The sequence below is a fragment of the Pedobacter aquatilis genome (assembly GCF_032678405.1).
Classification (GTDB): Bacteria; Bacteroidota; Bacteroidia; order Sphingobacteriales; family Sphingobacteriaceae; genus Pedobacter; species Pedobacter aquatilis_A.
Window position 1 is genome coordinate 288357 of the sequence record NZ_JAVTSJ010000005.1, and the last position, 57671, is coordinate 346027.

58 protein-coding genes, 1 tRNA gene and 1 pseudogene (2 of these 60 cut by a window edge) are annotated in these 57671 nt (G+C 38.3%); 33 read left to right on the forward strand and 27 right to left on the reverse strand.

Annotated features, from left to right (window positions below; all coding sequences use genetic code 11):
• A protein-coding gene (locus R2R71_RS14950) for a LysR family transcriptional regulator (RefSeq protein WP_316832084.1) crosses the window boundary here: on the reverse strand, positions 1–620 show its 5' portion. It extends 247 nt beyond the left edge of the window; 620 of the gene's 867 nt are visible here — the first part of the coding sequence; its start codon is at positions 618–620; the stop codon falls past the left edge of the window.
• 73 nt (positions 621–693) lie between these two features.
• On the opposite strand from R2R71_RS14950, the gene R2R71_RS14955 reads away from it, so the two are divergent.
• The 4 genes from R2R71_RS14955 to R2R71_RS14970 all read left to right on the forward strand — a co-directional run bounded on the left by R2R71_RS14955 (position 694) and on the right by R2R71_RS14970 (position 5871).
• Positions 694–1230 carry a GNAT family N-acetyltransferase gene (locus R2R71_RS14955; RefSeq protein ID WP_316832085.1) on the forward strand — a complete coding sequence of 179 codons (537 nt, stop codon included), beginning with the start codon at positions 694–696 and terminating at the stop codon, positions 1228–1230.
• Positions 1227–2123: a DMT family transporter gene (locus R2R71_RS14960; RefSeq protein ID WP_316832086.1), complete on the forward strand. Its 897-nt coding sequence runs from the start codon at positions 1227–1229 to the stop codon at positions 2121–2123. The genes R2R71_RS14955 and R2R71_RS14960 overlap by 4 nt, the downstream gene beginning before the upstream one ends.
• A gap of 114 nt (positions 2124–2237) precedes the next feature.
• Complete coding sequence (locus tag R2R71_RS14965) at positions 2238–3758, forward strand: PAS domain S-box protein (RefSeq protein WP_316832087.1); 1521 nt, start codon at positions 2238–2240, stop codon at positions 3756–3758.
• Positions 3759–3897: 139 nt separating this feature from the next.
• Positions 3898–5871: an ATP-binding protein gene (locus R2R71_RS14970; RefSeq protein ID WP_316832088.1), complete on the forward strand. Its 1974-nt coding sequence runs from the start codon at positions 3898–3900 to the stop codon at positions 5869–5871.
• Between the two features lie 45 nt (positions 5872–5916).
• Here the strand turns inward: R2R71_RS14970 and R2R71_RS14975 are convergent, their stop codons facing one another.
• Entirely contained in the window at positions 5917–6255 is a 339-nt protein-coding gene (locus tag R2R71_RS14975) for a hypothetical protein (protein WP_316832089.1), read from the reverse strand.
• Between the two features lie 218 nt (positions 6256–6473).
• Between R2R71_RS14975 and R2R71_RS14980 the strand changes: the two genes are divergently transcribed.
• Both R2R71_RS14980 and R2R71_RS14985 read left to right on the forward strand, forming a co-directional pair.
• Positions 6474–7019, forward strand: coding sequence for a lipocalin family protein (locus R2R71_RS14980; protein ID WP_316832090.1), 546 nt, complete (start codon positions 6474–6476; stop codon positions 7017–7019).
• Between the two features lie 73 nt (positions 7020–7092).
• A complete protein-coding gene (locus R2R71_RS14985; protein ID WP_316832091.1) occupies positions 7093–8091 on the forward strand; it encodes a hypothetical protein in 999 nt (332 codons plus the stop codon).
• Between the two features lie 19 nt (positions 8092–8110).
• Here R2R71_RS14985 and R2R71_RS14990 read toward each other — a convergent pair whose 3' ends face one another.
• The 3 genes from R2R71_RS14990 to R2R71_RS15000 all read right to left on the reverse strand — a co-directional run bounded on the left by R2R71_RS14990 (position 8111) and on the right by R2R71_RS15000 (position 10667).
• On the reverse strand, positions 8111–9028 hold the full coding sequence (locus R2R71_RS14990) for a helix-turn-helix transcriptional regulator (RefSeq protein WP_316832092.1): 918 nt from the start codon (positions 9026–9028) through the stop codon (positions 8111–8113).
• A gap of 12 nt (positions 9029–9040) precedes the next feature.
• Positions 9041–9934 (reverse strand): SDR family oxidoreductase, encoded by an 894-nt coding sequence (locus R2R71_RS14995; protein ID WP_316832093.1) that lies wholly within the window; start codon positions 9932–9934, stop codon positions 9041–9043.
• 115 nt (positions 9935–10049) lie between these two features.
• On the reverse strand, positions 10050–10667 hold the full coding sequence (locus R2R71_RS15000) for an HD domain-containing protein (protein ID WP_316832094.1): 618 nt from the start codon (positions 10665–10667) through the stop codon (positions 10050–10052).
• Positions 10668–10772: 105 nt separating this feature from the next.
• Here R2R71_RS15000 and R2R71_RS15005 point away from each other — a divergent pair, with 105 nt between their 5' ends.
• Positions 10773–11213 carry a helix-turn-helix transcriptional regulator gene (locus tag R2R71_RS15005; protein WP_316832095.1) on the forward strand — a complete coding sequence of 147 codons (441 nt, stop codon included), beginning with the start codon at positions 10773–10775 and terminating at the stop codon, positions 11211–11213.
• 33 nt (positions 11214–11246) lie between these two features.
• On the opposite strand, the gene R2R71_RS15010 is transcribed toward R2R71_RS15005, so the two are convergent.
• Both R2R71_RS15010 and R2R71_RS15015 read right to left on the reverse strand, forming a co-directional pair.
• The gene (locus R2R71_RS15010) at positions 11247–11546 is read right to left on the reverse strand and encodes a GNAT family N-acetyltransferase (protein WP_316832096.1); all 300 of its coding nucleotides are present in this window, start codon (positions 11544–11546) and stop codon (positions 11247–11249) included.
• 78 nt (positions 11547–11624) lie between these two features.
• A complete protein-coding gene (locus R2R71_RS15015) occupies positions 11625–12245 on the reverse strand; it encodes a class I SAM-dependent methyltransferase (protein ID WP_316832097.1) in 621 nt (206 codons plus the stop codon).
• 199 nt (positions 12246–12444) lie between these two features.
• Between R2R71_RS15015 and R2R71_RS15020 the strand changes: the two genes are divergently transcribed.
• Genes R2R71_RS15020 through R2R71_RS15040 form a run of 5 tightly spaced genes read left to right on the forward strand, consistent with a single transcriptional unit; the run spans position 12445 to position 18475 of the window.
• A complete protein-coding gene (locus R2R71_RS15020; protein WP_316832098.1) occupies positions 12445–13827 on the forward strand; it encodes a mercuric reductase in 1383 nt (460 codons plus the stop codon).
• Between the two features lies 1 nt (position 13828).
• Entirely contained in the window at positions 13829–14788 is a 960-nt protein-coding gene (locus R2R71_RS15025; RefSeq protein ID WP_316832099.1) for an ABC transporter ATP-binding protein, read from the forward strand.
• Positions 14781–16349, forward strand: a complete 1569-nt coding sequence (locus R2R71_RS15030; protein ID WP_316832100.1) for an ABC transporter permease/substrate-binding protein — start codon at positions 14781–14783, stop codon at positions 16347–16349. Before R2R71_RS15025 ends, R2R71_RS15030 begins: the two co-directional genes overlap by 8 nt.
• Positions 16349–17497: an ergothioneine biosynthesis protein EgtB gene (egtB, locus tag R2R71_RS15035; protein ID WP_316832101.1), complete on the forward strand. Its 1149-nt coding sequence runs from the start codon at positions 16349–16351 to the stop codon at positions 17495–17497. The genes R2R71_RS15030 and egtB overlap by 1 nt, the downstream gene beginning before the upstream one ends.
• A gap of 9 nt (positions 17498–17506) precedes the next feature.
• On the forward strand, positions 17507–18475 hold the full coding sequence (locus R2R71_RS15040) for an L-histidine N(alpha)-methyltransferase (protein WP_316832102.1): 969 nt from the start codon (positions 17507–17509) through the stop codon (positions 18473–18475).
• Here R2R71_RS15040 and R2R71_RS15045 read toward each other — a convergent pair.
• Positions 18472–19542, reverse strand: a complete 1071-nt coding sequence (locus R2R71_RS15045) for an aminotransferase class V-fold PLP-dependent enzyme (protein ID WP_316832103.1) — start codon at positions 19540–19542, stop codon at positions 18472–18474. The two genes, R2R71_RS15040 and R2R71_RS15045, sit on opposite strands and share 4 nt — an antisense overlap.
• A gap of 87 nt (positions 19543–19629) precedes the next feature.
• Between R2R71_RS15045 and R2R71_RS15050 the strand changes: the two genes are divergently transcribed.
• From R2R71_RS15050 to R2R71_RS15065, 4 genes are all read left to right on the forward strand, one after another.
• Positions 19630–20103 (forward strand): DinB family protein, encoded by a 474-nt coding sequence (locus tag R2R71_RS15050; protein ID WP_316832104.1) that lies wholly within the window; start codon positions 19630–19632, stop codon positions 20101–20103.
• Between the two features lie 25 nt (positions 20104–20128).
• A complete protein-coding gene (locus tag R2R71_RS15055; RefSeq protein ID WP_316832105.1) occupies positions 20129–20509 on the forward strand; it encodes a VOC family protein in 381 nt (126 codons plus the stop codon).
• A gap of 219 nt (positions 20510–20728) precedes the next feature.
• Positions 20729–21250: a hypothetical protein gene (locus tag R2R71_RS15060; protein ID WP_316832106.1), complete on the forward strand. Its 522-nt coding sequence runs from the start codon at positions 20729–20731 to the stop codon at positions 21248–21250.
• 81 nt (positions 21251–21331) lie between these two features.
• Complete coding sequence (locus R2R71_RS15065) at positions 21332–22237, forward strand: patatin-like phospholipase family protein (RefSeq protein ID WP_316832107.1); 906 nt, start codon at positions 21332–21334, stop codon at positions 22235–22237.
• A gap of 683 nt (positions 22238–22920) precedes the next feature.
• Here the strand turns inward: R2R71_RS15065 and R2R71_RS15070 are convergent.
• The 17 genes from R2R71_RS15070 to R2R71_RS15150 all read right to left on the reverse strand — a co-directional run bounded on the left by R2R71_RS15070 (position 22921) and on the right by R2R71_RS15150 (position 39671).
• Positions 22921–23742, reverse strand: coding sequence for an ATP-binding protein (locus R2R71_RS15070; protein ID WP_316832108.1), 822 nt, complete (start codon positions 23740–23742; stop codon positions 22921–22923).
• A 191-nt stretch (positions 23743–23933) separates the two neighbouring features.
• A tRNA-Leu gene (locus tag R2R71_RS15075) sits at positions 23934–24013 on the reverse strand.
• Between the two features lie 87 nt (positions 24014–24100).
• A complete protein-coding gene (locus R2R71_RS15080; protein WP_316832109.1) occupies positions 24101–24391 on the reverse strand; it encodes a DUF3817 domain-containing protein in 291 nt (96 codons plus the stop codon).
• A gap of 96 nt (positions 24392–24487) precedes the next feature.
• Complete coding sequence (locus R2R71_RS15085; RefSeq protein WP_316832110.1) at positions 24488–25027, reverse strand: iron-sulfur cluster co-chaperone HscB C-terminal domain-containing protein; 540 nt, start codon at positions 25025–25027, stop codon at positions 24488–24490.
• Between the two features lie 72 nt (positions 25028–25099).
• Positions 25100–26416, reverse strand: coding sequence for an RIP metalloprotease RseP (gene rseP / locus R2R71_RS15090; RefSeq protein WP_316832111.1), 1317 nt, complete (start codon positions 26414–26416; stop codon positions 25100–25102).
• A gap of 30 nt (positions 26417–26446) precedes the next feature.
• Positions 26447–27649: a 1-deoxy-D-xylulose-5-phosphate reductoisomerase gene (locus R2R71_RS15095; protein ID WP_316832112.1), complete on the reverse strand. Its 1203-nt coding sequence runs from the start codon at positions 27647–27649 to the stop codon at positions 26447–26449.
• A 28-nt stretch (positions 27650–27677) separates the two neighbouring features.
• Positions 27678–29180 carry a GH3 auxin-responsive promoter family protein gene (locus R2R71_RS15100; protein ID WP_316832113.1) on the reverse strand — a complete coding sequence of 501 codons (1503 nt, stop codon included), beginning with the start codon at positions 29178–29180 and terminating at the stop codon, positions 27678–27680.
• 38 nt (positions 29181–29218) lie between these two features.
• The gene (locus tag R2R71_RS15105; protein ID WP_316832114.1) at positions 29219–30007 is read right to left on the reverse strand and encodes a hypothetical protein; all 789 of its coding nucleotides are present in this window, start codon (positions 30005–30007) and stop codon (positions 29219–29221) included.
• On the reverse strand, positions 30004–30972 hold the full coding sequence (locus R2R71_RS15110; protein ID WP_316832115.1) for a glycosyltransferase: 969 nt from the start codon (positions 30970–30972) through the stop codon (positions 30004–30006). Before R2R71_RS15110 ends, R2R71_RS15105 begins: the two co-directional genes overlap by 4 nt.
• 70 nt (positions 30973–31042) lie before the next feature.
• Complete coding sequence (locus tag R2R71_RS15115) at positions 31043–31993, reverse strand: glycosyltransferase family 2 protein (RefSeq protein WP_316832116.1); 951 nt, start codon at positions 31991–31993, stop codon at positions 31043–31045.
• Between the two features lie 132 nt (positions 31994–32125).
• Entirely contained in the window at positions 32126–32698 is a 573-nt protein-coding gene (locus tag R2R71_RS15120; protein WP_316832117.1) for a DUF4199 domain-containing protein, read from the reverse strand.
• An 18-nt stretch (positions 32699–32716) separates the two neighbouring features.
• On the reverse strand, positions 32717–33385 hold the full coding sequence (locus R2R71_RS15125) for a hypothetical protein (protein WP_316832118.1): 669 nt from the start codon (positions 33383–33385) through the stop codon (positions 32717–32719).
• 56 nt (positions 33386–33441) lie between these two features.
• A complete protein-coding gene (locus R2R71_RS15130; RefSeq protein WP_316832119.1) occupies positions 33442–34698 on the reverse strand; it encodes a dihydroorotase in 1257 nt (418 codons plus the stop codon).
• On the reverse strand, positions 34695–36734 hold the full coding sequence (locus R2R71_RS15135; protein ID WP_316832120.1) for a BatA domain-containing protein: 2040 nt from the start codon (positions 36732–36734) through the stop codon (positions 34695–34697). Before R2R71_RS15135 ends, R2R71_RS15130 begins: the two co-directional genes overlap by 4 nt.
• A gap of 55 nt (positions 36735–36789) precedes the next feature.
• Positions 36790–37620, reverse strand: a complete 831-nt coding sequence (locus R2R71_RS15140; RefSeq protein WP_316832121.1) for a TlpA disulfide reductase family protein — start codon at positions 37618–37620, stop codon at positions 36790–36792.
• A 66-nt stretch (positions 37621–37686) separates the two neighbouring features.
• Positions 37687–38091 (reverse strand): hypothetical protein, encoded by a 405-nt coding sequence (locus R2R71_RS15145; protein WP_316832122.1) that lies wholly within the window; start codon positions 38089–38091, stop codon positions 37687–37689.
• Between the two features lie 17 nt (positions 38092–38108).
• The gene (locus tag R2R71_RS15150; protein ID WP_316832123.1) at positions 38109–39671 is read right to left on the reverse strand and encodes a L,D-transpeptidase family protein; all 1563 of its coding nucleotides are present in this window, start codon (positions 39669–39671) and stop codon (positions 38109–38111) included.
• Positions 39672–39947: 276 nt separating this feature from the next.
• Between R2R71_RS15150 and hisG the strand changes: the two genes are divergently transcribed.
• The 9 genes from hisG (at position 39948) to R2R71_RS15195 (ending at position 48662) form a co-directional block, all read left to right on the forward strand.
• The gene (hisG, locus tag R2R71_RS15155) at positions 39948–40799 is read left to right on the forward strand and encodes an ATP phosphoribosyltransferase (RefSeq protein WP_316832124.1); all 852 of its coding nucleotides are present in this window, start codon (positions 39948–39950) and stop codon (positions 40797–40799) included.
• A 59-nt stretch (positions 40800–40858) separates the two neighbouring features.
• Positions 40859–42154 carry a histidinol dehydrogenase gene (hisD, locus tag R2R71_RS15160; protein ID WP_316832125.1) on the forward strand — a complete coding sequence of 432 codons (1296 nt, stop codon included), beginning with the start codon at positions 40859–40861 and terminating at the stop codon, positions 42152–42154.
• A gap of 61 nt (positions 42155–42215) precedes the next feature.
• The gene (hisC, locus tag R2R71_RS15165; RefSeq protein ID WP_316832126.1) at positions 42216–43256 is read left to right on the forward strand and encodes a histidinol-phosphate transaminase; all 1041 of its coding nucleotides are present in this window, start codon (positions 42216–42218) and stop codon (positions 43254–43256) included.
• Between the two features lie 3 nt (positions 43257–43259).
• A complete protein-coding gene (hisB, locus tag R2R71_RS15170) occupies positions 43260–44393 on the forward strand; it encodes a bifunctional histidinol-phosphatase/imidazoleglycerol-phosphate dehydratase HisB (protein ID WP_316832127.1) in 1134 nt (377 codons plus the stop codon).
• A 409-nt stretch (positions 44394–44802) separates the two neighbouring features.
• The gene (gene hisH / locus R2R71_RS15175) at positions 44803–45396 is read left to right on the forward strand and encodes an imidazole glycerol phosphate synthase subunit HisH (protein WP_316832128.1); all 594 of its coding nucleotides are present in this window, start codon (positions 44803–44805) and stop codon (positions 45394–45396) included.
• A 1-nt stretch (position 45397) separates the two neighbouring features.
• Positions 45398–46147, forward strand: a complete 750-nt coding sequence (gene hisA, locus R2R71_RS15180) for a 1-(5-phosphoribosyl)-5-[(5-phosphoribosylamino)methylideneamino]imidazole-4-carboxamide isomerase (protein WP_316832129.1) — start codon at positions 45398–45400, stop codon at positions 46145–46147.
• Between the two features lie 92 nt (positions 46148–46239).
• A complete protein-coding gene (hisF, locus tag R2R71_RS15185; protein ID WP_316832130.1) occupies positions 46240–46995 on the forward strand; it encodes an imidazole glycerol phosphate synthase subunit HisF in 756 nt (251 codons plus the stop codon).
• Positions 46996–47081: 86 nt separating this feature from the next.
• Positions 47082–47684: a bifunctional phosphoribosyl-AMP cyclohydrolase/phosphoribosyl-ATP diphosphatase HisIE gene (gene hisIE, locus R2R71_RS15190; protein ID WP_316832131.1), complete on the forward strand. Its 603-nt coding sequence runs from the start codon at positions 47082–47084 to the stop codon at positions 47682–47684.
• Positions 47685–47765: 81 nt separating this feature from the next.
• Positions 47766–48662: a WD40 repeat domain-containing protein gene (locus R2R71_RS15195; protein WP_316832132.1), complete on the forward strand. Its 897-nt coding sequence runs from the start codon at positions 47766–47768 to the stop codon at positions 48660–48662.
• Positions 48663–48665: 3 nt separating this feature from the next.
• On the opposite strand, the gene R2R71_RS15200 is transcribed toward R2R71_RS15195, so the two are convergent.
• The gene (locus R2R71_RS15200; RefSeq protein ID WP_316832133.1) at positions 48666–49451 is read right to left on the reverse strand and encodes an NlpC/P60 family protein; all 786 of its coding nucleotides are present in this window, start codon (positions 49449–49451) and stop codon (positions 48666–48668) included.
• Positions 49452–49561: 110 nt separating this feature from the next.
• On the opposite strand from R2R71_RS15200, the gene R2R71_RS15205 reads away from it, so the two are divergent.
• A complete protein-coding gene (locus R2R71_RS15205) occupies positions 49562–50014 on the forward strand; it encodes a universal stress protein (protein ID WP_316832134.1) in 453 nt (150 codons plus the stop codon).
• A 10-nt stretch (positions 50015–50024) separates the two neighbouring features.
• Positions 50025–51275 (forward strand): annotated as a pseudogene (locus tag R2R71_RS15210) (serine hydrolase domain-containing protein).
• Positions 51276–51336: 61 nt separating this feature from the next.
• Here R2R71_RS15210 and R2R71_RS15215 read toward each other — a convergent pair.
• Positions 51337–51687: a 4Fe-4S dicluster domain-containing protein gene (locus R2R71_RS15215; protein WP_316832135.1), complete on the reverse strand. Its 351-nt coding sequence runs from the start codon at positions 51685–51687 to the stop codon at positions 51337–51339.
• Between the two features lie 79 nt (positions 51688–51766).
• On the opposite strand from R2R71_RS15215, the gene R2R71_RS15220 reads away from it, so the two are divergent.
• The 6 genes from R2R71_RS15220 to dnaJ form a co-directional block, all read left to right on the forward strand.
• Entirely contained in the window at positions 51767–52780 is a 1014-nt protein-coding gene (locus R2R71_RS15220) for an acyl-CoA reductase (RefSeq protein WP_316832136.1), read from the forward strand.
• A 67-nt stretch (positions 52781–52847) separates the two neighbouring features.
• A complete protein-coding gene (locus tag R2R71_RS15225; protein ID WP_316832137.1) occupies positions 52848–54761 on the forward strand; it encodes a gliding motility-associated C-terminal domain-containing protein in 1914 nt (637 codons plus the stop codon).
• A gap of 39 nt (positions 54762–54800) precedes the next feature.
• The gene (locus R2R71_RS15230; protein ID WP_056092385.1) at positions 54801–55004 is read left to right on the forward strand and encodes a hypothetical protein; all 204 of its coding nucleotides are present in this window, start codon (positions 54801–54803) and stop codon (positions 55002–55004) included.
• A 1-nt stretch (position 55005) separates the two neighbouring features.
• Positions 55006–55689 carry a cell division ATP-binding protein FtsE gene (locus R2R71_RS15235; RefSeq protein ID WP_316832138.1) on the forward strand — a complete coding sequence of 228 codons (684 nt, stop codon included), beginning with the start codon at positions 55006–55008 and terminating at the stop codon, positions 55687–55689.
• A 236-nt stretch (positions 55690–55925) separates the two neighbouring features.
• The gene (locus R2R71_RS15240; RefSeq protein WP_316832139.1) at positions 55926–56465 is read left to right on the forward strand and encodes a nucleotide exchange factor GrpE; all 540 of its coding nucleotides are present in this window, start codon (positions 55926–55928) and stop codon (positions 56463–56465) included.
• 90 nt (positions 56466–56555) lie between these two features.
• Positions 56556–57671, forward strand: partial view of a molecular chaperone DnaJ gene (gene dnaJ / locus R2R71_RS15245; protein WP_316832140.1) — the 5' portion only. The gene runs 42 nt beyond the window's last position; 1116 of the gene's 1158 nt are visible here — the first part of the coding sequence; the start codon lies at positions 56556–56558; its stop codon lies off the right edge, out of view.

Consider the following 57671-nt stretch of genomic DNA (forward strand, 5'->3'; position numbering starts at 1 on the left):
CTGATAATTTGATTGTAACTACTTCCTTCATCTTTAACGGGTAAAATAAACCTTTCTTTGGCAAGCGCTTCACTCGTCAAATCCTCCACACTTTTAATCGGATGATCTGCAGCAACTACAAGAGCCAGGTGATCAGTATAAATCTTTCTTGCACTAATTCCTTCATCATGGTTAGTATCGCGGGTAATTACCAGGTCAAGTTTATAATTACTCAAAAAATCCTGCTGGTTTTCATACATTACCTGTACCAGTTCTATCTGTAGCTTAGGAAACTCTTCACTTATTCTTGATGTAATCTGTGGTACAAGCGAGCCTGAAATAGAATCAGGATGAGCAATCCGGATTGTTCCGTATTCTCCCAAATGAATTTGCCGGGCAAATTTATGAATATGCGTAATCTCATTAAGTTCATTATCCCACTTCTCTTTTAAGAATTTTCCGGCTGGCGTAAGTTTTACATTTCGTTTATTCCTAAAAAAAAGTGTTACACCCAGTTCATTTTCAAGCGATTGTATCTGGCGGCTCAGTGCTGATTGCGTAATATTCATTTTTGCCGATGTTTTCCAGAAATGAAGCTCATCCGCCAGGGCAAGAAAATATTTAATTTGTTGAAGATCCATTATTGCAATTTAAGCATTAGTTAATGACATAATAGCATTTTATTGAATTAATCTATCACCTATTTTTGATGTTATGATCAAAGTACAAGATGATAGTTTAATAATAACCCCGGTTAAGCATGCAGATATTGCTGAATTGCAAAAAATTGGTCGTGAAACTTTCCTCGAGACCTTTTCAACTACAAATTCTGCTGAGAACATGAAGGATTACCTGGATAAAAGTTTTTCGGATGATAATCTTTTGAGGGAATTGAATAACGCTGAATCATCATTTTACTTTGCCATTTTAGCCGGAAAGGTGGTAGGTTATTTGAAATTAAATACCGGTTCAGCACAAACAGAAAAAAACATGCCTGATGCTTTGGAAATTGAACGTATTTATGTTTTGGCAGGTTTCCACGGTAAAAGCGTAGGGCAATCGCTTTTTAATAAAGCCCTTGAATTTGCAAAGGAAAAAAATTACAAAGTAGTTTGGCTGGGTGTATGGGAAAATAACCACAGGGCCATAAAATTTTACGCAAAAAATGGTTTCGAAGTATTCGATTCGCATGTTTTCCACCTTGGAGCAGATAAACAAACCGATTTAATGATGAAAAAACAGTTATCATGAGTAGAAAAAATATTTTCCTGATACTTCTAATTGTCGGCACGGCCTTTTGGGGCATTTCATTCTCTGTTACCAAATTATCAATCAGCAACCACGAAGCTTCACTGTTTTTGTTTTACCGGTTTCTTGGAGCAACCCTTATATTATCCATAGTATTCTTTAAAAAATTAAAAAGCCTGAATTGGAAAAATGCGGTAAGTGGTGCAATACTGGCCATCCCGTTAATGATTAGCATAGGTTTACAAACACAAGGCATAAAACTAACATCGGCATCACAATCAGCTTTTTTAGCCGGAACTACTGTGGTAATTGTTCCGGTTTTAAAAATGGTCTTTTTCAGAAAGCTTCCACAAATGAAAATATGGATTGCCGCAATATTATCTTTAATCGGTTTGTTTATCATCTCAGTAAAAAACGATTTTTCGATAAATGCCGGAGATTTCCTAACCATTGCAGGTGCATTTGGTTTTGCCTATTACCTGATTAAGGTTGAGCAACAATCGGCAAAAACCGACATCATTGCCACCATAGTACCAATGTTTGCCACCTGTGCCTTATTTACTTTTGTAATTGTTTGTGTTAAAGCACCTGCAACAATGCTTCCCCTTGATAACACCTTCTGGATTGGCGTTGTTTTCTGTTCATTCTTTTCAACTGCATACATGTATTCCATATCTAATATTGCACAGAAATACATCAGTGCGGAAAGGATTGCTGTAATTTATCTGCTCGAACCCGTTTTCGGTGCACTTGCCGCAGCTTCGCTAATCGGTGAAGAATTAAGCTGGCGTTTACTTGTAGGTGGATTGTTTATTTTCATTGGGATGGGCATTTCTGAATTGAACTTGAAAACTTTACTTAAACCGGTAAACCTAAGATATAAGCAGGCAAATTAGAGCCACATTAGAAAAAATCAATTTAACCATGAATTAGTACGCATTTTAAGTACTAACAACGCATTTCTTCCTGTTTAGCAGAAATCACCATTATATATTCTTATATTGTTTGCGATGGATTTAAAAAGTGAAATTTCGCAGGCTGTGGCTCATCTTTCTGAAAGGAATAGTCCTCATATTTTAGATGAAGATCAAAAGACAGCCCTGTTGGAAGCACTTAAAACTGCAGATGAGAAACAGGCTATTTTAGATTCGATCATCAATTTCTCTGATGACGCCATTATCAGCAAAGACCTCTCCGGAAACATTACAAGCTGGAATGCAGCAGCTGGTAAAATTTTTGGCTATACACCCGATGAAATTATTGGCACTTCCATAACCAGGCTCATCCCGCCTGAAAGACTATCTGAGGAAGAAGAAATTCTGGCGAAACTTAAGGCAGGGCAACGAATTGAACATTTCGAAACGAAGCGACTACACAAAAACGGAACTATTATTGATGTTTTACTCACCATTTCTCCGGTTAAAAATAGCTATGGTGAAGTTGTGGGGGTCTCGAAAATTGCCCGGGATATTACAATTCAGAATTTATATGAAAGAAATAGTGGCTGGCTAAGTGCCATCGTCGAATCATCAGACGATGCCATCATCAGTAAAAACTTCGATAGCATTATTACCAGCTGGAACAAAGGTGCCGAACGAATTTTTGGTTACACCGCCCTGGAAATGATTGGTTTTTCCATCTTAAGGTTAATCCCCGAGGACAGACTGCAGGAAGAACCTGAAATTTTGGCGAAATTAAGAGCAGGGTCGAGGGTTGATCATTTTGAAACCATACGCCTGCATAAAAGTGGCGAACTGATTCATGTGTCGCTTTCCATTTCTCCCATAAGAAATAAAGCAGGCGAAATTGTTGGCTTGTCGAAAATTGCCCGTGATATTACCGATAAAAAGGTTTTAGAAAACAAGAAGGATGAATTCATCAGCTTTATCAGTCATGAGCTGAAAACACCACTAACTTCCTTGCGCTCTTATGTTCAGATAGCACTTTTAAAAACCCGTGAAGCAGGGCTCGATTTTGTTGTAAATGCACTTTCAAGAGCTGAAAAACAAACCAGGAAGATGGAAAATATCCTTTCAGATTTCTTGAATGTCTCCCGGCTCAAAGAAGGCAAAATGATTCTTGAAAAAACCCAATTCGACCTTGTAACACTCATAAAAGAAAATGTTACAGATGCAGCATTGAGCGCAAAACAAGAGATTATATATGAAGGTGTAGAACAGGCAAGCGTTTATGCTGATGCTGAAAAAATAGGAATGGTGTTAACCAACCTCATAAACAATGCGATAAAATATTCGCCCGGAACTGATAAAATTATTGTTTCGTGCAATCTTTCAGAGAATAACTTTATTGTTGCTGTGCAGGATTTCGGCATCGGCATTTCCTTGGAAAATCAGCAGGGCTTATTTACAAAATTCAACCGTATCAGAACGGTAGAGACTAAGTCAATAGGTGGTTTTGGTATCGGACTTTATCTTTCTGCTTCCATTATTTCATTACATAATGCGGTTATTAAAATCCAAAGCGAGCCGGGCAAAGGCTCAACCTTCTCGTTTTCATTACGAAGCCTTTAACCTCTAAAGACTTCATCTACTCAAAAATAGCCATACATATCCTGTCAAACAAAGTGATAAATACGTAATTTCTTTCAGTTACGTAATTATTATAAATCTAAAGCGGGTTTTAAGTAGCATTTTTTAACTTTGGCACATCATGAGTCCCGAACAAAGTGTAACATTTAATTTTTTTGATGATAGTCTGCTTTTAAAGGCGCTGCAAACTGCAACAGACGCAACAGCAATATACATTAACGAAGATATTCAGATTCGTTTTGCCAATGATGCGATGCTGAAAATCTGGGGCAAGGATTCCGGTATTATCGGAAAAACACTTGCCGAAGCTTTACCTGAGTTGGATGGACAGCCGTTTATAGAAATTTTACAAAGGGTGTGGCGTACCGGCATTACTTACTCTGTATTTGATACGCCTGCCACACTGGAAATCAACGGAGAATTAAAAACAGCTTTTTTTGATTTCGAATACCGTGCGCTACAGGATGAAAACAAACAAACCTGGTGCATCATTCATTCAACAAAAGATGTTACACAACGTAGAGAACAATTGTTACGTTTAGAAGCCAGGGATGAAGCTGAGCAAACCCTGAATGAAGAAATGGCAGCAACAGTTGAAGAACTGCTTTCTACCAACGAAGAACTAAACCGTTCAATGGGCTTGCTTGCCGATAGCCGGGAGCATATCCGAACCATTATAAACCAGGCACCTGTTGGTATTTGTATGCTTGAAGGTCCTGAACACATTATTGAAATCGCAAATCCTGCCATTCTTAAAATCTGGGGACGGACTCCTGCAGAAGTAATTGGCAAATCACACCTCACTGCCCGCCCTGAATTAAAAGGACAGCCGGTAAATGATTGGTTAAAAACAGTATTCGAAACAGGTATTCCAAAAGTTAATCATGAGTTTCAGGTTAATTTATACAATAAGGGCAGTTTAAGAAAAGCTATTGTAAATTCAATTTACCAGCCAATTAGCTCTTCACGTGGTGAGATTACAGGTGTACTTGTTATACTCGAAGATATTACCAGTCAGGTATTAAGCAGACAAGCTCATGAACGTGATCAGCATATGCTTGGCGTAGCCATTGAAGCCGGAGAACTAGGTACTTTTTATTACGAACCCTCAAACAACCTTTTTTCAGGTAATAATTTACTTAAAAGCTGGTTTGGCTTGCCTGCCCATGAACACATGGATTTATCTAAGGCAATTGATGCTGTGGTGGAAAGCGACCGTAAGCGTGTAGGTAACGCCATTCTCGAGGCGCTTGCACCAGAATCTGGTGGGAACTACGCTATAGAATATCAGATTTGTGCCGGCCCCGGAGAACCTTTACGAACCGTTCAGGCTTTAGGAAAAGTAATTTACGAAAATGGTTTGGCAATAAGCCTTAATGGAACGCTAAGAGATGTTACTGAGCAGAAAAAAGATGAACAGCGTAAAGACGACTTCATCAGCATGGTAAGCCACGAACTTAAAACACCTTTAACTTCCATCAATGCCTACATCCAGGTACTACAGCGAAAGGCAATTCAATCAGGAGACAAACTACTGCAGGACACCCTGGAAAAAACGCTCAAGCAGGTACGTAATATGGGCTCGATGATTAACGGCTTTTTAAACGTTTCCCGCCTTGATTCCGGTAAAATGGCAATTGACCTGCTTGAATTTGAAATGGTTGATTTATTTACCGAACTGGAAGATGAATTGCAATCAACAGTTCATACACATCGGTTGGAGTTTAAATACGGAGCACCGGTAAAAATAAAGGCCGACCGTGAAAAAATTGCTCAAGTGATACAAAACCTGGTAGGCAATGCTGTAAAATACGCACCAATGGGCACAAACATAACGGTTGGATTTGAAAAAAAAGGCAATCACCAGCTAACCATTTCAGTTAAGGATGAAGGAATGGGAATCGATAAAGCAGATCAATCGCAGATATTTGAACGCTACTACAGGGTAAAAAACAACAACATGGGTTCTATATCTGGCTTTGGTATCGGTTTGTACCTTTGCCGTGAAATCATATCGAGGCACGGTGGAGAAATCAGTATCGAGAGTACCCCCGGAAAAGGTGCATTGTTTCTGATCAAATTACCAATTGATTAAAAGCCAGAATTATCATCTATTTCAATTCTTACTTCATCTGCCAAACTAATTCCACAATGTACCTGCAAGCCCCAATACCAAACTCATCCATATACCTACAAAATAACCAATTAAGCTTAAAACTATTAACAGCTTTCCTGTCCAACCATTAATTTTTCGTAAACGAGCGGTAATATCGTAACAAAAACCAGTTATAGAACCAAGAAATGGCGAAAGTAAAAGCGGCTTTATCTGCCAGTAACTCCCCCACCCCGGGTTTCCTTTACCGGCAACGATTAAGAAAAAACTAACAATACATAAGCTTATCAATGCGCCAGTAAGCATTCTTTTCCCAACTAAAAGAGTAAGAATGGATTGCTTCTTAAGATTTTGTTCCTGTGTCATGTTCAAAATTTTAAACAAAACTACAAAACAACTTTGTATTTCAAAGTACTTTTTAAAATAAAATGCCTGATTCTTAAATTATTAGAAATGCTGTAATCAAGTATTTTGAAACAGAGTAATTATACAGTTACAGCCTTAAAAGTTATGATAATGTTAAATATAAAATCGTCCAAAACCTTTTTTTATCATGTGTGTTCATTTATTTCAATCGCGATAAAATGAACACTAAATTTAGAAATGCAATATTACTGGCTACCCTTGGAATGATTGTGGTAACCTATGTAAGCTGCAAAGTTTCCATCCCCGAAGGCGCAACAGCAATAAAACCGTTCAATAAAGATAAATATTTAGGAAAGTGGTATGAAATAGCCCGGATGGATTTCAAGTTTGAAAAGAATTTGAATAATGTAACTGCAACCTATTCTTTAAATGGTGATGGCTCGATTCGCGTAGATAACCGTGGTTTTGATTACGTAAAAAAGAAATGGAAAGAAAGTATTGGCAAAGCAAAATTTGTTGGTGATAGCAATGAAGCTCGCCTAAAAGTGTCCTTTTTTGGTCCCTTTTATGCAGGTTATAATGTAATTGAACTCGATGAACAATATAAATATGCTTTAGTTGCCGGAAATAATCTGGATTACCTTTGGATTTTATCACGAACAAACAGCATACCGGAACCGGTAAAAGCCGCTTACTTAAAAAAAGCAGTTGCACTGGGCTTTAAAACTCAGGAACTGGTTTGGACAGAACATACTCAAGATTAGTAACATCTACATTTCTTAATTGAAATCCGGAAATAAAAAATTGTTAATATTGTTTACATAAAAATTTAACGCCGTGTCATTAAAATCGCTCGTAAAAACCCGCTGGTCAGTAGAAGCTGGCCGGATCTCTATATTTCCTTACGGATTAACCTATATTTTAGCAGGTGTTTTAGGCATTTTGTTTTTGGGTATTTATCTGGTCTATGCTAATTATCTCACTGCTGATCTATCTTCTGAAATGCTATTTCCTGCAATAATGGTAATCATTATACTCATTTTTGCGAGCTGGGGCGCAACAGCTATAGAATTCGATCTTAGCCGGGGAATTATGCGCAGACGACTTTTCGGTTTTATTAATATCGGCACTATCCCCTTTTCCGCCATTTATGGAATCAATCCGGTATCCAATATGATGGGATCTTACAAGTACAAGGTATTTAAAAAAACTAACCGCTATGGAAAAGGGATTCTAGTTTCTTGCAACTATACTAAAAATGACGACCCGAATGCAGTTGCCTTTGCCAATGAAGTTATTACACCGATCCACGAATCATTACAGCATTATGATGCGCCCGGCGATTTTAGTCCCGCCTATATCGATGCTTATACATTTTTCAAAGTTGAAGGGAATATATATACCTTAAAGAAAAATAAGGCCGGTAGTATCATATTTGGCTTAATTTTGCTGGCAATAGGAATACATGAGCTTACACCTGCTGCCTGGTTAGGTCATGACATAAATGTTGGCCGGGTTTGTTTTTTACTTTTCACCATAATTGGCGGGGCAGCTTTAATACTGGGCGGTTTTACAGATACTGTTTTTGATAAGAGTGCCCGCATGGTGAGCAGGAAAAGCCCGATTGGCTTAGGAAATAAAACCTATTATTTTGATGAATTTAATGGCATTCAAACTGTTAGGAAATCAACAAATTTCATTTATTCTGGTACAGATGTTCAGGCTTACTTTTTAAAACCTGGTGCAAAAAGCGAACAGGTATTGTTGTTAAGTAATTTCTTTAGCACCCGCAAAGTCGAAAGGTTTATTACCGAAGTAAATAGTATTCTATTATAATTGATCAGGTTATTGTATTCTAATTAAAAGATTGCCTGAAAGCCAATGGCGAGAGTTTAGTTTTGGTTTTAAAAAGCTTACTGAACGATTGTAAATGTTCAAAGCCGAGCTGGTAAGCGATTTCACTTACCGAAAGATTTGTAGTGGATAGCTTTTCTTTAGCCAGCTCAATTAATTTATCATGTAAATATTGCTGGGTGTTCCGCCCGATTAAAGATTTAAGCAATCCTGTTAAATAACCAGATGAAATATTCAGGTCGAAAGCTATTTGTGCTACCGTTGGCAGGCCGCTGGTAATTAAATGACCACTCGAAAAATAGTCGCTTACAAGTTGTTCCAGGCGATCAAGTATTTCGTGGTTATTCGCTTTCCGTGTAATAAACTGGCGCTGGTAAAAACGCTCCGAATAGCTTAATAATAGTTCAAGTTGAGATATAATCACCTGCTGCGTAAAACGATCGATATTTGCATGCACTTCCTGATTTATCTGTTGAGAGATTGAATTCAAGGTAAATTCTTCATTTTCTGATACATGAAGTGCTTCGTAAAGTGAATAATCAAAAAAATCGTATTGTTTAATGGTTTTGGCAAGATGGGTTCCCCAAAGTAAATCCTGATGAAACAAAAGCATCCATCCTGTCGGGCGATGAATACGGTCTTTATACACTTCTACAGTAAATACTTGTCCTGGAGCCATAAAAAACAACACACCATCTTCAAAATCGCTGGTCTGCTGTCCATATTTAATTTTCGCATCTGGAACCCTTTTCAGCGCAATGGAGTAAAAATCAAAAATCATACTCGCCGAACCATTTTCTAATGGGATTTTTACTTCCTCCATATTCACCAAACTTACCAGCGGATGGGCTGGTTTCCCCAGCCCCGCCAGTTTATAATATTCTGAAATTGTTTTAAACCTATATTTAAGTTTCTCCATCCTGTTAAGGTATTAAAAATAAATGCCAGATTGCAAATCTTCAAGTAATGAAGGTTGAGATGGATTCCAGTTTAGCATCTCCTTTGTTAAATTAGCAGTTGCAGGTCCATCTATTGAAGCAAAATGTTCGAAAAACCCAAAATGTTCCGGCGCTTCGTTCCTGGTTTTAGATGTTACAGGCAAATTAAGGTTAGAACCAATGGCTTCGGCAATAGATTTTAGGGTAACCGATTCCTCTGCAACTGCATGGAAACGTAATCCGGGTTGCGCTTTTGCCAAAGCCAGGCGGTAAAGTACTGCCGCATCTTTGCGGTGTACGCCTGTCCAGCGATTTTGTCCTTCACCAATATAGGCTGATTCACCTTTTTTACGGGCAACATCAATTAGCATGGGCACAAAACCGTGCAGATCACCTTCGCCATGCACCGATGGCGACAGGCGAACCACTGAAACTTTTACGCCTTTAAGAGCTAATCCATCAACAGCCTGCTCCGAAGCTACCCTTGGATTGCGTGCATTAGCGTAATCAGGAATCGTTTCTTCTGTTGCCGGTTTCCCTGGCCCAGCTACTAAAGTACCAGATGTTACCAGAAAAGGTTTTGCTGTACCAATAAGTTCATTCCCTATGGCTTCAATTGCCCTTCGGTCTATTTCGCAAACTTCGGCAAAACGGGTAAAATCATGAATAAAACCTAAATGAATAACGGCATCGGCAGCATTTGCCCCTGAAACAAGGCTTTCGAGATTCTCCAAATCACCATGATGCACTTCGGCTCCTGCGTCATTTAGAGCTTTCACTGCTTTTTCATTGCGTGCCAAACCTAATACCTGATGGCCTGCATTAATTAATTCGCTAACAACGGCGGCACCTACAAAACCTGTGGCACCTGTTACAAAAACTTTCATATCATCTTTTAATAAACGTTTAACAATATTTATTGATAATTGTGATGTTTTAAACATCAACAATGCAAAGATGATCGATTTAAAACCTGCTTATTTAGCCAAATCTGATTTTGATTTAGCCTAAACCAAGAAATTCCTGTCCTAGCCTTAACATTAACTTTTCTATGTTAATCATTTTTCTTTTTTGAAGTATGGTTTTCCCATATTCGGTAAAATATTCATGCTCCAAAAGCAGTTTCAGGTTTAACGAATCCCATTCCTGGTTTGAAAAAAACATATTCAACTTTTGCTCCCACTCCTTTTTTAACAGGCTGGCATAGTTTAGGTATTCTTTGAGCGAAAAATGATAAAAATCTGCATCACAGATGATCCGTTCAATTGCTGATTTAGGATCTTGTGGATAAGTTGTTGCCATGATACAGCGCTGAATTTCTGCAATAACTCCTTCATCAATTTTAAGCTTGATAAGAAAATCAGCAGCCATTTTTGCGCCCAATTCTTCATGACCGATATATTTTTCAGTATAGCCGATATCATGAAGCATAGCTGACAGATGGAGGGAAAACTTTTCATCAGTTGAACAATTTTCGTTTTCGGAAATTAGCCTGACAGCTTCTACAACCAATTGGGTATGCGCATAATTATGGAAGTACATACCTTCAGGTAGCTGATTGGTATAAATATCCTTGATAAAATGCGCTGTTTGATTTAAAATGAACTGCTTCTCATCCATGATCCCTAAATTTTCCACAATGTTAAGTTTCAATTCTGGAGAAAATCTGGAGGTAGAAATCCAACTTCAGATTTCCTTTAGAATTGACGCTTATTTTAGCCTGCTATGTTAGTAAATGAATCTAAACCAGAGAAAAGCACAATTAAACCAAAGCATATTGGTAAGACTGAAGGTACTTCGGGCGTAAATATTGGCCTTTTAATATGGAAAGAGATGAAAAGGCAGGGTATTAGCCAAACCGAACTGGCGGAAAAACTAGGTATTAAAAAGGGAAAAATGAGTAATATCATTAATTCAACCGATTTAAGAACCGACCAGCTATATGATATAAGTAAGATCTTAAACCACGATTTCTTCGCTTATTATCATCCTGTTAACGGAAAAATTAAATCTGCTACTGGAGAAAGCAACGCTTCAATTGAAAAGATTGCTTTACTAAATTCATTGCTTCAGGAAAAAACGGTAATGCTGGGTCTATCCGATAAAACCATCCAAAGCCAGAAAGAAATCATTAAGAACCTTGAATTATTACTGGGTAAAAAATAAGGTTCGCTGAACTAACATCCTAAAACCTCATCGCTATTTAACATCTTTTTGCCAGATATCCTGGTATTTTTCAGGATGGCGATTGAATTCCGCGTGTACATAAGGGCACAAAGGCAAAATTTTAATGTCTTGCTCCCGGGCGTAACCAACCAGTTTTTCAAGTAATAGTTTAGCAAAACCCTTTCCGCCAAATTTCTCATCCACTTCAGTATGGTAAACGACTAAAGTGCCATCTATAATGGCAATATCCATTTTACCAGCCTTTTCATCATCAGAAAATAATTCTACCTCTCCCCGATTGTATTCATTTAAAACGATTTCTGTTCTTTCCATTGTATTCAGTTTATAATTTCATGTAGACAAATGATCTATCCCTTGAAGATTTAAAAAAATTAAGACTCACATCAAAGTTTATAATTTCCTAATACACCAGGTAGTCATAGCCCGTAAGTTTTGTACATTAGTTGTTTTTATGGGTTCATGTAACTCAGCGCCAAGGTTTCTGGTCAGGCGAAGCAACATTTCCTGATTCACCAGAAAACGTTCTGATTCGTCGGGGAGAATGTACCTTCCGTTTCCGATAAACCTTACATTAGCTTCTATGCCAATATCTGAAGCGAGACGGCAGAAAAAATATCCCCCGCGACGCAGTACCCGCCACATAGAACTAAGCATAGTATCAAAATGTTCAGGATTTGTGGCAAAATGAAGCACCGCACTGCTGATGACCAGATCAAATGATTCATCGTTGAAAGGAAGCTGAGATACCTCCCCCACCATAAAATTATTATTAATTGCCTTTCCTGATATTTTTAAGGCAAGATCTCGAATTTTTTCTATAGCTTCCGCATTACGATCAACGCCATAAACATCAAGTCCCGTCCTTAGAAAAAATTCAATGTTGCGTCCGCTCCCACAACCCGCATCCAATACCGACTGACAACTTGAATATGTACCCTTCAATAATTGGTCGAATAAATAAATATCAATGTCACCATAGGTATTACGCGGATCTGTTTTTATGCTGTTCATTTGTTCAAAGGTAAATATAAAAATATCAGTTTTGTCTGCGCAAGTACTTATATAAACTTGTGGTTCAAACCATTTAGTTTGATATAAAAATTATTTTTGTTTTGAGCTTCTGTGATGAATTCATTTTATTTTAAACATTGCCGGGCTATATGAGTTTATAGCATAAACCATTACATTAATTCATAATAAATCCTCCCAGATGAAAAAATACGATGCGATTATTATTGGTGCAGGACAAGCGGGTGTACCGCTCGCTAAAAAGCTGGCGCAGGCAGGAAAGAAAACTGCTTTAATAGAAAAAAGACTGATTGGCGGGACCTGCATAAATGACGGTTGTACGCCCACGAAAGCAATGATCGCCTCGGCAAGGACGGCTTACCAGGCCAGAAATGCTGCTGCGTTAGGTGTAACGGTTGGCAAAGTAAAGGTGAACCTGAAAAAAATCATACAGCGTAAGGATAAAATTGTGGAAAGCTTTCGGACTTCCTCAGAAAAAGGCATCGCTAACACCAGTGGGTTAGATCTTTATATGGGTGAGGCAACTTTTGTTGGCAAAAAACAAATTCTGGTGACTCATCCAGATGGAAAGCAGGAAAGCCTGACTGCTGAACTTATTTTTATCAATACAGGAGCAGAAACCATCATTCCTGAAATTGAGGGTTTAGCTGATATCGATTTCCTGACTTCTACCACTATGCTGGAATTGAAGACTGTACCAAAGCATTTAGTGATCATCGGGGGCAATTATATCGGGCTTGAATTCGGGCAAATGTTTTCCCGTTTCGGTAGCAAGGTTACTATTCTGGAGAAATCTGATCGGATTCTATCCAAAGAGGATGAAGATGTAGCTAACATGATGAGCGACATCCTGATTGAGGAAAAAATCGACATCATTACCAGTGTTAAAGTAAACTCGTTTAGTCGTGAAAAAAGCAAAACTAAAATCAACATCAAAGTAGGAAATAAGACCAGGCAGCTTAAGGCAAGCCATATTTTATTGGCTGTGGGCCGAAAACCACAAACCGCATCGCTCGGACTTGCCCTTTGTGGAATCAAGACAGATGATAAAGGACACGTGCTGGTTAATGATAAACTGGAAACCAATGTAAAAGGAATTTATGCACTTGGCGATGTAAAAGGAGGCCCGGCTTTTACCCATATTGCCTATAATGATTATACCATCGTTTACCGTAACCTGATTGAGGGTACAAATTTTAGCAGTAAGGACAGGCCTGTACCCTATTGCATGTTTACCGACCCTCAGCTCGGCCGGATAGGTTTATCTGAAACCGAAGCAAAAGCGAAGAAATTGAATTATAGGGTTGCAGTATTACCGATGTCAGCTGTCGCAAGGGGTATCGAAACAGGTGAAACCAGGGGCATGATGAAAGCAGTGATTGATCCGAAGTCCGGAAAAATCCTCGGTGCGGCAATATTGGCTGCTGAAGGTGGTGAGGTAATGTCTGTTATTCAGATGGCTATGGAAGGTGGTATCAGTTATGCTCAGCTGCGTTATTGTGTATTTGCCCACCCCACTTATTCCGAATCCCTTAATAATCTTTTTATGAAAATCGAAAGCTGATATGATTATACTGGAATCGTTAACTAAATCTTATGGCGCACAGAAAGCGTTGGATGAGGTATCATTAGAGGTTAATGAAGGGGAAACCTTGATTTTGCTGGGTACTTCGGGTTGTGGCAAAACCACCACGCTTAAAATGATTAACCGCCTGCTATCACCGGATGAAGGTAAAGTGAGCATACAAGGCAGGGATATCAAAAATGAAGATACTGTTACACTGCGCAGGGGCATTGGTTATGTGATGCAGCATATCGGGCTTTTTCCGCATTATACGGTCGCAGAAAATATTGCGGTGGTTCCTGGCTTGCTAGGCTGGAAAAAAAGCAAGATCGATTCCAGAATCAAAGAACTGATGGATACGCTCCACCTGCCAGTATCTTATCTGAAACTATATCCAGCTGCTTTGAGTGGCGGTCAGCAACAAAGGGTTGGCCTGGCAAGGGCGCTGGCGGCTGACCCGAAAATCCTGTTGATGGATGAACCTTTCGGTGCCCTGGATAATGTTACCAGGGCAGGTATCCAACTGGAATTCAAAGCCTTGGAAAGCCTGAAGCAAAAAACGGTGGTAATGGTCACCCATGATGTACAGGAAGCTTTTGAACTCGCAGACCGGATATGCCTGATGGATAAAGGAAAAGTTATGCAGATTGGAAAACCGGAAGATTTACTCTTCAAGCCGGAAAATGAGTTTACCAGAAAGTTTTTTGATGACCAGCGGCTCGCACTTGAATTGAAGGCTATAAAAATCAGCAACATAATGGAGCACTCAGCAAAGCAAGAAGAATTACATCTTCCGGGTTTATCCGCCAATATGAGTATCTGGGCAGCAATGGAAAAACTGCAAGCAACCTCAATTGGTAATGGTGATGTAGGTAGAGACATATCTGAAGAAAATACATCAGATTTTAAAAATCTGATGACTGCTTTCTATAATTACAAAAAACATATAAGCAATGAATGAGCAGCAAAGTTTATGGCAGTTCATGACGATGGAATCGGACAAACTGCTTCAACAAAGTCTGGCACATATTGGCCTGACTTTTATCTCATTGCTTTTTGCCATTGTGCTTGGTCTGCCACTGGGTATACTGATTTCCAGAAGGCGCAAACTTTCGGGACTGGTTTTAGGGATTGCAGGTATATTGCAAACAGTACCAAGTATTGCATTGCTGGGCTTTATGATTCCGCTACTGGGTATTGGAGCAAAACCCGCAATTGTAGCCCTGATGATTTATGCTCTTTTGCCAATTATCCGCAATACCTATACGGGCATAGTAGGTATTGACAACCACATTACCGAGGCTGCAAAAGCTTTAGGCATGCGTCAGGGCCAGATTCTCTTTAAAGTAGAACTTCCGCTGGCAATGCCAGTCATTTTAGCAGGGATAAGAACGGCCACCGTGATCAATGTAGGCGTAGCGACACTTGCCTCTTTCATTGCCGCAGGAGGTCTTGGCGAGTTTATTTTTGGAGGGATTTCCCTGAACAATACCAATATGATCCTCGCGGGAGCTATCCCCGCAGCGCTGCTTGCCATACTCTTAGATGCCTTGCTTGCACTCATCCAGCACATGGATCTGAAAAAACTTAAACGGGTATTTTTTATAATTCCAATAGTTGTGCTCATTTCAGGCTTAGTATATCTGCTGGCCGGCAAAAGTGATAAGGGATTAAAGGCAGGCTTTACACCAGAATTCATGGGGAGACAAGATGGAGACCTGGGACTAAAAACAGCATACAAGCTAAAAATCCCTACGGTGGTGATTAGTGATGCGGTGATGTACAAAGCGGCTTATGAAAAAGAAATTGATGTCATCAGTGGCTATTCAACTGACGGGCGGTTAAAGGCTTTCGGGCTTAAAATCCTAAAAGATGACAAGGGAATATTTCCTCCCTATTATGCAGCGCCAATTGTATTGAACACATCGCTAAAAAAATTTCCGGAACTGGAGGGCGTACTAAATTTGCTGGCTGGAAAGATAAGCGATTCACTGATGACAGATTTGAATTACCGTACCGATTACCTGCATCAACAGCCCGGGCAGGTAGCTAAAGAATTCTTGCAAAAGGCTGGCTTATATCAACCGTCAAAAAATGGTCAGGCGGGCATTGTGCGCATTGGTTCAAAGATTTTTGGGGAGCAATACATTTTGGCAGAAATGTACAGCATGCTTATTCAGGGCTATACCAATTACAGGGTAGAAACTAAAACAGGATTAGGCGGCACCAAGATTTGTTTTGATGCACTGATGAATAACCAGATTGACCTCTATCCTGAATACACGGGAACGGGACTACTGGCCATTTTGAAACCTGGAAAAGATCAGGTATCAGCAATTTCTCATGATAAGGATAAAACTTACGCTTACGTTAAAGATGAATTCCTGAGAAAATACCAAATCAAATGGTTAAAACCTATAGGTTTTAATAATGCCTATGCTTTAATGATGCGGGGAAAACAATCTGCGGAACTTAATGTTAATACCATAACAGAACTTAAGAACCATCTTGATAAAAATTAATGAACTTCGCCGAACAATACCTGCGTATACGTGCGCATTCGGAGTCACTTTGCGCACCTTTACAGACTGAGGATTACGTCGTTCAGCCTGTTGCGGAAGTTAGCCCTCCAAAATGGCACCTGGGACACAGCACCTGGTTTTTCGAAACATTTATTCTACAACCTTTCGATAACCTCTATAAGCCTTTTGATGAAGATTATAATTATGTTTTCAACAGCTATTACGAGAGTATAGGCAAGCGGGTAATCCGTACCGATCGTGGCAATCTGAGCCGCCCGGGTGTATCTGAAATTTACCGTTACCGTGCCTATGTGGATAAGGCGATGTTAAAATTACTCGATGGAGAAATCAATGCTGAACTGAAAGAGTTATTGAACCTGGGTTTTAATCATGAACAGCAGCATCAGGAATTGCTGCTAACAGATATCAAATATATATTGGGTCATAACCCGCTTTTTCCGGTATATAGCGAAGACAAAACAGAAACAATTACCACAAATAATGAAGGCGATTTTATCGGGATTCCGGAAGGGACTTATGAAGTTGGCCATCAGGGCACTGATTTCTGTTTTGATAATGAATTAGGCGGGCACAAGGTTTATTTACAGGGTTTCTCCCTTTGCACATCTCTGGTTTCCAATGCTGAATTTATGCAATTCATTGAAGCAGGTGGATATAAGGATTTCAGTTTCTGGCATGCAGAAGGCTGGGACTGGGTTTGCCAACAGCAGGTTTCTTCGCCAATGTACTGGCACAAGATAGAAGGAAAATGGTTTAATTATACCCTCGCTGGATTGAAAGCCATTGAACCCGATGCACCTGTAAGCCATATCAGTTATTATGAAGCTTATGCCTATGCAAGCTGGAAAGGCATGCGTTTACCAACTGAATTTGAATGGGAAGTAGCATCAGGCAAATTTAACTGGGGACAGCGCTGGGAATGGACCGAAAGCGCCTATCTGCCTTATCCCGGATTTAGCAAGGCTCCCGGAGCCATAGGAGAATATAATGGTAAATTCATGGTCAACCAAAAAGTATTAAGGGGTGCCTCTATTGCCACTCCTTCAGGTCATAGCCGCCATAGCTACCGCAATTTTTTTCATCCGCATTTAAGGTGGCAGTATACTGGCATCCGCCTGGCCAAATAACAATTAATTATGAGCACATTAGACAAAACAGTTTTTGTTGACAGCCAGTTTTTAAACGACAGTATTGCTGGGTTAAGCCAGCATCCTAAACGCCTGCAATCCAAATATTTTTATGATAAAACGGGTGACCGTATTTTTCAGCAGATTATGGAAATGCCTGAATACTATCTAACCCGGGCGGAGATGGATATCATGAAAACGCAATCGGCACAAATTGCTGATGTTCTAGAATTAGATGGCAGCCCCTTTGATCTGTTTGAGCTTGGAGCGGGTGATGCGAGTAAATCGGTACATCTGCTTAAAACGCTCCTGGAACGCGATATAGCTTTCACCTACTATCCTATTGATATTTCTGCCAATGTAATTGCAGGCCTCAACAGCAGTTTACCCAGGCTCTTGCCCAAGCTTGATTTCCAGGGGTTGGAAGGTGATTATTTTGCGATGCTGAAGGAGGTAACAGACCGCTCAAAAAGGCGCAAGGTTGTACTTTTCATGGGTGCTAATATTGGCAATATGCATCCGGAGGAAGCTGTGGCTTTCTGCCAAAGTTTAAGTAAAACTTTTTCAGGTCAAGACCGCTTGATTATTGGTTTTGATCTCAAGAAAAATCCGGATCAGGTACTGAAGGCTTATAATGATGCATCAGGTATTACCAGGGATTTTAATCTTAATCTACTTCGCCGGATGAACCGTGAGCTGGGAGCAGATTTTGAAGTTAATGCATTTGAACATTACGCCAGTTATAATCCCGAAAGTGGCGCTTGTAAAAGTTATCTCATTTCCCTTCATGAGCAACGGGTTTTAATCGGAGATACGCTAATCACTTTCGAACAAAATGAATATATCCTGATGGAAATCTCTCAGAAATACAGCCTTGAAGATATTTCAAGGCTTGCCCTTAATAGTGGCTTCGTAGCGGAAAAGTATTTCAGCGACAGTCAGGGTTATTTTGTGGATGCCCTTTGGAAATTGACCTAAGCGAGTGTGTCTAGCAGATGCTCCAGGTCGTGTTTTGTGTTATAATAGTGAAATGAAATCCGGGTTCCTGTTCCCCTCGGCGAACAGCTAATATTAGCATTTTTTAACTTATCGATTTGGCTGTCATTCAACGCCATGCTGATGATGGTCGATTGTTCTTTTCTTTGCAGCATCCAGGCTGGTAAAAATCCTTTGTTTTCAAGTGCTAAACGTGCCTGGTTAGTCAAATCCATGTTCTGCGAGGCAATCTTATCCAGTCCAATCTTATTGAGATAGGAAATTGACACATTCAAACTCCCAAAGTTGAGGCTGTCAAGGTGTCCCGGTTCCAATGCAAGTGAGGTGTAAGCCCGTCCATGGAGAAAAGGTGCCGTAGGTAAAGACATATTTTTCCTGTTTTCAAACAGCTGCTCTTTTGCATTATCCGAAAGAAAAATATAACCATTTCCATATCCACCGAGAAGCCATTTATAACCACTCCCAATCAGGATATCCAGACCAGAGGCATTGAAATCGAAAGGACCAGTCCCTAAGAATTGTGTACCATCGGCAATTAATTGCAGCTCCGGATAAGTTGCTTTAAGCTTAAGGATGAAATCACTTTGCATACGCAGTCCGCTGATATACTGCACCATACTAAAAGCAAATATGCTTGGGCGAAAACGATCAATTGCCTGCAGAATATTTTCTTCCAGGTTTTCATCTATTTTCACTTCTAAAAATGGATAGCCTCTACTGCTTACCGGATAACTTACTGAAGGATAATCTTCCCCAAGCAGGAGTACCCGATGTTGCTGACCCAGACCATCAAGAATGGCATTAAATCCGGAGGAGAAATTCGGGCTTAAAAAAGTATTTTCCTGATTAACGCTGAATGTAGCAGCCAGGTTGCTACGCAGATCTTCCATAACCCTTAAGTTTTCTGCCCTAAACATGCTCCCACCCTGCATAAAGGCTTCATCATGTTGGCTACGCCAAAGGGCCAATGGTTTTGATAAAAGACCAGAGTTTGCCGTATTAAGGTAAGTACAGGTTTGGAGGATCGGAAAGTCTTCAGCATAGTTCATGCTCAAAAATAAACAAATGTGTAAATTTTATGGGCATGAGATGCAAATAAGCAAAAACCATGTCAGCCTGGGAATTGTTGTTAAGTAATGGAAAGCAAGGATATATTAATTGCAGAACTGGAAAAATTGCTGAACGGCGGTTCGGCACATGCCGGTTTTAAGGATGCTATTGCAGGTTTACCATTTGAGCTGCTTGGTGAAAGGCCATATGGGCTACCCTACAGCATCTGGCAGCTGACAGAACACATCAGGATTGCCCAATGGGATATGCTGGAATTCAGTAAGGACGCAAAGCATCAATCACCCAAATGGCCTGATGATTACTGGCCAAAGGAAACTGCCCCGGAAAACGAGGCTAAATGGCAAGCTTGCCTTGAGCAGCTAGAAGCCAATCTTAAGGAATTTATACAGCTGGTTAAAACTGATGATTTGTTTAAACCTATTCCCCATGGTAGCGGGCAATCCCTTTTAAGGGAAGCCTTGCAGCTGGCAGACCATAATGCTTACCATATTGCAGAAATCATTGTTATACGCAGGCTATTGGGTGCCTGGAAATCTTAAGTTTAATTACCAAAAATCACCAGATATGTTAAAAGATTCAAAAGCATTTAGTTCGTTTTCCGTAAACGACATTCCAAAAGCAAAAGCCTTTTATGAAAACGTACTTGGCTTATCAGTAAAGGACAACCCAATGGGCATTCTCGAGCTGGAGATTCCCGGGTCATCGAATGTAATGGTTTATCCCAAACCAAATCATCAGGCTGCCACCTTTACCGTTCTTAATTTCCCGGTAACAGATATTGAAAAAACAGTCGATGCATTAACGGCTAATGATGTTATTTTCGAACAATATGACCAGGAATATCTCAAAACAGATGAAAAAGGCATTTCAAGAGGTAATGGAGGTCCCAGTATTGCCTGGTTTAAAGATCCGGCAGGAAATATTTTTTCAGTACTCGAAGTTTAAGACTTGATTTATAAGATAGCTATCTCCTAAACACTGGCTTTTCTTTGTGACAAGGATAGCTGTTTACTTTATGATGAAGCAAGTTCCAGCTGAAAAACTCCCTGTTGGAACTTGCTTTAAAAGCCGCAATCCTGCATTTAAAAAAACAAATCCGAGTTGTTATTGTCTAATAGTAAATTAACAGGATAATTTTATCTTAAAGATTTCCTCTCAGGCGAAATGAAAGTCATCAATCAGCTCATTAATTTCTTTTGGACTTTAATTGCTTTCTTTCCAATTATAGTACTTTGGAATCAGCATTGGCACATCGGCTACTTCATTACAATTTCCTGCCTTAGTATCCTTATTGGATTTACGCCTTTGTCTTACTTCGTAATCAGCAAAACAACCAAATCCTATCAAAAGATCGGCGTAGGACATGTTTTGCTCTTTGTTCAGGATGGAAAAATTGCGAAAAGATTTGCGGGTAAAAACAGAAAAAACCTTACTGCTAAACTGAACATAAAATCCTTAATACTCAGAACGGTCGTTCAGGAGCGTTTTCATCTGGTCTGTCTGTTTTTCTTTTTAGGGAGTATGAGCTATGCGATGGCCTTGAAGCTTTTTTATCTTTCCATTTGGCTTTTGATAACCAATATATTTTACAATTTTTATCCGGTACTTTTACAACAATACATCCGCTTAAGACTGAAAAAAATAAACAAGAGCAATCCCCCCGACTTAAGATTAAACAAATCTTAATCCGCAATACAAGCTTTCCTGAAAAATGGTTAAATCAGCTATATTTATTGTGAAAAACTTACTTATAAAGATTAATAAAAAATGAAGGCACTGGTCATATCCGGAGGCGGCAGCAAGGGCGCTTTTGCTGGTGGAGTATCTGAATACTTGCTCAAAAATGCAGGAAAGGATTACAATTTGTTTGTCGGCAGCTCAACGGGTAGTCTCTTAGTTCCATTCCTCGCAATTGGAGAAATTGACCGGATCAAAAAATTATATACAACCATTGTTCAATCCGATATATTCACGGTATGTCCGTTTATCATCAAACGGAAAGATGGAAAGGTGAAGCTACGCATTAATCATTTTGGGGTTATAATGCAGTTTATTAAAAGACAAAAGACTCTTGGCGACAGCAGTGCCTTACGAAAATTGATCAGGGAAAATTTCCTGGAAGAGGATTTCCGCAGCATAAAGGCAAAAAACAAGGAAGTTGTGGTAACGGTAGCGAACCTCACGAACCAAACAATCGAATACAAATCTTCTAATGACTGTTGTTATGATGAATTTTGTGACTGGATGTGGGCATCATGTAACCTGTCTCCATTGATGAGTTTGTTTTGCAAAGACGGAAAAGATTATGCCGACGGTGGTTTTGGTAACCTTATACCGGTTCAGGAAGCGATTATAAAAGGAGTCACCGAGATTGATACCATTGTTTTGCGTCAGGAAAAAGCAGACTACAACAATCCGCCACTCCAAAATGCGATTGAAATCTTTGCCAGAACGAGCGATTTTATGCTTGGACAGATCGCAAACGACGACCTGATCATATCTAAACTCGAAACAGCAAGCCGAAATGTGAAGATCAGTTTCTATTACATTGACAGGGAACTTACCGCACATTCCTTTGTTTTCGACAAGGAAGAAATGACTGCCTGGTGGCAGGAAGGACTGGAATTATTCAACCGCCTGCATTGTAAGACCCATTTGCTGGAAAGCAAATAGCTATCACAGGTAATAAAACGCATTCAGGTTATTTGGATAGATAAAAGATTGATCAATTGATGAGCCCAGTATTTTAAGTATGGCAAAGCGTAGAAATGGCTGCCCTTAATGTAAAATATATTTCTGAATGATATCCATCTATTTATTCAATTGAAGTAGAGCAATAGCAGTACGAGATGTAAAGCTATAGCCATGTAAAACAATGGCCAAAATGAATAGTTGAGTCGCATTTTAGTCGGGGTTTGGTCGGGGTTCAGACGGAATTATGACAATTCTACCTGAGCAAAGCCTAACTAAATCACGAATAAAACCCGTATTAAAGGTTAAAGTTATATAAACCATTTTGCCGGTTGAGCAATACTTTTCTTTTGCTATTATCTCTTTCTGGATATTCAGCCTCAAACCGAATCTTTTTATTGTGCGGCAAGATTACAGGCCTAAACAGTAAAGCCCAACAAAAATGCCAGGTTCTAATATTTTTTATTTGTTTTTCACAAGCGACACGAATGTGCCAGAGATGGGCGTCTTGACCATAGCTGCTATGCCAGTATACCAATAGATTTTTGGCAGAATTTATTTAACCGAACAAAAAATGCAAGTGTGCAAAGCGCCATAAGAAAAACCCCTATAAACAAACAGAAGCTTGTTTATAGGGGTTTTCTAACGTACCGAAATCGGTAATGCTACTTTACTTGATAAGCAACTATTGAATTGCTTCTTACAGTAGGCACGTAAAGTGTTTTGCTGGTCTTGTTGTAATTTATATCCGCTGCACTAATCTTTTCTGCTCTGGTGTCAAGCAATACCTGATTTGAGCCATCTGCATTGACATAATAAACAAGCCCCTGCCAGCCTGAAACCAGAAATTCCTTATCATTTACCTGGGCTACACCGTCAAGTCCTCCCTCCATTCCTTTAGAAATAACTTCGGTATTTTTATTTTCATCAGCCTTGATCAAGGCTCCATCTGACAGGATATAGAGCATTTTTCCAACGGCAAGTAAACCATTTACCCCTTTCAGATTTTCAAGATATACCGCTGGCTGATCATTTTCAATGCGGATTACCTTTCCTGTTCTCGTATCGCTGACATATACAATTCCTTTTTCATCAATGGTAATATCATTTAACAGTACAGCACCTTCAACAGGGATTCTTTTAATTACTTCAGCAGTTTTAATATTGATAACGACCAGTTCCTTTGAGTTGGCTTCTGCAGCGTACAAACGATCTTTGTACATGCCTAAGCCTAACACTGCATTTAAACCCTTAATCCATTCCCTGCTGATGAATTTACCATTCATATCCAGTTTACTGATAAAGCTAGTTCCTTTCTCATTAAAACTAACGGTGTTGGAAACGTAAAGCACTTTATTTTTAGCATCAATACATACCGATTCCGGTGATCTTAGTGTTGTATCTGATTGCCATAATTTAGTTAGATTTTTTTGAGCGAATACCACTTGAGTAAGAATGGCAAAAGTTATTGTTAAAATCGTTTTCATAGTTTTTCGTTTATTTTGTTTAAAAATATAGGAATAAGCTATAGATAAAGAATAAAATATCTTTTATAATTAAATATTGAGGATAAAGGAGTGCGGGCATTCGCGATCCCAAATCCAATCCAAACATTATTAAACAAAAAAAGGATTGCTTAGCAAAGCAATCCTTAGTTTTCAGGCTTTAGCCCGATTAGTACCCAGCGCCGGAGTCGAACCGGCACGGTTTCCCACAGGTGTTTGAGACCAGCGCGTCTACCAATTCCGCCAGCTGGGCATGTGTTGGACGGGGTTGCAAATGTATGGAACGAAAGCTAAAATCACAAAATTATTTTAAATTAGATGTTAACCTCCTGTTGTACAATTACAATGGTCGTTCATCCTTTAATTTTCTATCCACTACAAATGGCATAAAAGGTAATAAGGAAGCCAGAAAAATTAATAAGGCTTTACCAAATTTCCACTTCTGTTCCTGCCAGGCCATAACTAGGCAAGCCGCGTAAGCAATAAACAAAATACCATGTACCCAACCTGTATATTTTACCAATTCTTTGTAGTGAAAAATATATTTAACAGGCATAGCCACCAGTAATAAAAGTAAATAGGAAATACCTTCGGCCACAGCAACTTTACGAAAAATAGAAAGTGAACTCATATATCTGATTGTTTGTCCCGAAAGTAGGCTAAAGGAGTTATCATTCAAAAGCAAAAAAAATGATTTTACAATCAAAAGATAACAACCTTATAAATTCTATTGCTTAGGCAATCGTTCCCTAATTCGGGCGATGTATTTTTGACGATAGTAGGAATCTTTAATTGCTTTCAGTAATTCAGCGGTATCATCCTGTTTTTCATCAAAGTGGGTAGTTAATTTAGCTAATTCTTCTTCGAGCTGGTTTTCTATTGAAATAACATCAGCGTTAACCTGGCTTTGTTTGTCAGCATCAGGCTCAAACTCCAAATCCATTATTGCCTCGTTAACATCCATCATCTCCATTAAAAAAGATTGCGGCAACTGGTAGGCTTCATCGGCTTCTAAAACACCTTCCAACTCCAATACATATTTTAAGCGCTTTTGATTATTGCTAAGCACCTGGTAGGCCTTGTTATTCAACGTTGATAAATCCAGCACTTCCTGCTGCTTTTCTTCACTTTCGTTAGCATAAAAATCGGGATGGTATTTTTTGCTTAATGCATAGAATTTAGTTTTTACCGCATTCAAATCAGGATGAAACTGAACTGGTAATTCATAAAATTCAAAATAATTCGGGGTTGTATTCTGGGTAGCCATATCTGGAAATTAAAAAGCCTCAGGTACTGACAACAAAGTGTGAATACCTGAGGCAATATTATAAAATAGGTTTTACTTACCGAATATTTTTAAAATATCGTTACCAAAAGCAAACACCATTAAACTAATCAGAATAACAAAACCGGCAATCTGGGCTTTCTCTAATACCTTTTCGCTAACAGGTTTACGCTGCACCATTTCAATTAAAAGGAAAACCACATGCCCTCCGTCTAATCCGGGGATTGGCAATAAATTCATAAAGGCAAGGGCCATCGAAATTAAACCGGTTAAAGTCCAGAATTTAACCCAATCGAACGTGCTGCCATATACTTTGGCAATACCGATCGGGCTGCTGATGTTACGGGCACTAACTTTTCCGGTAATCATTTTACCAATACCTTTTGCGTTATCGGCAAAGGTATTCCAGGCCATATTTGCACCAACCGGAAGTGCCGCTAAGAAGCCATAATTAATAGTTTTACGTTTAATTTCGTTAAAATGGCCATAAAAACCAATAGCACCGGAGGTATCAACTTTAACAGTAAAATCTAATGGTTTTCCATTTCTGCTAACCGATACAGCAATATTTTGCCCTTTTTTCTTTAAGGCGAGGGGTTTAACCTCGTCCTGGAAATTTACCGGCACACCATCAACGGCAGTAATTCTATCGCCAACTTTTATTCCGGCCTTCTCTGCACCGTAACCACTCATTAAACTATCCACAATGGTTTTTAAACGTGGCTCGGCAAAAAGACTTTTTCCATCAGCTACTTTATTAAGAAAATCATCAGGGACTTTAATTTCTATGGTTTTATCGCCACGGATAACCGTTAAAGTGGTGTTGCCCATTAAAACTTTCGAACTTTTCAGTTCTTCGAAGCGCAATACTTTATTACCATTAATGGCCAGGATTTTATCACCATTTTTTAAACCAATATCGGAAGCTACTTTACCAACCTGAATACCGTTTACAACAGCACTGTTTGGAGTAAAGGTTTCGCCGTATTTAAAAGTAAGCATCCAGAAAATGAAAATACCTACGATTACGTTAACAATAATTCCACCAAGCATAACAATTAAACGTTGCCATGCTGGTTTAGAGCGGAATTCCCATGGTTGTGCTGGTTGAGCCATCTGCTCGGTATCCATGCTTTCATCAATCATGCCGGCAATTTTAACGTAACCACCTAAAGGCAGCCATCCCACGCCATATTCTACATCGCCTTTTTTAAAGCTGAAAAGCTTAAAACCCCAGGCATCAAAAAATAAATAAAACTTCTCTACCTTGATACCAAATGCCCTCGCTGCCAGAAAATGCCCTAATTCGTGTAGTATAACCAATAAAGACAATCCGAGCAACAGCTGACCCGCCATAATCAATCCATTCATACGCTATTTCTAATATTTTTATGTTAGATGTTAAAATATACTTTTTGTTACTAATTCGGCCGCTAAGATACGGCTATGTTTATCAGTTTCTAAAAAATCTGTTAATTGTGGTTTTTCAATGAATTTCACATCATTCATACACTTTTCAATTACATCGCTCATTTGCAGGAAACCGATTTTATCGTTCAGGAAGGCTTCTACCACCACTTCATTCGCCGCATTTAAAATGCAAGGCATATTCCCACCCTTTCTTAACGATTCAAATGCCAAACCAAGGTTCCTAAAGGTTTTCATATCTGCCTTTTGAAAGCTGAAGTTCGGATAATCCAGAAAGTTAAAACGCTTAAAATTGTTTTTTAGCCTGTCGGGATAATTTATCGCATACTGTATAGGCAATTTCATATCAGGAACGCCCATTTGTGCTTTCATGGAACCATCTGTAAACTGTACAATGGAATGAATAATGGATTGAGGATGTACAATCACATCAATTTGATCGGCATTAAGATTAAATAACCATTTTGCTTCAATTACTTCAAGCCCTTTATTCATTAATGAAGCCGAATCGATGGTAATTTTTGCGCCCATTACCCAGTTAGGGTGTTTTAAGGCCTGCGCTTTGGTAACCGTTGAAAGAAAAGACTTATCCTTACCAAGGAAAGGACCACCAGAAGCTGTGAGGTAAATTTTTTCAATTTCGTTGTGTCCCTCGCCTACCAGGCACTGAAAGATTGCTGAATGCTCAGAATCAACCGGAAGGATTTTTACCTGATGCTTTTCGGCCAGTTGTGTAACAAGCTCACCTGCAACTACCAGTGTTTCTTTATTGGCCAATGCAATATTTTTGCCGGCCTTTATTGCCTCAATGGTTGGTTTTAAACCTACTGAACCCATTAAAGCTGTTAACACAAGATCACTTTGCGGAAGGGATGCTACTTCGGTTAAGGCTGCTTCTCCTGCTAAAACCTTAATATTTAAAGGTGACAAAGCTTCTTTAACAGTGGAATATTGTCCTTCATCACAAATCACAACAACTTCAGGACGAAATTCTTTTGCCTGCTCAATCAATAAAGCAGCATTCTTCAGTGCAGACAATACCACCACCTTAAAAATAGTGGGGTTATCGCGGATAACGTCCAGTGCTTGTGTGCCTATACTACCCGTAGAACCGAGTACAGTTATATTTTTTATTGATTGTTGTATTGTAATATTATTCAATTGTTTTTCTTTCATTTATTAAAGGCCATCATCCCATATTGAATTAGACAATAATATACCTATTCAATTCATCCGCCAGCTTTCTATCGTTACTTAACCTTGGAACCTTATTTTGTCCGCCTAATTTCCCTTCGCTTTTCATGTAATTTACAAAGGCATCCTTCTGTAAAGTCCGGATAACCAAAGGTTGCAATATATTCCCTTCAATCAGGTCAAAATAGTAAATATTTTTCTTCTGCAAAGCTTCATCAACCTTTTTACTAAATGCAACGATATCCTCTGGTGCTGTAGAAAACTCGATAAACCATTCATGATAAGGCAATTCACCGGCATTAGGATTAACCTGGGGTGCCACCGTAAATTCTGTAATTTCGACCTTTTCATCATTTGCTACTGATAAAAGGGCTTGTTCTACTTCTTCTCCAATTACATGCTCGCCAAAGGCAGAAATAAAGTGTTTAATCCGGCCGGTAACGACAATTTTATATGGATTCTTGGATACAAATTTTATGGTATCTCCAATACTATAACCCCACAAACCTGCATTGGTGTTCATAATCAGCGCATAATTTTTATCGAGCTCCACCTCTCCTAGTGATAAGCGTACAGGATGCTCATTATGGTATTCATCTGCGGGAATGAACTCATAAAAAATACCGGCATCCGCTAAAAGCAATAAGCCTCTATCCTTTTGCGAATCCTGGTAAGCGATAAATCCTTCTGAAGCGGGATAGGTTTCAATTGCATCGATTTTCTTACCAATGCTTTGCTGTATTTTTGCCCGATAAGGTTCGAAATTTACACCACCATAAATAAACAAACTGAAATTTCTGAAGATTTGGGCAATCTTTTCACCTCCTGATTTTTCGGAAAGTTTATCAAAATACATCTGCACCCATGGCGGAATACCCGAAATTAAGGTCATGTTTTCATGAATTGTTTCCTCCACAATAGCATCAACCTTTTGCTCCCAATCTTCGATAATATTGGTATTGTAAGAGGGCAACCTGTTCTGTTGCAGATAATTTGGGACATGGTGAGCAACTATACCAGAGAGCCGGCCAACATTAACACCATTTTTTTCAGTCAGTACAGGGCTTCCCTGCAAGAAAATCATTTTACCATCAACAAAAGCGGTATTACCTGTTTCATTTACGTAGGTTAAGATTGCATTCCTGGCTGCTTTAATATGCTCAGGCATTGATTCCTTCGAAAGTGGAATGTATTTTACACCAGAAGTAGTACCCGATGTTTTTGCAAAATAGAGCGGTTTGCCTTTCCAAAGTACATCAGCTTCACCCGCAACAACACGGTCTACGTATGGCTTTAAGCCCTCATAATCGCGAACAGGAACATGCTGCCTGAAATCAGCATAGTTTTTTATTTCAGCGAAGTGATGGTCTTTTCCAAATGCCGTGTTTTTGGCTTCAGCAACCAATTTCAATAGGATTTTTTGCTGAGCGGCAACTGCATTATGTTTCCATTTATTGATTTGCCACACTGCAAAGGCTGCAAAAGGTTTACTTAATGCTGCTTTTAATCCCATTCGTTAAATTTTTGAATTTTAGTTAAGAGTACCTTTTGTTAAACAATGTTATGCAAAATATCGGGATGTTCATCGCCCTTATATTCGCTCGAAATTTTACGGTAAGCTACAGTTAATGCTACACTTGATAAGGGTACAATAATAAATGAGCTTAAAATGTTCACTACAAAGGCAACCAATGGCCACTGTAAATAGTTTAATAAAAGGTAAATTAAATAACCTCCTCCAAGAACGATCAAAAGCAATAAAATCTTGGTAAAATTGCCTTTAGTAGTTGCCAGGCTTAATTTTATTGAATCAAACGGAGTGGCATTTTTATCGATAATAAAAAAAGGAAAAAATGATATCCTTAACCAGGTAATAAAAATAGCCACAATACCAACGGATATCGCTACATTTTTAACTATGGTGATATCAATACCTGTATAAATAAATGGAAAAGCGATTAAAATTACAACCAGATAAACGCCAAATATACAAGCCACAAAATATAGGGTAGCAATAAGAAAACGGATAATTTGCTGCCTTGTTGGTAAGGTATCAACAATTTTCACATCACTAAGCTCATCATCCATTAAGTGGAAAATATATTTGAAAAGCGAAAGGTTAATGGTAAAGTAAAGCATGATAAAAATAAATACCATAGCGATACTTAAAACCTTGCTCACATCTTTTATAAAAAACGCCATTAAACTCGAAGCACTCGCAGTAATAAACATTAAAAAACATAGCGTTGCTATTGAGAAATAATGTTTTTTGGTTATGCCCCAGGCCTTTTGAATTACATCGTTAACAGCAAAAGTGCTTTCTTTTAAATAATTTATCATTGTTGTTTAAATACCACTCTTTTAAATAAATCCTGAATAAAGCCTAAGCCATAGGCGGTTAATTGGATAAATGAAGATATAATGCTCAAAAATGCAACTTTTAACGATTTATTTACAGACCATGAATGAAAAAATATCAACATAAAAAACAGCAGTAGAATAAAATCGCCCAATAAGCCTAAAGGTGGGTAGCATATATTGAAGAGTATTGTTGCGATAAAGCCAATAGTAAACACAGCAGGAAAAAAGTGCACCAGTTTTAATTCTTTCGGAAAGTGTTTATAAATATTAATTCTTGCACGGCCAAAAAAGTGAAGTTGTTTGTAAAACTGGCTAAAGCTTGTTCTTCTTTTATGGTACACTTTGGCTTCGGGGATTAGGCCTATTTTAAAACCATTTTCATGGATTCGGATACTATATTCGATATCTTCGCCTAAACGGGTTAAGATGAAGCCACCAAGCTTTTCCCAAACCTGCCGGGATACCCCCATGTTAAAGCTTCGTGGATGAAACTGCCCCATGTGTTTTTTATTACCTCTGATTCCTCCAGTTGTAAAAGGCGAAGTCATGGCGTAGCTAATGGCTTTCTGTACAGGCGTAAAACTATCATGCGCAGCATCTGGTCCGCCATAGGCATCGAGATGGTGCTCGTACAGGTAATTCTTTACCACTTCGAGATAATTGTGGGGAATCAGGCAATCGGAATCGAAAATCACAAAATAATCGCCTTTAGCCCTTTCGAAACCAAAGTTCCGGGTGAAACCCTGTCCTTCGTTTTCCTTGTAAAAATACCTGATATCCAGTTTATTTGAATAGCCTTCTACAATTGATTTAGCATCCTCTTTCGAACCATCTTCTATAACCAGCACTTCAAACTGCAGGTAAGTTTGTTTGGTTAGCGTATACAATAGCTCATTAATTTCCTGCGGACGATTGTAAAGCGGTATGATAATAGAGAAAAACATATTTTGGAGATGGAAAAAGGAAAATGCAAGATGTATAATGGAATTCCATTTTACACCTTACATTTTACATCTATTTTAATTCTTTTTCGATTAAATATTGATTTCTTTCAGGTGCATTTCTAGATAACAGTTCGGCAATAAATCCGGCAAGGAACATTTGTGAACCTACTACTATGGCAACCAGCGAAAGGTAAAACAAAGGCTGCTGGGTAACATCGCGGTAGCTAAGCCCTTTCCAGATTAAATATTGTTTCTCAAACAGTGTATACAGTGCCATAACAATACCAACGAAAAAACTTAATACCCCGAGCGAACCGAAGAAGTGCATGGGCCGTTTACCAAATTTCCCAACAAAAAATATAGAAAGTAAATCTAAAAAGCCATTAATAAACCTGCTGAAACCGAATTTAGTGGTACCGTATTTTCGGGCACGATGTTCTACCACCTGTTCTTCAATTTTATTAAAACCTGCCCATTTTGCAATAACAGGTATATAACGGTGCATTTCACCATAAACTTCTATGGTTTTAATTACATCGCTCCGGTAAGCCTTTAAGCCACAGTTAAAATCGTTCAATTCAATACCGCTCATTTTTCTTGTGGCTGCATTAAACAATTTGGTTGGAATGGTTTTAGTAATCGGATCGTAGCGTTTCTTTTTCCAGCCCGATATTAAATCAAGCTTTTCTTCTTTTATCCTACGGTATAATTCAGGTATTTCATCCGGGCTATCTTGTAAATCGGCATCCATGGTAATCACAACATCGCCTGCCGTAGCTTCAAAACCAACATTTAATGCTGCCGATTTACCGTAGTTTCTCCTGAATTTAATTCCCTTAATTGCATTGTTCTGCAATTTTAAAGTTTCGATAACCTCCCACGATTTGTCAGTGCTGCCATCATCAACAAGAATAATTTCATAGCTGAAATTATTCTCATTCATTACTTTGGCAATCCAGGCCGTTAATTCCGGCAGCGATTCATCTTCATTAAATAAGGGTACTACTACTGATATATCCATGTATGAGTATCAAAATTTGAGTATTAGTATCAAGATCTAAGTTCTATCAACAAACTCTTTTAAAATAAAACGTGCAAATTTCATCAAATTAAATGATAAAACCTGCACGTTAGAAATTTTTACATGTTTAAATTAGGCGTCCTGCTCAGGCAAGGTGTTGAAAGTAACAGGAGCTTTCTTTTTCAATATTGCGGCAAGAATTAATGACAATACGCCGTACATTGCAATTGAAACACCAAAACTTGTAAAAGAATTCTTAAATGTTGGTGTTAACTTTTCCTGCATATTTCCGGCCTTGGCCATAGCTTCATCAATTTGCTCAGAAGCCATTCCAAATTTCTCCATCATGCTTCGCTGCGACTCTTCAATTGCTGCTGCTGCTGTTGCTGGCAAGCTTGGGTCAATCCATGTCATTAAAACAACATTATATAATACTGAGGCTAATGCTAAAATCAATGCAATAATTAAAAATGATTTGAAAGCTTCGCCAAATGTCCAGTAACCACCAATCTCTTTTCGAATGCTTATTCCAGAAAATACAAGAAGACCAATAAAAATAATTAAAATTATAAATGGCAAGGCAAAATTAGTGTAAAGCATTACCGGATTGATAAAATATAAAGTTAAGGAGATTACTATTGAAACGGCCGCAAGTATTAGACCATACTTAAGGGATAATTTGGTAATTAGTGTGCTCTTGTCCATAGTTTGTTTGATTTTAATTTAGTTATTAATTGTTGTGATTAATATATAAGTAGCAGAATCGAACGATTTGTTACTGCTAAACTGAATTATTTCTTTAGTTGTGGTTGCACTACCCTCTACATCAAGGAAAAAAGCCATAAAAGGAACAAATAATTCCTGCAGTTCTTCACTGATATTTAGTGTTTTTGCAGATTTACAAATTTCCTGAATACTGCTTTCTGCCAGTTGCTGGTTGCTGATAATCTCCTCATAAATTTCAAACTCGTCCTGAAACTCATCATCTTCCACCAGTAAAAATTCTTTAAGGAAATCGCCTAGTTCTGGCTCGATGTTTTCATCCTTACATTCTTTGATATAGAGCAACAGGTTTAAAAGCTCGGTACCTCTGTCAATAGTTTCTTCTTCTATATTTGCCCATTCATCACTTTCCAGGTAATCTTCTTCCAGTTTCTGCACATCACTGCTAAAAAAATTCACCATTAAAAGATCGAAGAAAATTTCCCGAAGCGCTTCGAATTTTGGATTAGAATCGAAAACGGCATCAAATGATGTGGTTTTATCAAGGAAATTCAGGTCAAGCTCAAACGCAGCAATCAACTCCGTTTTAAAACTGCCCGATTCTATATTTTCCACCTCAGCATATTTATCAATCGAAGCACTGAGCGCTTTTTTTACATTATTATCCATGTTTTATAGTATGTAGTTTAAGTATTAAGACCTTGGATAGCTTTAGTCTTTTGCTTTTAGCTTTCCTGATATTGATTATTATTATAAACCAAAGCTACTTTTCCGGTAAGTTCTTTACCTAATAAAGGATTATTTTCCGATTTAGATTGATTTGATGCCGAATCATACATCCATTTCTGATCAGCCGCGTAAACTGTAAAGTTTGCCTCCTCACCTTCTGCTATTACCGGAACAGCTAAATTTAGTAATTTGCGTGGATTAATCGCTAATTTCTCTGTAATCAGGTTTTCATCAAGCCCAGCTTTGAGCAATAATGGAAGAACAGTTTGTAGCGCAATAATACCATAATGGGCGATTTCAAACTCTACATTCTTAAATTCGATTTCTTCAGGGCGATGCTGCGAAGTAATTGCATCAATGGTTCCATCTTTTAAACCTGCTATTAAAGCCTTGACATCACTTTTGCTGCGTAATGGAGGTTTTACCTTATAATTGCTATCAAAATCGACTAGAAGTTCTTCAGTAAAAACGAGGTGATGGGCAGTAACATCACACGAAACCTGTACGCCATCTTTTTTCGCTTTGCGAATTAAGGCTACTGCACCAGCTGTTGAAATATTACTGATGTGGATTTTTGTTTCGTTGTAAGAAGCCAGAAAGATATCCCTTGCAATATGCATTTCTTCGGCAAGTGCCGGAAGTCCTTTCATACCCAGAAGTACTGAATTTTTGCTTTCGTTTATCTGTGATTTTCCGGCAATTGATTTATTTTCAGGGTAAACCATCAAGAGTGCATCAAAGCCTTTGGCATATTGCAAGGCACGACTCATAAAACCGTCATCTTGTAAAGCCTTATCACCATCAGAAAAGGCTACAGCTCCTGCCTGTTGCATATCAAAAAGCTCTGCAAGTTCTTTCGCCTCGCGGTTCTGGCTGATTGCCCCTACCGGGTAAACATCTACAAGGTTGTTTTTTGCTTTATTGATGATGTATTCTACCTGCGATTTTGACTGAACTACAGGATTTGTTTGCGGCAGCAATGCCACTCCGGTAAACCCACCGGCCTTAGCCGTTTCTATTAGCGTTTGTATGTCTTCCTTGGTTTCAAATCCCGGATCGCCCGCAGCGCAATTTAAATCGAAAAAACCCGGAGAAAGTATTGCACCCTGTCCATCAAAAACAGTTTCATTTTTTTCGGGCGATAAATTGCCAATGTTTTTAATTTTCCCATCAATTACCCTGACATCGCATTGTTGTTTATTAAACTTACTCTGCGGATCGGAAATAATTACCTGTTTTACAAGGAGATTCATATTGTTCTTTTTGTGTTGTTAAAAAATCGGATGAGCAAAATTTCTGCTGCAATAAAAATCAGCGACAAAATTAGACAAAGTTTCCATAATGTTTGTCCGATTTTATTCGCTCCGGCAACTAATTTAACGGCATCTTTATCGGTATCATAAATTTTTAAGTTACTTTTTCCCGCCAGGTTTTCAAGCTCACTTTTACTTAAATAATGCATATCAGACTCAGACCTTCCGTTATTAAAGCTATATACCGCCAGCAAAGAATCGGCAAGATTTAAATTGTAAAAACCTGAGGTTTTTATTTGGTCGGCAATATAAATGCTTGTCTTACCTTCTGTTTGCCTTACTTCCGGTATGGCTTCAAAATTCTTTGCACTAAGTTTTAAGGTCTGGTTTTTACCGATGGTGATATAGCTTGCTGTTAGCACTACGTCATTACCAATAGTTGCATAAAGTGCACTTTCATTACCGCTGCTTAAAGCCAAACGGTACATTAGGGGTACAAAAACAGGATGGCGAGGCAAATTCCCATCTTTTTCATTTAAACCCGTTGCCGTCAAATAAACCTGGCCATTGCCTACACCATATTTCGAGAAAAAGCTTTTTCCGCCGGAAAAACTTAAAATACTTTCCTTGCTTGCACTATTGCTTTCAACAAAGGAAAAAAACCTGTTGGCTGTTGGTAAATCCAGGTTTTTGGGTATTTCTTCAAAAACGGCTTTGAAGATGGGATTTTGTAAATCAATCTGATCGACCTTGCTCGCTAATGTATTCAGACTTTGAATAGCTGGAAGTGAAAGACCACTTAAAAAAGAATTATAGGTGTTAATATCTGCATCTAAATCGGGAAATATCACGACCGTACCACCTGTTTTTAAGTATGTTTTTAGTTGCTGCGCCAATCCACTAGAAGGATTTTTAAGGCCGTTAAGTACGATTAACCCATAATTTGCGAAACCATTGTAATTCACATTACTTTCAGCATTTTCGGTTAGCTTGTAATAGTTATCAGCAGCGAAAAGTGCTTTGATGTAGTTACCGGCATTACTTCCGTTGATACTTAACACCGGCAAACTCGAATCGACCTTGAAACTAAAATTCAGTGAATCATCGAAAGTAACGGGAAAATCCTTTATGCTAATTACCCCTTTTTGCCAGCCGGGCATTAATCCCGAAAAATTAAGGGTATCTCTTTTTATTTTCCCCGCAGGGATAGTTACTGCGCTTAAACCCTTCTGCTGGTTATTAATGGTGAGTTTAAGTGGAACATTAACGGCATCCTCCTCCGAATAATTTTTAACCTGCACAACAAATTTCTCGTTTGCTCCGGGCTGGTGATTTGGTGATAATGTCCAGACGCTATCTACCGCCACATTTGGCAGTGTGGTTGCATTAAGTTTTAGAAAAGCATATTGAATATCAGGACTGGTTTCCAGTTTTTTATTGGTGATGATATTCTTCTGAAAATCGCTAATGAGGAAACTGTATTTATTTGCAGTGCCGGTAAATATATTGTTCTGCCGGTTTAAAATCTGCTGAAGATTTCGGTTAGCGGGTGAAATTTTAACATCATCAAGTGCTTTCAGGAAAGCCTCTGCACTCAATAAACGCTGGTGCTTACCTTCAAAATCGTTTGTTAACAACTGGAAGCGATCGTTAATACCAAATCCTTTAATCAGTTCTTTTGCCCTCCTTTTGGCTTCATCAAGCAGGCTGCCATCTTTATTAACCGCCTCCATACTGCTCGAATTATCGATATAAATACTAATCGTATTGTTTAAAGAGGTTGTTTTCTGGTTATTTAAAGGGATGTAGGGTTGTGCAAAGGCAAGCACCAAAAAGATTAAGGCTAAAATCCTTGAGAAAAGAATAAGCAGGTTTTTTAGCTTTTCCTTTGATGAATTTTGCTGTTCTACTTCTTTTAAAAGCTGAACATTAGAGAAATAAACCTTTTTAAATTTTCGGAAATTGAATAAATGAATAATAACCGGAATTGCAACCGATAATAGTGCGAAAAGAAAGCCCGGATAAAGGAAATTCATTAAAAATCAAAGATAGAAAAATAATGTAAAGCGGCGAATTCCTATCGTAACAAACTTAAAGAATGCTTTCCAATACTTCTCTGGCTTCGTCGGCATCCTGAACAATTTTCACGATGTTTCCTTTTTTATCAATCAGAAGATGTGTTGGAAATATGTTTACACCAAGTTTATTTAACATATAATTCTCCTGATTGGGAACAACGGCATAATCAAACGTGGTTTTGGTTAAAAAATTCTGTAGCGGTTTTTTATCGTCGCTGGCAAGGCTTACAAACAATATATCTTTTCGTGTTTTATATGCTTCAACCATCTCATTTAATTCAGGCATTTCTTTTACACAAGCCACACAACCGATAAACCAGCATTTAAACATTAAAATTTTGCCCTTTGTATTTTCTGATGAGTAGCTGATGCCATTAACATCTTTAAAATTAAACCTCGGCACGGGCTTTCCTTCCATTTTAAAATAGCCCAGTTGTGTTTTAGCATAAGCTGCAATAACGGCTCCTACTTCTTTTGCTATTCCTGCTGGAATTTTAGCAAGCTTATAATGTGGCGTATCATTTGATGAATGGATTAACAGGGGCAGGAATTTTCCTTTGGTCAGTTTCAGCAGGAAGTCTTCTTTCTTTATCGGTTTGTCATTTTCATTGGTAGCCAAAAAATTGCGGTATAATTTTACGTTGTAGCAATGATAAATCCAGTAAGCACTAAAATTTGAAGTTATCGAAGTCAGCGAAAATTCGGGTAAACCGACTTTAGAATCGACCTTCTCAGTGTTTTTAACGCTAACTGAATCCTTTTTGATTTTATCCGTTTTAGGATTTGAATTACAGGAAACAATAAAAATTGCGATTGACAGTAAGGCGATATGTAGCTTTCTCATATTTAAGGGAGGTTAATGAGTAGAAAGCTACGAAAAAAAATATTAAAAACTAAAAAAATAGTTAAACTAATATTTAAAACCCGGAAACTCGATGTTTACGATTTTCCAGGTATCATCCTGTAATGCAAAATAAAGCTTAAAAGGGCCGCTAACAATTTTGGTTTGCTTTTGAACAACATCGCGATAACCTGCAACCCCTTCAACAAACCCCATCCCTTTACCATCATTCAGCAATTCGAAATTAACATCTATGATGTCGTATCTTCCGCCAACATACTCATCCGATTGACCAAAGATGCCTTTCAATCTGCCGATAACCACATCCTTACCTATAACTTTTCCTTTCGGTAGGATAAAAAAATCGTTTAGTTCCAGTGTTATTAATTTAGATTGTTTGAACCATGCGTTGATAAACCGGATGGCACTGTTAACAAGATCAGCCTGGTGATTAAAAGTTGGGGGTTGCTGCATCGTGCAAATCTACAATTCTATCTAAACTTTTTCATGGCCACCCAAAGTTTTTCATCCATGTCATAAACATCCGGACGATATACTATTTTATCGTTTTGCGGCCATGCAGTAAAGTAGGTAATCAACAGCGGAACCGATTTTTTAGGGCCAAACCACGCTGGCTTTAACTGGAAAGATTTCAAAGTATCGGCCTTTTTAGCCATACGCTTGCGATACCAATTCATGTGAGTCGTATCAACAGGCATCAAATCTACTTCTACCCTCAACCTGTCGTAAGTGTATTTATCATTTAATAATTTCTCAGCAAACTCGAGTGGTTTTTCAATGCGAACACATCCATGACTAATTGCCCTGTTCGTTAAATTAAAACCGTTCTTATTGTTGGTATCATGCAAATAGATGCTTGAGCTATTATCAAAAATAAATTTGAATTTACCCAAAGCATTTCCGCCACCCGAGCCTTGTTTAAACTTGAAAGGTAATTTATCTCTTGAGTATTTATTCCAGTTGATGGTATCAGGCTCGCCGATTAACTTATCTTTATAATATACATTGATATTACTGTTCGATAAATAATAACGGTCTTTACGGGCCATCCAGTAAATTTCACTCTGGGCAATACTTACCGGAATATTCCAAATCGGGTTTGCCTGTATCGAATTAATTTTACTGAACAATAGAGGCGTTTCATGGTTCTTAGGTTTATCATCCAGGTTACCTGATTTGGCAAAAGCTTTCATCTTTTCTTCGTAGCCATTTTCACGCTTGCCACCAACACAAACTTTCATCGATATTACCGTATCCTGTTTGTCAAACCATGTGAGTTTAAAATCGGGAATATTTACCTGAACATAGTTGTCGCCAGTCTCTGGCATTTGCCAGCGGAAGCGCTCCATGTTTAACAATAAAATCCGCTTTTCATCAGCCGAGTTTGCATTTAAATAAGCGGCCTGTAAACCCTTGTATTGTGCCGATTTTGGCTGAACCGATTTCAGGGTATCAGCAAGATTTTCTGAAGCAAGTAAGTTAGACATTCCAACACTATCCGGGCGCTTAACTTTGATGTAATACCTTGAGAAAATATTGCGTGGATTTACCACACCAAACTTCAGGAAGTTGGTATAATTAAGATAAGCGTTTGCACTTAAAATTTCGAGCTTAGCGATTACCGGATAAGCTTCATCAACTTTCTGAAATTTATTCGAGCCTAGCTCTTGAAGCAACTCATTTAGCTCTTTAGTTTTAAAAATTTCGGGATTAAAACCATGTCTCGTGCTGGCATTTAAATAATTTACAAGCGAATCCAATTCACCATCTATATAAAACTTCGTTACCAGTTTAGGTTCGTTATTTTTTGATTTATAGAAGGCTTTTATGGTTTTTGGGTTAATAAAACTATCCGACAGGCTATCCAGTGTTTTCACAAAAACACTGTCGTAGGCAACAGTATCAAAATCTTTATAAATTTTATTCTGAAAATGTTCAGCCAAAACTTTCCCAATTTCCGGTGGCGATTTAAACCAACCACAAGCAGAAACACATAATATAACAGGGATTAACAGAAAGCGAGAATTCTTCAACACGTAAATAATTTAATACAAAGTAAGGAATATTGCAACGTAAAACAGCATAAGGACAAATTAAGTGCCATTTTTTTTTGTTTTCCGGTTTCAAACATTATATTTGCCAGCGCTTATCAGCTAAAGTATTGATACTGGCATAAATAATTTATGAATTTAACTTTGAACCATCACTTACATTTACACCATCGCCAGTAGGCGATGATATATGTTTGTTTTGTACTTCAAAACTTTTTTTCCGTAAAATTATTTCTTGTTCATTCTTTATTCAATACTTTGAAAACACTTAAAATTGCTATCCAGAAATCGGGTAGGTTAAACGAAAAATCTGTAGAAATATTAAAAAACTGTGGTCTTTCTTTCGAAAACTACAAAAGCTCTTTAATATCAACTGTTCAAAATTTCCCTCTGGAAATCCTTTTCTTACGTGATGATGATATTCCTGAATACGTTCAGGATGGCATTGCCGATTTAGGTATTGTTGGTGAAAATGTGATTACCGAAACCAGGGCTAATGTAGAATATTTACAACGTTTAGGTTTTGGAAAATGCACATTAAAAATCGCAGTACAAACGGGTAGTGAAATCCAAAAACTGGAAGACTTAAATGGCAAGGCAATTGCCACTTCTTACCCTGTTATTCTTGAAAAATTCTTAACCGAAAAAGGCATAAAATCAGACATCAGAACCATCTCCGGTTCGGTGGAAATTGGTCCAGGTTTAGGTTTAAGTGATGCTATTTTTGACATCGTTTCTACTGGCGGAACTTTAAAGAGCAACGGACTGAAACCTTTCGCAGATGTCATGCAATCGGAGGCTGTATTAATCGGAAATAAATCAATATTAGATAACCCTGAAGTTGCAGAATTACTTCAAAGAATCCGCTCAGTACTCAGTGCAAAATCTAATAAATATGTGGTATTAAATGTATCAAAAGACAACCTACAAAAAGTTGTAGATTTATTACCGGGTGTTAAAAGTCCAACCGTAGTTCCACTATTCGAACCTGATTGGGTTGCCGTTCATTCTGTGATTGCCGAAGAAGATTTCTGGGATAAAATTAACAGCCTAAAAGCAGCGGGCGCAGAAGGTATTTTAGTGATGCCAATTGAGAAAATTATCACCTAAAAAGAGCATAAATCACCAAAAAACACATTAACTATTAGTTAATTTTAAATTATAAGACATTGAAAATCTATAATTATAAGGATTTATCTAAATCAAAAATTCAAGAACTGTGTTCACGACAGATTGAAGACGATAAATTGATTGAAGAACGGGTTGAAAGCATCATTAAAACGGTAAAAAATGATGGTGATAAATCGTTATTTAATTTCGCCAAAGACTTTGATAAAGTTGAATTACAAAAACTTTATTTAGATGCAGAGGAATTAAAAACAATTGCCTCCTCTATTCCTGCTGAAGCAAAAAAAGCAATAGAAACAGCTTACCAAAACATTAAAGCTTTTCATCTTTCGCAGCTAAAAAAAGAAGATAAAGTGGAAACCATGCCAGGGGTTATTTGCTGGCGAGAATCGAGAGCGATAGAAAAAGTTGGTCTGTATATTCCAGGCGGGACCGCAGTTTTGCCAAGTACTTTTATAATGCTTGCAACACCTGCAATTATCGCGGGTTGTAAAGAAATAGTTGTTTGCTCTCCTCCACAAAGCGATGGTAAAACAAATTGCTACCTGGCATATTGTGCAGTTCTTTTGGGCATTGAAAAAATCTACCTGATCGGAGGTGCGCAGGCCGTAGCGGCAATGGCTTTTGGAACGGAAACTGTACCACAGGTATACAAGATATTCGGCCCTGGAAATCGTTATGTTACCACTGCAAAAACAATGGTACAAAACAAGGTCGCAATTGATATGCCGGCTGGTCCCTCGGAAGTTTTGGTCATTGCCGATGAAACTGCCAATCCGTCATATGTGGCCGCCGACCTACTCGCACAAGCTGAACATGGAGTTGATAGTCAGGCTATTTTAGTAGCTACCTCAAATCAAATAATAGCTGATACTATTCAAGAAATTGATAACCAGTTAAAAGAACTACCTAGAGCCCAAATAGCAGCAAAAGCCATAGAGAACTCTTACGCATTATTAGTCAACGATTTAAATGCTGCAATGGCCTTTTCAAACGAATATGCACCCGAGCATTTGATATTGGCTACAACTGATTTCGAAACACTTATCCCTCAAATAGCAAATGCAGGTTCTGTTTTCTTAGGAAATTTAACCCCGGAAAGTGCCGGTGATTATGCCTCCGGAACGAACCATACCTTGCCAACAAGCGGTTTTGCAAAGGCTTATTCGGGCGTATCTACAGATGCCTTTTTAAAAAAGATCACTTTTCAGCATTTATCACCCGAAGGCTTAAAGAACATCGGTAAAACCGTAGAAATACTTGCCGCAGCCGAAGGCTTAGAGGCCCACAAAAATGCAGTTACAATTAGATTAAACACTGTGGAAGACCTAAAGTAAAAGGTTTATGGCATCATGCCGATCCCTTTCAGCTTTCACCTTTCACCTTTCACCTCATAAAATGGATATTAACGACTTAGTTAGAGAAAATATAAAAAACCTTAAACCTTATTCTACCGCAAGAGATGAGTTTAAAGGACAGGCATCAGTGTTTCTGGATGCCAATGAGAACAGCTATGGTTCTCCCCTACCCGCGAATTACAACCGCTATCCCGATCCATTACAGCTGGATTTAAAAGATGCGATTAGTAAAATTAAGGGTGTACCTATTGAAAATACTTTTTTAGGAAACGGAAGTGATGAAGCAATCGACCTGCTTTTCCGTGCATTTTGTAACCCTGGAAAAGACAATGTAATTGTACTCCCTCCAACCTATGGAATGTATGAAGTTTCTGCTAATATTAATGATGTAGAAATCCGCAAAGTTAGCCTGCTTCCCAGCTTCCAGTTAGACATGGAAAAGATTGCAGAAACGATTGATAAAAACACCAAGTTAATCTTCATTTGCTCACCAAATAATCCCACCGGAAATTCAATAAACCGTGAAGATATTGAAACCATTTTAAACAACTTTAACGGCATCGTTGTAGTTGATGAAGCTTACATAAATTACGCCCGACAAAAGACCTTTATTCAGGAGCTAACTGAGTATGCAAACTTAGTCGTTTTACAAACTTTTTCTAAGGCCTGGGGACTTGCTGCATTACGTTTGGGAATGGCATTTTCTTCGAGAAAAGTAATCGATATTTTAAACAAAATTAAACCTCCATATAACATCAACCAGGCTACACAAGATTTAGCTTTTGAAGCTTTAAAAAACATTGCACAGGTTAACACCTGGATTAAAGAATCAGTAGCAGAAAGAGAACGCCTGTCTATCGATTTAAATAGCCTGAATATCGTCACAAAAGTTTATCCATCGGATGCAAATTTTATATTAGCCGAAGTAACAGATGCAACAAAAATTTACGACACTTTAGTTGATGAAGGTATCATTGTCCGCGACCGTTCGAAGGTAACATTATGCGAAGGCTGTTTACGAATTACGGTTGGCACAGAAGAAGAAAACGACAAACTATTAACCATTCTAAAAAATTTCTAAGCGATGAAAAAAGTACTATTTATTGACCGCGACGGAACCTTAAATATTGAACCAGATGACGAACAGGTTGACAGTTTTGCAAAGCTGAAATTTTATCCACGTTCGCTTTATTACCTTTCGAAAATTGCAAACGAAATGGATTATGAACTGGTGATGGTTACCAATCAGGATGGGTTGGGAACACCATCAAACCCTGAAGAAAATTTCTGGCCAATCCACAACTTCATGCTCGATACTTTTGCAGGTGAAGGTGTGAACTTTAGTGAGATTGTAATCGACAGAACTTTTGCAAAAGACAAGGCACCTACCCGCAAGCCTGGCACTGCTTTACTAACAAAATACTTCAGCAGCGATTACGATTTAAAAAATTCTTACGTCATAGGCGACCGCTTAAATGATGTAATCCTGGCGAAAAATTTAGGCGCTAAAGCCATCTTTCTTCGCCAAAATGATGCACTTGGTTCTGCTGAAGCTTTAGACAAACATGAAACTTTGCTCGACGTCATTATTCTCGAAACTCAAAAATGGGAAGACATCTACAATTTGCTTAAAGCAGGGAGCAGAAAAATTAACCATGTCCGTAAAACCAATGAAACCGACATCACAATCAATCTGGATTTAGATGGTACCGGTAAAGCTAAGATCGAAACTGGTTTAAACTTCTTCGACCACATGCTTGACCAGATTGCCCGACATGGAAGTGTAGATCTCGAAATTATTGCCAAAGGTGATTTACACATTGATGAACACCACACCATTGAAGATACCGGAATTGCACTTGGAGAGGCCTTTGCTAAAGGCTTGGGTAATAAACTCGGTATTGAACGTTATGGCTTCTGCCTGCCAATGGACGACTGTTTAGCGCAGGTAGCGATTGACTTTGGTGGTAGAAACTGGATTGTATGGGATGCCGACTTTAAACGAGAGAAAGTTGGCGATATGCCTACAGAAATGTTCTATCACTTCTTTAAATCGTTCAGCGACGCTGCAAAATGTAATTTAAACATTAAAGCCGAGGGCGATAATGAACATCATAAAATTGAAGCGATCTTTAAAGCCTTTGCTAAAGCAATTAAAATGGCGATAAAGCGTGATGCAGAAAAAATGGTGTTGCCGAGCACGAAGGGGCTTTTGTAGGATGTAAAAGAGAAAATGGATGATGGAAAAAATTCAAATAATTACATCGTCATTTCGACCGAAGCGGAGAAATCTTTGTAACTGGATTAGGTAAAGTTCAAAGATCTCTCCATTTCGCTACGCTACAGTCGAAATGACGAACCCTTTGAAATACTGAACATTGTTAAATAAACCCGATAGCAGTGAAAAGTTTTTTACTTAGCACCAACCTTACATAAACTGTCATGCTGAGGTACGAAGCATCTGAAACCGATAAAACAGATGCTTCGTGCCTCAGCATGACAGAAGTAAAAAAACTTGTAACAAATAGCGGGACTACAGCACCATTGAAAAACTGACATTCATTTTCAAACCTTTTAAAATAAAAAGAATCTTATCTTGATACCTGATACTAATACTCAACACTAATATGATCGGAATAGTAAATTATGGCGCAGGAAACATTTTTTCATTGACCGCAGCATTGGAGCGTTTAAACCTTCATTATGGTATGGTTAACGTCGAAAGTGACCTGGAAAAATTCAGTCACATTATCATACCCGGTGTTGGACATGCCGGTGCAGCGATGGACAAACTGAAGCAAACCGGATTGGTGAAAGCCATTAAAGCATTAGAAAAACCAGTGCTCGGTATATGTGTAGGGATGCAACTCATTACTGAACACTCAGAAGAAGGCGATGCAGAACTATTGGCCGTTGTGCCGGTAAAGACCAAAAAATTTGATAAGTCGTTGAATATCAAAATACCGCACATGGGATGGAATGCCATTAACATTAAAAACAATAGCCTATTTAACGGTGTTGAAGATAATACACAATTTTACTTTGTTCATTCGTACTTTATTGAATATAACCCTATTTTTGACATCGCATCGGCTGATTATGGATTAAAGTTTTCAGCAGCAGTGCAAAAAGACAACTTTTATGGCGTTCAGTTTCATCCGGAGAAATCGGGAAAAGCTGGCGAACAGATATTAAAAAATTTTTCAAACTTAAGCTTATAAAATGTACATAATTCCTGCTATTGATATTTTGGATGGTAAGGTTGTTCGCCTGCGTGAAGGCGACTACAACCAGAAAACTGAATACGATGTTTCTATTGCCGACATGATAGAGAAATACCAATCAAATGGTACCGATTTCATCCACATTATTGATTTAAATGGCGCCAAAGGCGATTTCAGCAACCAGAAATCACTTTTCGAAATCATTAAAAAAACGGAAATGAAAGTTCAGTATGGGGGTGGTATTCGAACCATTGAACAAGTTACTAATTTGCTGGATGCTGGAATACACCGTGTTATTGTGGGTACGCAAGCCATTACAAACCCTGATTTCCTGCAGCAATTAAGCGAAGCCTTTGCAAAAAAAGACGACTATGCCAACCGTATCGTAATTGCCATTGATGTATTAGATGAGGTGATTAAATATTCTGGCTGGATGGAAAGTTCTCCAATCAAATTAATGGATTATGTTGATAAATGCCTGTCTTTAGGTTTTTTCCGTTTCTTATGTACCGATATCAGCAAAGACGGAAAACTGGGTGGTGCTGCAGTTGAACTGTATAAAAAGCTATTGGAGCACTCACCAATGATCAAATTGATTGCATCTGGTGGTGTGAGTTCAATGGACGATATTCATGAACTAGCTAAATATCCGATCAGAAGTGTAGTCGTAGGAAAAGCAATCTATGAAAACAGGATCACGATTGAGCAAGTGAAAGAATGGAATCTGAAGATGTTGAGTAGTATATAACCTTTAAATACTGATGTCATCCTGAAGAATGAAGGATCTGTAAGCAATGAAACAGATGCTTCGTGCCTCAGCATGACAACCAAACTAAACAAATGTTATCAAAACGTATTATCCCTTGTCTAGACGTTAAAGACGGCCGCACCGTAAAAGGTGTAAACTTTGTCGATTTACGCGATGCAGGCGACCCCGTAGAATTAGCAGCTCAATACGCACAACAAGGTGCCGATGAGTTGGTTTTCTTAGATATTACGGCCACACACGAACGCCGGAAAACCATGATCGAAATGGTAAAGGCAGTGGCACGCCAATTAAATATTCCTTTTACCATTGGTGGAGGGATAACCGAAATTGCTGACGCAGAAGCACTTTTAAATGCAGGTGCAGATAAAATCAGTATCAATTCAGCTGCAGTAAGAAACCCAAAACTGATTGAAGAACTTGCAAAAGCCTTTGGTGTTCAGTTTGTAGTTTTGGCCGTAGATACTAAACATGTTGATGGCAGGAACATGGTTCACCTCAACGGAGGACGACTCATTACTGAACTGGAAACCGAAAACTGGATTAAACAGGCCGAAGATTTAGGCGCAGGAGAAATCCTTTTGACTTCTATGGACCATGATGGCACAAAGGCTGGTTTCGACTGTGGTTTATTAAGCAAAGTGAATCAAATGATTAATATTCCGATCATTGCATCAGGTGGTGCCGGCAGTATGGAACATTTCACTGAAGTTTTCCAAAAAGCCAATGTTGATGCTGCATTGGCCGCATCGGTATTTCATTATGGTGAAATTCTGATCCCGGATTTAAAACAGGAATTGAAAAGTAACGGCATTCCTGTCAGGATATAATAATACACTCGTCATTGCGAGGCACGAAGCAATCTCTTCAATAATTAGATTGCTTCGTGCCTCGTAATGACGGAAACAATATAAAAATGAATATTGATATAAACTCCCTCGATTGGGAAAAAACAGAGGGCTTACTTCCTGTAATCATCCAGGATTATAAAACCTTGGAAGTTTTAATGTTAGGCTACATGAATGCCGAAGCATTGGAAAAAACGCAGGCTGAAGGCAAAGTAACATTCTTTTCGCGTACTAAAAACCGCCTTTGGACCAAGGGCGAAACCAGCAATAATTTTCTCTATGTAAAAGAACTTTATACAGACTGCGATAACGATACCATTTTAATTAAAGCAGATGCTGTTGGTCCAACCTGCCACACTGGTAGTCGCAGTTGTTTTAAAACAGATTTTAACCAGAACTTTATTTTCGAGCTCGAAAACATCATTACCGATCGCTACGAAAATCCCGTTGAAGGCTCCTACATCAATAAAATGCGAGGCAAGGGGTTAAATAAAATTGCGCAGAAAGTTGGTGAAGAAGGTGTTGAAACTGTTATAGCTGCTTTGGCAGAAACGGAAGAGGAACTGATTGGCGAGGCATCAGATTTAGTTTTTCACTTGCTGTTCCTTCTAAAGGAAAAAGGATTATCTATTCAGGATATTGCAAAAAAATTAGAAAGTAGACATAAATAAGCCTAGAGGCGAAAGCTTAAAGCGAAAAGTACAATTGTGATTCCGCTTTAATTCTTTGGCTTTTAGCTTTCAGCTGAAAATATGCTTAAACACCACAAAACCCTTTCGGGTCACCAAAATCCCATTTATGCATTAGCCAATTCAGACCAGCCTGAAACTTTCTTTAGTGCAGGCAATGATAAAGGCGTGGTAGAATGGTCGCTTGAAAGCATGGCTTTTGTAAAGGTAAAAATGCCTGTCCAAAGCTCGGTTTATTACCTTCACTACTATAATAACCAGCTTTTCATTGGCGAACGCAGCGGAGCTTTCAGTGTTTACGATTTGAGGGAGGAAAAAGTTATCTCCCGGATAAGTGCGCATACCAAACCAATATTCAATATTCAAACAGTTAAAAGCAAAAACGAGCTGCTAACCACAGGTGAAGACGGAACAGTTGCTGTATGGTCGCTCAATGATTTTTCTGAAATCTATCGTTTTCAGGGATCTTATCAAACTGTGAGGGCCATTGCCATTTTTCCTGATGAAAAAGAAATTGCCTTTGGGTGTAAAGATCACCTGATTAAGATATACAATCTGGACGATTACAGCCTGAAACAAAATCTGGAAGGCCACACCTTACCGGTTACTTCATTGGCTTACCACCCAACAGGAAAATACCTGATCAGCGGTGCACGCGATGCACAGTTAAAAATGTGGAGTTTGCCCAATTACGAATTACTTCAAACCGTGCCTGCACATATGTTTACCATCTACGATATCGCATTTCATCCAACCCTGCCCTACTTTGCTACCAGCAGCCAGGATAAAAGTATTAAAATCTGGGATGCGGAAAACTTCAAACTCTACAAAATATTGAGTATAGAGAAAGCAGGAATTGGCCATACCCACTCTATCAACAAATTAATGTGGAGCAATGATGGTAAATACCTGATCTCCACAGGAGATGACAAGAAAGTGATGGTTTGGGAGGTGGAATAAAATCTATGCCACAAAACGTTTGATAATTCTTAATTTGTGGGTATACTTTCCTAATTCCTTACTAAAAATCCCCTGATCATCAATCGGATCAATTCTAACTTTGCCTGATGCGTGGATAATTTCATTTGGATTCAACATAATGCCTACATGGGTAATTTTACCTTCAGCATTATCGAAAAAAGCTACATCACCGGCCCTACATTCTGCCAGGAAACCAACCAATTCTCCTTGTTCAGCTTGTTGTGATGCATCACGGTTTAACTTAATATTTAATAGCTTAAATACCGTCTGGGTAAAACCAGAACAATCTAAACCGAAAATATTTCTACCTCCCCATAAGTAAGGTATATTCTGAAAGAACTTTGCTGTTGGTATTATATCCTTTTCAAAATTCGCCAACTCACTGTTATAGGGTTCAAAGGTAACTTCGAATTTTTCTTCGCCTACGTAACAAAAACCATCTTTATAAAAAGGTAAATTACTGCCCGAACTCAAATGATATAAACTACCATCAGCAGCTTTTAAAACATTGTTATAATTTAAAGGCGCAAATAGTCTGCAATCGTGCATAGCGGCAAATTCTTCCTGAGAAATTGAAGCGAGTTGCTTAAAATCAAGCCAGCCTTCATAGCCATCGTAACCATTTTGTACCAGCCACCAGCGTTCATCCTTCTGGATAACTTCAACATGATCGCCGAATAATAACTGCGATACAATTTCAGCTCTGTCTGATGCATCGGCCCTTAAAGGTGCAATTGCTACCCTGCAAATACCGTATTGATTTTCCATTCTTGTGTGCTCTTAAATTATGCCTTAAAACTAATAAATTACATTGGGCTGCTAACATTTTGCGAGCAAATTTGTTATTTTTATGATGATAACATTTAAAACTGCTCACCATGAACTTTAAAAAAATATTAATAGCTGTTGATAATAGCACCTGCTCAGAAAAAGCAGCTAAAGCAGGTTACGAAATTGCCGAGAAGTTTAATGCTGAAGTTGCGCTGGTAAATATTATCGAACCTATACCGGCGAATGTAAATCCTGATTTAACCTTGGCACCTGTCTTTCTGGAAACCTACGATAACAGTGAGGAAAACAGCCATATCTTGCTTAAAGAAATGGAGCATAAATTCGCAAACGGAACAAAAACCACTTATCTGAGTGTTGTAGATACCGCAGCTCATGGCATTATCCAACAATCAGATGAATGGGGTTCTGATTTAATTGTAATCGGAACTTATGGCAGAACAGGCCTCTATCATTTTTTAATGGGAAGTGTTGCCGAACATGTAGCCCGAAAATCGGCCTGCCCGGTTTTAATTATCCCGAATAAAAGCGATATAGATTAGTGCTATTAATATGAGAAAGCTGATTTATATCCAGGTTCTATTTGTTTTTTTAAGTTTTGTTTCTTGTGCTCAAACCGTTTTAAAAGCACCAGTCTTTTCTACGACGGATAAAACTAAAATCGATAATCTGTTTAAACAATACCTGAACAACGGCTGGATAAAGGGAATAACAGCAAGTATTTCTATTGATGGAAAAGTTGTATATGATCGGGCTTTTGGAAATAACTTAAGCCGTCCTTTCAAAACAGACGACATTTTAAAAATTGCCTCCCAAACAAAAGCAGTAACATGCACGGCGATGATGATTTTGTTCGATGAAGGGAAATTTAAGTTAGACGATCCTGTTTCAAAATACATACCTGCATTTAGTAACCCAACAGTTCTGGATAAGTTTAACCCTTCTGATTCAAGCTATACGACAAAACCTGCAACACACGAAATTACCATCCGTGAGTTATTCACACATACTTCTGGTTTAGGTTATGCCCAAATTGGAACGCCCGAAATGAACGCAATTTATGCTAAAGCCGGAGTTGAAGCTGGCTTTGTTACCCATAAAAAACTACTGGAAACAGACATAAATAAACTGGGTAAATTACCTTTGGCTAATCAACCCGGCGAAAGCTGGCACTACAGCTTAAGTATCGATGTGCTGGGACGACTGGTTGAGGTGCTTTCTGGCAAAAACTTAGACACCTTCTTTAAAGAACATATTTTTCTACCCTTAGGAATGAATGATACCTACTTTGCGTTACCAAAAGAAAAACAGGTTCGGCTGGCAACAGTTTATACAGAAGACCCTGAAACACATTAGGTAAAACCTTGGAAAGACGGTACTTTTCCTGGAGCAACCATTAATTACCCTATTAATGACAATGGCTATTTTGCAGGTGGTGCAGGCCTTGTATCAACTTCGAAAGATTATGGTATCTTCTTACAAATGCTGCTTAATGGAGGTACTTACAACGGGAAAAGAATTCTTTCTGAGAATAGTGTTAACCTTATGACTTCCAGCCAGATTGAAAAAATCCCCTTTACAGATAATACGTTCGGTTTGGGCTTTGAGTTAGTGACCGAAAAAGGCAGTAAAAAACTTGGTCAGAGCGTTGGCTCTTACAGCTGGGGAGGTTTTTTTGGCTCGAGTTATTTTGTAGACCCCAAAAAGAAAATTGTAGCCCAGATTTATATTCAGCAGTGGCCTTTTTCTCACGGCGAATTATCAGATCAGTTCAAATCTATTATTTACAAAGCCGTAAATTAATTGTATAAAAAAAGTCCCGGTTTAAGCCGGGACTTTCTTCTATAATGATTTAGCCTTTATATTAATTCTCCTGATGTAACCAGGCTTTTTTAGCTAATAGTTCATCTTCAGTTTCACGAATATCCTCATCATCCACACAACAATCTACGGGACAAACAGCCGCACATTGTGGTTCATCATGAAATCCTTTACATTCGGTACATTTATCCGATACGATATAATAAACTTCATCAGAAACCGCTTCCTGCGAGGCATCAGCTTCGATTTGTTGATTACCAAAATCTATAACGCCTTCTAAACTTGTTCCGTCAGAAAAACGCCATGCAGTACCGGCATCATAAATTGCATTATTAGGGCATTCCGGTTCGCATGCTCCACAATTTATACATTCATCTGTTATTTTAATTGCCATGTCTTCGTCTAATTCTTTTGCTTAGTTTACCTTTGCAGCAGCAAATATAAGATATAATCAATTAATAATAATTCTAAATATGTCAGCATTAACTCAGGATAAAGTAATAATCGCCTTCAAAAAGTTAGGTCAAAAGCTAAGTAACCCCACTGACATACTAGGAAATGCAATTTATGGTGCCGAAAGCAGTAATGCATGGTTCACAATTGATAATATTAATAAAGCTGTAATTTCTTTTTCTGACATGCTTAACCCCGGTGATATTGAAACATGGTTTCAGTCGGTTAAGTTTAATTCTTCGCCGAAAAAGGTAGGACTGATATTGGCAGGAAATATCCCACTGGTAGGTTTACACGATGTTTTAAGTGTTTTAGCTACCGGAAATACCGCACTGATCAAATTATCCTCATCAGACGATAAATTAATTAAGGCTGTACTTAGTGAGCTTATAACTATTGAAGCTGGATTTGAGAATAGAATTGTGTACGTTGAACGTTTGAAAGACTTTGATGCAGTCATCGCTACGGGAAGCAATAATTCCTCTAGATATTTCGACTATTACTTTAGCAAAGTTCCGAACATTATCAGAAAAAACAGAAACAGCGTAGCGGTTTTGGATGGTTCAGAATCGGCTGATGACCTAAAAAATTTAGGTGCCGATGTATTTGATTATTTCGGCTTAGGATGCCGGAATGTTTCTAAAATTTACTTCCCAAAAGGGTATGATATTGGTAAATTTTATGGAGGTATTGAAAGTTATCACCCCTTAATAAATCATTTTAAGTACCAGAATAATTATGATTATAACAAGTCAATCTATCTGGTAAATGCGGTTAAACATTTCGACAACGGCTTTTTATTGATCAAAGAGGATGAAAACATTGCATCCCTGCTTGCCGTACTTTTCTTTGAAGAATATACTGACATTAGTGCTATCGAAGAAAAGTTGAAATCAAAAGAAGAACAAATTCAATGCGTTGTAAGCAATATTCCGTTAAAAATGAAAACTTTTAAATTTGGCGAAAGCCAGCATCCAAAACTCTGGGACTATGCAGATAATGTTAATACCATCGAATTTTTAAACAGTTTATAAGTTTAAGTAGAAACGGTTCAATATTTCGGTTTTTATTGAGATATTGTACTTAATATATCCCACTTAAATGCGCTATCAAATTAAGAGCCTGCTGCTGTTAGTACTCTTATTATTTATACTGAACAATGTTTCTGCACAACAGGTTTGTACTGGTGCTCTTGGTGATCCCGTGATTAATATTAATTTCGGTTCAGGAAGCGGCAACTTTGGCTCTGCGCTTGCTACTGGAACAACTAACTACCAATATGTTGCAGGTACACCTAATGATGGGCAGTATACAATTACTAAAAGTACAAACGGTATGCATACGGGAGGAACAGGCTGGCATCAAATCTCAAATCATACCATTAGTGATCCAAATGGTTATATGATGGTTGTAAATGCATCGAATAGCCCAGGAATCTTCTATCAAACAACAATTCCAAATCTATGTCCCGGCACTACCTATGAGTTTGCCGCATGGATTGTCAATTTATTAAACTACTCTGGGATAAAGCCTAACATAACCTTTACCATTGAAACCAGTTCCGGTACCATTTTAAAATCGTACAACACAGGTGATATTCCTGACGGTCCTTCGCCAAACTGGGTAAAATATGCAACGACATTCACAACAACCGCACAAACTGATTTAGTTTTAAAAATAACCAATAACGGACCTGGTGGCAATGGAAACGACATCGCATTAGATGATATTACTTTCAGAGCTTGCGGCCCTGTTATAACATCAACTATCAATAATACTTCCGCCAACGTATCAATATGTGAAGGTACAACGGCGAGCTATACCTTAAATGCAAATGTTTCTTCGGGATATACTGACCCTGTTTTTCAATGGCAGGTAAATAATGGTACAGCCTGGACTGACATCCCAGGTCAAAATACGACACAAACAACCGTAAATTTTAATAACGCAGTAGCAGGAACCTACCAGTATAGACTAGTTGCCGCAGAAAGACAAAATATTGCATCTGTAAACTGTAGGGTAGCTTCTACTCCACTAATCATTACTGAAAACGCAAAACCAAATACAGTTGCAGGCAATAATGGCCCTGTATGTATCGGGGCAAACATTCAGCTCTCCGCAACAGAAGGGACAACTTTTAGCTGGACAGGACCTAATGGCTTTACCTCAACGGATAAATCGCCAGTAATCAATAATGCGCAGTTAAGTATGGCCGGTGTCTATACTGTTATTGCAACCTTAAACGGCTGTACAAATTCTTCCTCCACTACTGTTCAGGTTTTAGCGCCCATTAATCTCAATGTTATAAATTCTGTTACTAAATGTGAAAATAACCCTGTTCAATTATTCGCTTCAGGCGGAACAACTTATAAATGGTTACCAGCCGATGGATTATCAGCCGCTGATATTGCAAACCCAATCGCTACGCCCAAAGAAACCACCACTTACACCGTTACTGTATCAAACGGGGGCTGTTCGGCAACTGCTACAATTGTAGTAAACATCATTAAAAATGCTGTTGCCGATGCCGGTGCAGATCTTAAAACTTTAAATGGTCAGTCAGTTACGCTAAATGGAAAAGTTTCAGGTGATAATGTGACCTACTATTGGACGCCATCAGATTATTTAGATGATCCTAGAAAACTAAACCCCATCGCAACGCCACCCTTTGATATAACCTATACCCTACATGCTGAATCTAATTCAGGGTGCCTGAATAGTACGGATGATGTTTTTGTAAAAGTATACCCGAAAATTGTTATCCCAAATTCGTTCTCTCCTAATGGTGATGGAATTAACGATACCTGGATTATTCCCGCTTTAGATGCATTTCCCAACGCGAAAGTTAGAATAGTAAACAGAACAGGGAGCCTGCTTTACCAGGTGAATGGCATTTACAAACCCTGGGATGGAAAATTTGAAGGTAAAGATTTGCCAGTCGGCACCTATTACTACACCATTTATTTTAACGAAGACTTTGAAATGTTTTCGGGATGGATTTTCTTGACACGATAATCTTTCAGCTTTCAGCTTAAATAGCTATTTTTGGACACAATGTACATCATTAAAGTAAAAGGCATCGCCAAAATTCCCGATTATGTTCAGCTCAGAGATGACAAGTTTACCTTACTTGCCTATTTCCGCGTAGACAGACCGGATAAATCTCTTGATAAATTAGGTTTAGGTGATAAATTAGACGATATAATGAAAATGGTAAAAGATTTGCCTTTCGGGCAAATTGCGAAATTAGAGATATAAAATGGCAGAAAACGCAGTAATTCATTTAAGCAATGTTGATGTTTTTCAACAAAAACACTTAGTACTCTCGAATGTAAATTTACATATAGAAAAAGGTGAGTTTGTTTTTTTAATCGGACAAACAGGTTCGGGTAAAAGTAGTTTGCTTAAAATTTTATATGGCGATTTACACATCGGAAGCGGTAACGGTAACATTGCAGGCTTCGATTTAAAAGACTTAAAAGAAGCACAGGTTCCTTTCTTACGTCGTAAACTCGGCGTTGTTTTTCAAGATTTCCAGTTATTAACCGACCGTACGATTGAAAAGAACCTCGAATTTGTTTTGAAAGCTACGGGTTGGAAAGACGAAAACCTAATTAACGAACGCATTAAGGATGTTTTAGACAAAGTTGGTTTGCGTTCAAAAATCAAGAAAATGCCGCACGAAATTTCTGGTGGAGAGCAACAAAGGATTGTGATAGCAAGAGCCTTACTCAACGACCCTGAAATTATTCTGGCAGATGAACCTACCGGAAATCTCGACCCTGAAACATCTGAAGAAATTGTAACCCTGTTAAAGCAAATTAGCCAGAACGGTACAGCGGTTTTAATGGCCACACACGATTATCATATCATCAGGACTTTCCCATCGCGTATTATTAAATGTGAAAGTGGAATAGTACATGAAGATGCGCAAATCGCATAAACTGATTTACAAATAACAATTAGCAAAACATCATCTGAAGCTATTTTGCTTTCTGCCAAAATAGTCGTACAAAATCTGCAACCTGCAATCTCCTGTCAGTCTGTTCAGATAATTTAACATAAGTCTGCCAGCTTGGCTGATTTACGTTAATGGCAAAATAGTTGAGATTGACACAAAAAAATCAGCATAATATTATGTTTAATAAGAAGAAAAATAACGATACAGAGGAAAATATAATGAATACTGAAAATTCATCAGAAAATTCAACACCAGAAAATGTTGAAAACACTGATGCTCAAGAAACTGGCGAACAAACAGAAGAACAAACTGCCGAAGAAAAACTACAAGCTGAAGTTCAACAACTTAATGATAAATATTTACGCTTATATGCTGAATTCGACAATTATAAGCGTCGTACGCAAAAAGAGCGTGTAGAATTGCTTCAAACTGCTGGTAAAGATGTTATTGTTTCATTATTACCCGTGCTTGATGATTTCGACAGAGCGTTAAAAGCAATGGAAAATGCAACTGAAGTTGCTCCTGTAAAAGAAGGTATTGTTCTGGTTAGCAACAAATTAAAAAACACCCTGGCTCAAAAAGGTTTAAAAGATGTTGAAAGCATTAATCAACCTTTTGATACAGATTTTCACGAAGCGATTACCAATATCCCAGCACCAACTGATGAGCTTAAAGGAAAAGTAATCGACGAAGTAGAAAAAGGTTATACCTTAAATGATAATGTGATTCGCTTTGCTAAAGTTGTAGTTGGAGCGTAAAAATTAATAAATGATAAAATGAGTGAGTGATTGGATGTTTAGTACATTCTCTAATTCAATCATTCAAAATTAAATCATTTTAAAAAGAAGATGAGTAAAAGAGATTATTATGATGTGTTAGGCGTTACCAAAAGCGCCACTGCCGACGAGATTAAAAAAGCGTATCGTAAAATGGCTATCAAATATCACCCGGATAAAAATCCTGGAGATAAAGAAGCTGAAGATATGTTTAAAGAGGCTGCAGAAGCATACGAAATATTAAGCAATCCGGAGAAAAAACAACGCTATGATCAGTTTGGTCATGCAGGTGTGGGTAGTAGTGCCTCCGGAGGTTACGGTGGAGGCATGAACATGGACGATATCTTCAGTAATTTTGGAGATATTTTCGGTGGACATAATCCTTTCGAAAGCTTTTTTGGTGGAGGTGGTGGCCAGCAACGAGGTGGCCGTCGTGTGGCAAAAGGTTCTAACCTTCGAATTAAGGTTAAATTAACCCTTGAAGAAATTGCACACGGTGCAGAAAAGAAAATTAAGGTTAATAAGCTTATCTCTTGCAAAACCTGCGACGGAACTGGTGCAAAAGATAAATCATCAGTAAGTACTTGTGGAACCTGCGGTGGCAGTGGGCAAGTTCGCCGGGTTACCAATACCATTTTAGGGCAAATGCAAACAGCATCTACCTGCCCTACCTGTAACGGTAGCGGACAACAAATTACGGCTAAATGTAATGTTTGCCATGGTGATGGTGTTGTACGCGGTGAAGAAACCATAACCATCAATATCCCTGCTGGGGTAAGCGAAGGCATGCAATTAAGCATGAGCGGTAAAGGAAATGCAGCACCTAATGGAGGCATTCCGGGCGATTTAATTATTCTTATTGAAGAAATTCCTCATGACACTTTAAAACGTGAAGGAAATAATATCGTTTACGATTTACATTTGAGTTTTGCTGATGCCGCTTTAGGAATTAGTATTGAAGTGCCTACAATTGATGGTAAAGCAAAAATAAAAATCGATCCGGGAACACAAAGTGGTAAACTTTTACGCTTAAAAGGAAAAGGCTTACCAGAAGTAAATTCTTACCACAGGGGTGATGAAATTATCCATGTTAATGTATGGACACCTAAAGCTTTGAGCAGCGAAGAACGCAGTATTTTAGAAAAATTACGTGAATCAGCTAATTTTAAACCACAACCTGGTAAAAAT

Excerpts from the sequence above, each read along its gene's own strand:
- R2R71_RS15065 (WP_316832107.1), top strand. The coding sequence starts at position 21,332 with ATGAAGGCACTGGTCATATCCGGAGGCGGCAGCAAGGGCGCTTTTGCT.
- hisH (WP_316832128.1), top strand. The coding sequence starts at position 44,803 with ATGATCGGAATAGTAAATTATGGCGCAGGAAACATTTTTTCATTGACC.
- hisF (WP_316832130.1), top strand. The coding sequence starts at position 46,240 with ATGTTATCAAAACGTATTATCCCTTGTCTAGACGTTAAAGACGGCCGC.
- R2R71_RS15215 (WP_316832135.1), bottom strand. The coding sequence starts at position 51,687 with ATGGCAATTAAAATAACAGATGAATGTATAAATTGTGGAGCATGCGAA.
- R2R71_RS15140 (WP_316832121.1), bottom strand. The coding sequence starts at position 37,620 with ATGAGAAAGCTACATATCGCCTTACTGTCAATCGCAATTTTTATTGTT.
- R2R71_RS15220 (WP_316832136.1), top strand. The coding sequence starts at position 51,767 with ATGTCAGCATTAACTCAGGATAAAGTAATAATCGCCTTCAAAAAGTTA.
- R2R71_RS15205 (WP_316832134.1), top strand. The coding sequence starts at position 49,562 with ATGAACTTTAAAAAAATATTAATAGCTGTTGATAATAGCACCTGCTCA.
- R2R71_RS15045 (WP_316832103.1), bottom strand. The coding sequence starts at position 19,542 with ATGAACTATGCTGAAGACTTTCCGATCCTCCAAACCTGTACTTACCTT.
- R2R71_RS14955 (WP_316832085.1), top strand. The coding sequence starts at position 694 with ATGATCAAAGTACAAGATGATAGTTTAATAATAACCCCGGTTAAGCAT.
- R2R71_RS15015 (WP_316832097.1), bottom strand. The coding sequence starts at position 12,245 with ATGAACAGCATAAAAACAGATCCGCGTAATACCTATGGTGACATTGAT.
- R2R71_RS15000 (WP_316832094.1), bottom strand. The coding sequence starts at position 10,667 with ATGGATGAGAAGCAGTTCATTTTAAATCAAACAGCGCATTTTATCAAG.
- R2R71_RS15105 (WP_316832114.1), bottom strand. The coding sequence starts at position 30,007 with ATGATAAATTATTTAAAAGAAAGCACTTTTGCTGTTAACGATGTAATT.
- hisC (WP_316832126.1), top strand. The coding sequence starts at position 42,216 with ATGGATATTAACGACTTAGTTAGAGAAAATATAAAAAACCTTAAACCT.
- R2R71_RS14975 (WP_316832089.1), bottom strand. The coding sequence starts at position 6,255 with ATGACACAGGAACAAAATCTTAAGAAGCAATCCATTCTTACTCTTTTA.
- R2R71_RS15230 (WP_056092385.1), top strand. The coding sequence starts at position 54,801 with ATGTACATCATTAAAGTAAAAGGCATCGCCAAAATTCCCGATTATGTT.
- R2R71_RS15110 (WP_316832115.1), bottom strand. The coding sequence starts at position 30,972 with ATGTTTTTCTCTATTATCATACCGCTTTACAATCGTCCGCAGGAAATT.
- R2R71_RS15010 (WP_316832096.1), bottom strand. The coding sequence starts at position 11,546 with ATGGAAAGAACAGAAATCGTTTTAAATGAATACAATCGGGGAGAGGTA.
- R2R71_RS15115 (WP_316832116.1), bottom strand. The coding sequence starts at position 31,993 with ATGGATATATCAGTAGTAGTACCCTTATTTAATGAAGATGAATCGCTG.
- R2R71_RS14965 (WP_316832087.1), top strand. The coding sequence starts at position 2,238 with ATGGATTTAAAAAGTGAAATTTCGCAGGCTGTGGCTCATCTTTCTGAA.
- R2R71_RS15125 (WP_316832118.1), bottom strand. The coding sequence starts at position 33,385 with ATGGATAATAATGTAAAAAAAGCGCTCAGTGCTTCGATTGATAAATAT.
- R2R71_RS14960 (WP_316832086.1), top strand. The coding sequence starts at position 1,227 with ATGAGTAGAAAAAATATTTTCCTGATACTTCTAATTGTCGGCACGGCC.
- R2R71_RS15025 (WP_316832099.1), top strand. The coding sequence starts at position 13,829 with ATGATTATACTGGAATCGTTAACTAAATCTTATGGCGCACAGAAAGCG.
- R2R71_RS15040 (WP_316832102.1), top strand. The coding sequence starts at position 17,507 with ATGAGCACATTAGACAAAACAGTTTTTGTTGACAGCCAGTTTTTAAAC.
- R2R71_RS15055 (WP_316832105.1), top strand. The coding sequence starts at position 20,129 with ATGTTAAAAGATTCAAAAGCATTTAGTTCGTTTTCCGTAAACGACATT.
- R2R71_RS15120 (WP_316832117.1), bottom strand. The coding sequence starts at position 32,698 with ATGGACAAGAGCACACTAATTACCAAATTATCCCTTAAGTATGGTCTA.
- R2R71_RS15145 (WP_316832122.1), bottom strand. The coding sequence starts at position 38,091 with ATGCAGCAACCCCCAACTTTTAATCACCAGGCTGATCTTGTTAACAGT.
- R2R71_RS15050 (WP_316832104.1), top strand. The coding sequence starts at position 19,630 with ATGGAAAGCAAGGATATATTAATTGCAGAACTGGAAAAATTGCTGAAC.
- R2R71_RS15225 (WP_316832137.1), top strand. The coding sequence starts at position 52,848 with ATGCGCTATCAAATTAAGAGCCTGCTGCTGTTAGTACTCTTATTATTT.
- R2R71_RS15080 (WP_316832109.1), bottom strand. The coding sequence starts at position 24,391 with ATGAGTTCACTTTCTATTTTTCGTAAAGTTGCTGTGGCCGAAGGTATT.
- R2R71_RS15100 (WP_316832113.1), bottom strand. The coding sequence starts at position 29,180 with ATGGGATTAAAAGCAGCATTAAGTAAACCTTTTGCAGCCTTTGCAGTG.
- R2R71_RS15235 (WP_316832138.1), top strand. The coding sequence starts at position 55,006 with ATGGCAGAAAACGCAGTAATTCATTTAAGCAATGTTGATGTTTTTCAA.
- R2R71_RS14990 (WP_316832092.1), bottom strand. The coding sequence starts at position 9,028 with ATGGAGAAACTTAAATATAGGTTTAAAACAATTTCAGAATATTATAAA.
- R2R71_RS15020 (WP_316832098.1), top strand. The coding sequence starts at position 12,445 with ATGAAAAAATACGATGCGATTATTATTGGTGCAGGACAAGCGGGTGTA.
- hisB (WP_316832127.1), top strand. The coding sequence starts at position 43,260 with ATGAAAAAAGTACTATTTATTGACCGCGACGGAACCTTAAATATTGAA.
- R2R71_RS15005 (WP_316832095.1), top strand. The coding sequence starts at position 10,773 with ATGTTAGTAAATGAATCTAAACCAGAGAAAAGCACAATTAAACCAAAG.
- R2R71_RS14980 (WP_316832090.1), top strand. The coding sequence starts at position 6,474 with ATGAACACTAAATTTAGAAATGCAATATTACTGGCTACCCTTGGAATG.
- R2R71_RS15095 (WP_316832112.1), bottom strand. The coding sequence starts at position 27,649 with ATGAAAGAAAAACAATTGAATAATATTACAATACAACAATCAATAAAA.
- R2R71_RS15030 (WP_316832100.1), top strand. The coding sequence starts at position 14,781 with ATGAATGAGCAGCAAAGTTTATGGCAGTTCATGACGATGGAATCGGAC.
- R2R71_RS14995 (WP_316832093.1), bottom strand. The coding sequence starts at position 9,934 with ATGAAAGTTTTTGTAACAGGTGCCACAGGTTTTGTAGGTGCCGCCGTT.
- R2R71_RS15200 (WP_316832133.1), bottom strand. The coding sequence starts at position 49,451 with ATGGAAAATCAATACGGTATTTGCAGGGTAGCAATTGCACCTTTAAGG.
- hisA (WP_316832129.1), top strand. The coding sequence starts at position 45,398 with ATGTACATAATTCCTGCTATTGATATTTTGGATGGTAAGGTTGTTCGC.
- R2R71_RS15135 (WP_316832120.1), bottom strand. The coding sequence starts at position 36,734 with ATGAATTTCCTTTATCCGGGCTTTCTTTTCGCACTATTATCGGTTGCA.
- R2R71_RS15060 (WP_316832106.1), top strand. The coding sequence starts at position 20,729 with ATGAAAGTCATCAATCAGCTCATTAATTTCTTTTGGACTTTAATTGCT.
- R2R71_RS15240 (WP_316832139.1), top strand. The coding sequence starts at position 55,926 with ATGAATACTGAAAATTCATCAGAAAATTCAACACCAGAAAATGTTGAA.
- R2R71_RS15195 (WP_316832132.1), top strand. The coding sequence starts at position 47,766 with ATGCTTAAACACCACAAAACCCTTTCGGGTCACCAAAATCCCATTTAT.
- egtB (WP_316832101.1), top strand. The coding sequence starts at position 16,349 with ATGAACTTCGCCGAACAATACCTGCGTATACGTGCGCATTCGGAGTCA.
- R2R71_RS14970 (WP_316832088.1), top strand. The coding sequence starts at position 3,898 with ATGAGTCCCGAACAAAGTGTAACATTTAATTTTTTTGATGATAGTCTG.
- hisIE (WP_316832131.1), top strand. The coding sequence starts at position 47,082 with ATGAATATTGATATAAACTCCCTCGATTGGGAAAAAACAGAGGGCTTA.
- R2R71_RS15085 (WP_316832110.1), bottom strand. The coding sequence starts at position 25,027 with ATGGCTACCCAGAATACAACCCCGAATTATTTTGAATTTTATGAATTA.
- R2R71_RS15070 (WP_316832108.1), bottom strand. The coding sequence starts at position 23,742 with ATGAAAACGATTTTAACAATAACTTTTGCCATTCTTACTCAAGTGGTA.
- rseP (WP_316832111.1), bottom strand. The coding sequence starts at position 26,416 with ATGAATGGATTGATTATGGCGGGTCAGCTGTTGCTCGGATTGTCTTTA.
- R2R71_RS15130 (WP_316832119.1), bottom strand. The coding sequence starts at position 34,698 with ATGAATCTCCTTGTAAAACAGGTAATTATTTCCGATCCGCAGAGTAAG.